Source organism: Streptomyces sp. NPDC053048, assembly GCF_044547045.1.
In the GTDB taxonomy this organism is placed as follows: Bacteria; Actinomycetota; Actinomycetes; order Streptomycetales; family Streptomycetaceae; genus Streptomyces.
Genome location: NZ_JBITZS010000016.1, coordinates 1 through 54,075, shown reverse-complemented (window position 1 = coordinate 54,075; position 54,075 = coordinate 1). Strand labels below are relative to the sequence as shown.

The 54,075-nt window shown below is 70.1% G+C and carries 62 protein-coding genes and 1 pseudogene; 23 read left to right on the top strand and 40 right to left on the bottom strand.

All coding sequences use genetic code 11. The features are described from left to right. Window positions 1-35 precede the first annotated feature (35 nt). Window positions 36-404 (top strand): hypothetical protein, encoded by a 369-nt coding sequence (locus ACIG36_RS32310; RefSeq protein WP_399935812.1) that lies wholly within the window; start codon window positions 36-38, stop codon window positions 402-404. A gap of 107 nt (window positions 405-511) precedes the next feature. Then, a complete protein-coding gene (locus tag ACIG36_RS32305) occupies window positions 512-1,489 on the top strand; it encodes a restriction endonuclease (RefSeq protein ID WP_399935809.1) in 978 nt (325 codons plus the stop codon). A 164-nt stretch (window positions 1,490-1,653) separates the two neighbouring features. On the opposite strand, the gene ACIG36_RS32300 is transcribed toward ACIG36_RS32305, so the two are convergent. The 4 genes from ACIG36_RS32300 to ACIG36_RS32285 form a co-directional block, all read right to left on the bottom strand. Then, window positions 1,654-1,992 (bottom strand): DUF6233 domain-containing protein, encoded by a 339-nt coding sequence (locus tag ACIG36_RS32300; protein ID WP_399935806.1) that lies wholly within the window; start codon window positions 1,990-1,992, stop codon window positions 1,654-1,656. Beyond that, window positions 1,989-2,342: a hypothetical protein gene (locus ACIG36_RS32295; RefSeq protein ID WP_399935803.1), complete on the bottom strand. Its 354-nt coding sequence runs from the start codon at window positions 2,340-2,342 to the stop codon at window positions 1,989-1,991. The genes ACIG36_RS32300 and ACIG36_RS32295 overlap by 4 nt, the downstream gene beginning before the upstream one ends. Before the next feature lie 141 nt (window positions 2,343-2,483). Beyond that, the gene (locus ACIG36_RS32290) at window positions 2,484-3,119 is read right to left on the bottom strand and encodes a Ku protein (RefSeq protein WP_399935800.1); all 636 of its coding nucleotides are present in this window, start codon (window positions 3,117-3,119) and stop codon (window positions 2,484-2,486) included. Window positions 3,120-3,502: 383 nt separating this feature from the next. After that, the gene (locus tag ACIG36_RS32285; protein ID WP_399935797.1) at window positions 3,503-3,871 is read right to left on the bottom strand and encodes a hypothetical protein; all 369 of its coding nucleotides are present in this window, start codon (window positions 3,869-3,871) and stop codon (window positions 3,503-3,505) included. 270 nt (window positions 3,872-4,141) lie between these two features. Between ACIG36_RS32285 and ACIG36_RS32280 the strand changes: the two genes are divergently transcribed. Then, window positions 4,142-4,267, top strand: a complete 126-nt coding sequence (locus ACIG36_RS32280) for a hypothetical protein (RefSeq protein ID WP_399935794.1) — start codon at window positions 4,142-4,144, stop codon at window positions 4,265-4,267. Window positions 4,268-4,623: 356 nt separating this feature from the next. Here the strand turns inward: ACIG36_RS32280 and ACIG36_RS32275 are convergent, their stop codons facing one another. The 3 genes from ACIG36_RS32275 to ACIG36_RS32265 all read right to left on the bottom strand — a co-directional run bounded on the left by ACIG36_RS32275 (window position 4,624) and on the right by ACIG36_RS32265 (window position 6,136). After that, on the bottom strand, window positions 4,624-4,923 hold the full coding sequence (locus ACIG36_RS32275) for a hypothetical protein (protein ID WP_399935791.1): 300 nt from the start codon (window positions 4,921-4,923) through the stop codon (window positions 4,624-4,626). Window positions 4,924-5,048: 125 nt separating this feature from the next. Continuing rightward, a complete protein-coding gene (locus ACIG36_RS32270) occupies window positions 5,049-5,270 on the bottom strand; it encodes a hypothetical protein (protein WP_399935788.1) in 222 nt (73 codons plus the stop codon). Window positions 5,271-5,509: 239 nt separating this feature from the next. Beyond that, on the bottom strand, window positions 5,510-6,136 hold the full coding sequence (locus tag ACIG36_RS32265) for a flavodoxin family protein (protein WP_399935785.1): 627 nt from the start codon (window positions 6,134-6,136) through the stop codon (window positions 5,510-5,512). Between the two features lie 509 nt (window positions 6,137-6,645). Between ACIG36_RS32265 and ACIG36_RS32260 the strand changes: the two genes are divergently transcribed. Then, window positions 6,646-7,653 carry a hypothetical protein gene (locus tag ACIG36_RS32260; protein WP_399935782.1) on the top strand — a complete coding sequence of 336 codons (1,008 nt, stop codon included), beginning with the start codon at window positions 6,646-6,648 and terminating at the stop codon, window positions 7,651-7,653. A 17-nt stretch (window positions 7,654-7,670) separates the two neighbouring features. Here ACIG36_RS32260 and ACIG36_RS32255 read toward each other — a convergent pair whose 3' ends face one another. The 4 genes from ACIG36_RS32255 to ACIG36_RS32240 form a co-directional block, all read right to left on the bottom strand. Further along, window positions 7,671-8,285 (bottom strand): excalibur calcium-binding domain-containing protein, encoded by a 615-nt coding sequence (locus ACIG36_RS32255; protein WP_399935780.1) that lies wholly within the window; start codon window positions 8,283-8,285, stop codon window positions 7,671-7,673. A 258-nt stretch (window positions 8,286-8,543) separates the two neighbouring features. Then, the gene (locus tag ACIG36_RS32250; protein ID WP_399935777.1) at window positions 8,544-9,536 is read right to left on the bottom strand and encodes a competence protein CoiA family protein; all 993 of its coding nucleotides are present in this window, start codon (window positions 9,534-9,536) and stop codon (window positions 8,544-8,546) included. 66 nt (window positions 9,537-9,602) lie between these two features. Then, window positions 9,603-10,418 carry a tyrosine-type recombinase/integrase gene (locus ACIG36_RS32245; protein WP_399935774.1) on the bottom strand — a complete coding sequence of 272 codons (816 nt, stop codon included), beginning with the start codon at window positions 10,416-10,418 and terminating at the stop codon, window positions 9,603-9,605. Between the two features lie 278 nt (window positions 10,419-10,696). Next, entirely contained in the window at window positions 10,697-12,640 is a 1,944-nt protein-coding gene (locus tag ACIG36_RS32240) for a pentapeptide repeat-containing protein (protein ID WP_399935838.1), read from the bottom strand. Between the two features lie 296 nt (window positions 12,641-12,936). Here ACIG36_RS32240 and ACIG36_RS32235 point away from each other — a divergent pair, with 296 nt between their 5' ends. The 3 genes from ACIG36_RS32235 (at window position 12,937) to ACIG36_RS32225 (ending at window position 16,029) form a co-directional block, all read left to right on the top strand. Next, window positions 12,937-13,257: a hypothetical protein gene (locus ACIG36_RS32235; RefSeq protein ID WP_399935771.1), complete on the top strand. Its 321-nt coding sequence runs from the start codon at window positions 12,937-12,939 to the stop codon at window positions 13,255-13,257. Between the two features lie 96 nt (window positions 13,258-13,353). Then, window positions 13,354-13,800, top strand: coding sequence for a hypothetical protein (locus ACIG36_RS32230; protein WP_399935768.1), 447 nt, complete (start codon window positions 13,354-13,356; stop codon window positions 13,798-13,800). A 237-nt stretch (window positions 13,801-14,037) separates the two neighbouring features. Then, window positions 14,038-16,029, top strand: a complete 1,992-nt coding sequence (locus tag ACIG36_RS32225; RefSeq protein WP_399935765.1) for a hypothetical protein — start codon at window positions 14,038-14,040, stop codon at window positions 16,027-16,029. A gap of 90 nt (window positions 16,030-16,119) precedes the next feature. Here ACIG36_RS32225 and ACIG36_RS32220 read toward each other — a convergent pair whose 3' ends face one another. From ACIG36_RS32220 to ACIG36_RS32205, 4 genes are all read right to left on the bottom strand, one after another. Continuing rightward, window positions 16,120-16,896 (bottom strand): helix-turn-helix domain-containing protein, encoded by a 777-nt coding sequence (locus ACIG36_RS32220; RefSeq protein ID WP_399935762.1) that lies wholly within the window; start codon window positions 16,894-16,896, stop codon window positions 16,120-16,122. Between the two features lie 6 nt (window positions 16,897-16,902). Continuing rightward, window positions 16,903-17,130 carry a hypothetical protein gene (locus ACIG36_RS32215; protein ID WP_399935759.1) on the bottom strand — a complete coding sequence of 76 codons (228 nt, stop codon included), beginning with the start codon at window positions 17,128-17,130 and terminating at the stop codon, window positions 16,903-16,905. Between the two features lie 767 nt (window positions 17,131-17,897). Next, window positions 17,898-18,200: a replication initiation protein, RepL2 gene (locus ACIG36_RS32210; RefSeq protein ID WP_399935756.1), complete on the bottom strand. Its 303-nt coding sequence runs from the start codon at window positions 18,198-18,200 to the stop codon at window positions 17,898-17,900. Further along, window positions 18,197-18,664 (bottom strand): MarR family transcriptional regulator, encoded by a 468-nt coding sequence (locus tag ACIG36_RS32205; RefSeq protein ID WP_399935753.1) that lies wholly within the window; start codon window positions 18,662-18,664, stop codon window positions 18,197-18,199. The genes ACIG36_RS32210 and ACIG36_RS32205 overlap by 4 nt, the downstream gene beginning before the upstream one ends. Window positions 18,665-19,430: 766 nt before the next feature. Between ACIG36_RS32205 and ACIG36_RS32200 the strand changes: the two genes are divergently transcribed. Then, complete coding sequence (locus tag ACIG36_RS32200; protein ID WP_399935750.1) at window positions 19,431-20,465, top strand: phosphotransferase; 1,035 nt, start codon at window positions 19,431-19,433, stop codon at window positions 20,463-20,465. On the opposite strand, the gene ACIG36_RS32195 is transcribed toward ACIG36_RS32200, so the two are convergent. The 6 genes from ACIG36_RS32195 to ACIG36_RS32170 all read right to left on the bottom strand — a co-directional run bounded on the left by ACIG36_RS32195 (window position 20,462) and on the right by ACIG36_RS32170 (window position 24,830). Then, window positions 20,462-20,704 carry a hypothetical protein gene (locus tag ACIG36_RS32195; protein WP_399935747.1) on the bottom strand — a complete coding sequence of 81 codons (243 nt, stop codon included), beginning with the start codon at window positions 20,702-20,704 and terminating at the stop codon, window positions 20,462-20,464. The genes ACIG36_RS32200 and ACIG36_RS32195 overlap by 4 nt on opposite strands. 191 nt (window positions 20,705-20,895) lie before the next feature. After that, window positions 20,896-21,921, bottom strand: a complete 1,026-nt coding sequence (locus tag ACIG36_RS32190; protein WP_399935744.1) for a protein-L-isoaspartate O-methyltransferase — start codon at window positions 21,919-21,921, stop codon at window positions 20,896-20,898. A 92-nt stretch (window positions 21,922-22,013) separates the two neighbouring features. Further along, window positions 22,014-22,427 (bottom strand): lasso peptide biosynthesis B2 protein, encoded by a 414-nt coding sequence (locus ACIG36_RS32185; RefSeq protein WP_399935835.1) that lies wholly within the window; start codon window positions 22,425-22,427, stop codon window positions 22,014-22,016. 5 nt (window positions 22,428-22,432) lie between these two features. Next, a complete protein-coding gene (locus ACIG36_RS32180) occupies window positions 22,433-22,723 on the bottom strand; it encodes a PqqD family peptide modification chaperone (protein WP_399935741.1) in 291 nt (96 codons plus the stop codon). Continuing rightward, the gene (locus ACIG36_RS32175) at window positions 22,710-24,542 is read right to left on the bottom strand and encodes an albusnodin/ikarugamycin family macrolactam cyclase (protein WP_399935738.1); all 1,833 of its coding nucleotides are present in this window, start codon (window positions 24,540-24,542) and stop codon (window positions 22,710-22,712) included. The genes ACIG36_RS32180 and ACIG36_RS32175 overlap by 14 nt, the downstream gene beginning before the upstream one ends. Before the next feature lie 162 nt (window positions 24,543-24,704). Then, entirely contained in the window at window positions 24,705-24,830 is a 126-nt protein-coding gene (locus tag ACIG36_RS32170; protein WP_399935735.1) for a lasso RiPP family leader peptide-containing protein, read from the bottom strand. A gap of 201 nt (window positions 24,831-25,031) precedes the next feature. Between ACIG36_RS32170 and ACIG36_RS32165 the strand changes: the two genes are divergently transcribed. Continuing rightward, entirely contained in the window at window positions 25,032-26,405 is a 1,374-nt protein-coding gene (locus ACIG36_RS32165) for a hypothetical protein (RefSeq protein WP_399935732.1), read from the top strand. Between the two features lie 70 nt (window positions 26,406-26,475). Here ACIG36_RS32165 and ACIG36_RS32160 read toward each other — a convergent pair whose 3' ends face one another. The 14 genes from ACIG36_RS32160 to ACIG36_RS32095 all read right to left on the bottom strand — a co-directional run bounded on the left by ACIG36_RS32160 (window position 26,476) and on the right by ACIG36_RS32095 (window position 39,636). Further along, the gene (locus ACIG36_RS32160) at window positions 26,476-27,063 is read right to left on the bottom strand and encodes a hypothetical protein (protein WP_399935729.1); all 588 of its coding nucleotides are present in this window, start codon (window positions 27,061-27,063) and stop codon (window positions 26,476-26,478) included. A 221-nt stretch (window positions 27,064-27,284) separates the two neighbouring features. Further along, window positions 27,285-28,247: a ParB/RepB/Spo0J family partition protein gene (locus ACIG36_RS32155; protein ID WP_399935726.1), complete on the bottom strand. Its 963-nt coding sequence runs from the start codon at window positions 28,245-28,247 to the stop codon at window positions 27,285-27,287. Further along, window positions 28,244-29,395, bottom strand: a complete 1,152-nt coding sequence (locus tag ACIG36_RS32150) for a ParA family protein (protein WP_399935723.1) — start codon at window positions 29,393-29,395, stop codon at window positions 28,244-28,246. Before ACIG36_RS32150 ends, ACIG36_RS32155 begins: the two co-directional genes overlap by 4 nt. Before the next feature lie 539 nt (window positions 29,396-29,934). Continuing rightward, window positions 29,935-30,423: a hypothetical protein gene (locus ACIG36_RS32145; RefSeq protein ID WP_399935720.1), complete on the bottom strand. Its 489-nt coding sequence runs from the start codon at window positions 30,421-30,423 to the stop codon at window positions 29,935-29,937. Window positions 30,424-30,459: 36 nt separating this feature from the next. Then, window positions 30,460-30,825, bottom strand: a complete 366-nt coding sequence (locus ACIG36_RS32140) for a Pycsar system effector family protein (protein ID WP_399935717.1) — start codon at window positions 30,823-30,825, stop codon at window positions 30,460-30,462. Between the two features lie 201 nt (window positions 30,826-31,026). Further along, window positions 31,027-31,452 carry an HIT family protein gene (locus ACIG36_RS32135; RefSeq protein ID WP_399935714.1) on the bottom strand — a complete coding sequence of 142 codons (426 nt, stop codon included), beginning with the start codon at window positions 31,450-31,452 and terminating at the stop codon, window positions 31,027-31,029. A 119-nt stretch (window positions 31,453-31,571) separates the two neighbouring features. Next, complete coding sequence (locus tag ACIG36_RS32130; protein ID WP_399935711.1) at window positions 31,572-31,961, bottom strand: hypothetical protein; 390 nt, start codon at window positions 31,959-31,961, stop codon at window positions 31,572-31,574. Between the two features lie 332 nt (window positions 31,962-32,293). Then, the gene (locus tag ACIG36_RS32125) at window positions 32,294-34,642 is read right to left on the bottom strand and encodes a hypothetical protein (RefSeq protein ID WP_399935708.1); all 2,349 of its coding nucleotides are present in this window, start codon (window positions 34,640-34,642) and stop codon (window positions 32,294-32,296) included. A gap of 88 nt (window positions 34,643-34,730) precedes the next feature. Beyond that, the gene (locus tag ACIG36_RS32120) at window positions 34,731-36,446 is read right to left on the bottom strand and encodes a hypothetical protein (protein WP_399935705.1); all 1,716 of its coding nucleotides are present in this window, start codon (window positions 36,444-36,446) and stop codon (window positions 34,731-34,733) included. Next, entirely contained in the window at window positions 36,443-36,805 is a 363-nt protein-coding gene (locus ACIG36_RS32115) for a hypothetical protein (protein ID WP_399935702.1), read from the bottom strand. The genes ACIG36_RS32120 and ACIG36_RS32115 overlap by 4 nt, the downstream gene beginning before the upstream one ends. A gap of 81 nt (window positions 36,806-36,886) precedes the next feature. Next, on the bottom strand, window positions 36,887-38,302 hold the full coding sequence (locus ACIG36_RS32110) for a hypothetical protein (RefSeq protein ID WP_399935699.1): 1,416 nt from the start codon (window positions 38,300-38,302) through the stop codon (window positions 36,887-36,889). Continuing rightward, on the bottom strand, window positions 38,299-38,898 hold the full coding sequence (locus ACIG36_RS32105; protein ID WP_399935696.1) for a hypothetical protein: 600 nt from the start codon (window positions 38,896-38,898) through the stop codon (window positions 38,299-38,301). Before ACIG36_RS32105 ends, ACIG36_RS32110 begins: the two co-directional genes overlap by 4 nt. Continuing rightward, entirely contained in the window at window positions 38,895-39,182 is a 288-nt protein-coding gene (locus ACIG36_RS32100; RefSeq protein ID WP_399935693.1) for a hypothetical protein, read from the bottom strand. The genes ACIG36_RS32105 and ACIG36_RS32100 overlap by 4 nt, the downstream gene beginning before the upstream one ends. 109 nt (window positions 39,183-39,291) lie before the next feature. Next, a complete protein-coding gene (locus ACIG36_RS32095) occupies window positions 39,292-39,636 on the bottom strand; it encodes a hypothetical protein (protein WP_399935691.1) in 345 nt (114 codons plus the stop codon). A 502-nt stretch (window positions 39,637-40,138) separates the two neighbouring features. Here ACIG36_RS32095 and ACIG36_RS32090 point away from each other — a divergent pair. The 9 genes and pseudogenes from ACIG36_RS32090 (at window position 40,139) to ACIG36_RS32050 (ending at window position 46,424) form a co-directional block, all read left to right on the top strand. Beyond that, a complete protein-coding gene (locus ACIG36_RS32090; RefSeq protein WP_399935688.1) occupies window positions 40,139-40,885 on the top strand; it encodes a GntR family transcriptional regulator in 747 nt (248 codons plus the stop codon). A 556-nt stretch (window positions 40,886-41,441) separates the two neighbouring features. Next, a complete protein-coding gene (locus ACIG36_RS32085; protein ID WP_399935685.1) occupies window positions 41,442-42,599 on the top strand; it encodes a hypothetical protein in 1,158 nt (385 codons plus the stop codon). An 89-nt stretch (window positions 42,600-42,688) separates the two neighbouring features. Beyond that, window positions 42,689-44,083 carry a replicative DNA helicase gene (locus ACIG36_RS32080; protein ID WP_399935682.1) on the top strand — a complete coding sequence of 465 codons (1,395 nt, stop codon included), beginning with the start codon at window positions 42,689-42,691 and terminating at the stop codon, window positions 44,081-44,083. A 225-nt stretch (window positions 44,084-44,308) separates the two neighbouring features. Next, the gene (locus ACIG36_RS32075) at window positions 44,309-44,494 is read left to right on the top strand and encodes a hypothetical protein (protein WP_399935841.1); all 186 of its coding nucleotides are present in this window, start codon (window positions 44,309-44,311) and stop codon (window positions 44,492-44,494) included. Then, window positions 44,487-44,702: pseudogene (locus ACIG36_RS32070) on the top strand (hypothetical protein); the annotation flags it as partial. The gene ACIG36_RS32075 and the pseudogene ACIG36_RS32070, both read left to right, overlap by 8 nt. A gap of 39 nt (window positions 44,703-44,741) precedes the next feature. Beyond that, a complete protein-coding gene (locus tag ACIG36_RS32065; protein WP_399935679.1) occupies window positions 44,742-45,137 on the top strand; it encodes a hypothetical protein in 396 nt (131 codons plus the stop codon). A 206-nt stretch (window positions 45,138-45,343) separates the two neighbouring features. Then, window positions 45,344-45,673: a hypothetical protein gene (locus ACIG36_RS32060; RefSeq protein ID WP_399935676.1), complete on the top strand. Its 330-nt coding sequence runs from the start codon at window positions 45,344-45,346 to the stop codon at window positions 45,671-45,673. 128 nt (window positions 45,674-45,801) lie between these two features. Continuing rightward, window positions 45,802-46,101, top strand: coding sequence for a hypothetical protein (locus ACIG36_RS32055; RefSeq protein WP_399935673.1), 300 nt, complete (start codon window positions 45,802-45,804; stop codon window positions 46,099-46,101). Then, a complete protein-coding gene (locus ACIG36_RS32050) occupies window positions 46,098-46,424 on the top strand; it encodes a hypothetical protein (RefSeq protein ID WP_399935670.1) in 327 nt (108 codons plus the stop codon). The genes ACIG36_RS32055 and ACIG36_RS32050 overlap by 4 nt, the downstream gene beginning before the upstream one ends. Window positions 46,425-46,531: 107 nt before the next feature. On the opposite strand, the gene ACIG36_RS32045 is transcribed toward ACIG36_RS32050, so the two are convergent. Further along, on the bottom strand, window positions 46,532-47,440 hold the full coding sequence (locus ACIG36_RS32045; RefSeq protein WP_399935667.1) for a hypothetical protein: 909 nt from the start codon (window positions 47,438-47,440) through the stop codon (window positions 46,532-46,534). 52 nt (window positions 47,441-47,492) lie between these two features. Next, window positions 47,493-48,263, bottom strand: a complete 771-nt coding sequence (locus ACIG36_RS32040; protein ID WP_399935664.1) for a GntR family transcriptional regulator — start codon at window positions 48,261-48,263, stop codon at window positions 47,493-47,495. A gap of 113 nt (window positions 48,264-48,376) precedes the next feature. Between ACIG36_RS32040 and ACIG36_RS32035 the strand changes: the two genes are divergently transcribed. Both ACIG36_RS32035 and dapF read left to right on the top strand, forming a co-directional pair. Further along, window positions 48,377-48,631: a hypothetical protein gene (locus ACIG36_RS32035; protein ID WP_399935661.1), complete on the top strand. Its 255-nt coding sequence runs from the start codon at window positions 48,377-48,379 to the stop codon at window positions 48,629-48,631. Then, window positions 48,628-49,551, top strand: a complete 924-nt coding sequence (dapF, locus tag ACIG36_RS32030) for a diaminopimelate epimerase (RefSeq protein ID WP_399935657.1) — start codon at window positions 48,628-48,630, stop codon at window positions 49,549-49,551. Before ACIG36_RS32035 ends, dapF begins: the two co-directional genes overlap by 4 nt. 81 nt (window positions 49,552-49,632) lie before the next feature. Here dapF and ACIG36_RS32025 read toward each other — a convergent pair whose 3' ends face one another. The 3 genes from ACIG36_RS32025 to ACIG36_RS32015 all read right to left on the bottom strand — a co-directional run bounded on the left by ACIG36_RS32025 (window position 49,633) and on the right by ACIG36_RS32015 (window position 51,935). Continuing rightward, window positions 49,633-50,673: a fatty acid desaturase gene (locus ACIG36_RS32025; protein WP_399935653.1), complete on the bottom strand. Its 1,041-nt coding sequence runs from the start codon at window positions 50,671-50,673 to the stop codon at window positions 49,633-49,635. A gap of 71 nt (window positions 50,674-50,744) precedes the next feature. Then, window positions 50,745-51,035, bottom strand: a complete 291-nt coding sequence (locus tag ACIG36_RS32020; RefSeq protein ID WP_399935649.1) for a hypothetical protein — start codon at window positions 51,033-51,035, stop codon at window positions 50,745-50,747. A 315-nt stretch (window positions 51,036-51,350) separates the two neighbouring features. Next, complete coding sequence (locus ACIG36_RS32015) at window positions 51,351-51,935, bottom strand: hypothetical protein (RefSeq protein WP_399935646.1); 585 nt, start codon at window positions 51,933-51,935, stop codon at window positions 51,351-51,353. A gap of 329 nt (window positions 51,936-52,264) precedes the next feature. On the opposite strand from ACIG36_RS32015, the gene ACIG36_RS32010 reads away from it, so the two are divergent. The 3 genes from ACIG36_RS32010 (at window position 52,265) to ACIG36_RS32000 (ending at window position 54,067) form a co-directional block, all read left to right on the top strand. Continuing rightward, complete coding sequence (locus ACIG36_RS32010) at window positions 52,265-52,747, top strand: flavoprotein (RefSeq protein ID WP_399935643.1); 483 nt, start codon at window positions 52,265-52,267, stop codon at window positions 52,745-52,747. A gap of 172 nt (window positions 52,748-52,919) precedes the next feature. Further along, complete coding sequence (locus ACIG36_RS32005; protein WP_399935640.1) at window positions 52,920-53,315, top strand: hypothetical protein; 396 nt, start codon at window positions 52,920-52,922, stop codon at window positions 53,313-53,315. Next, entirely contained in the window at window positions 53,258-54,067 is an 810-nt protein-coding gene (locus ACIG36_RS32000) for an alpha/beta hydrolase family protein (RefSeq protein ID WP_399935637.1), read from the top strand. The genes ACIG36_RS32005 and ACIG36_RS32000 overlap by 58 nt, the downstream gene beginning before the upstream one ends. Window positions 54,068-54,075 lie beyond the last annotated feature (8 nt).

Genomic DNA, 54,075 nt, shown 5'->3' with positions numbered 1-54,075 from the left:
TGCCTTCCGTCTGCGGCGCGCGCTGACATGGGGGCATGGCGAAGAGAGATGACCCTGCCGTCGAGGCGGCCCTGGCCTGGCTGGACGTTCTGCGGGCCCGGGCGGACGCCTCCGGCGACGAGGAGGGCCGGGAAGCAGCTGTGCGGGTGGCGACGGAACTGGTGATGATCCACCACGTGCAGGTAGGCCCTGTGGCCCGACGGATCGGCGTCACCGCGCACTGGCTGCGCAAGGCCGCCTACGCCCATCCGGTGACCATTGCCCTGATCGCGAAGGCCGAGGCCCAGACCGGCGCCCGCAAGCGAGGCCCGGTCTCCGACGCGCGCCACCACCACAGCCATGCCGACGGTCCGCGATGCCATCCCGGTGTGCACGCTGACTCCTATGACAGTGACGGCGCATAGGTTCCCGTCCATGGAATGGCCTCTCCCTGAACGGCGGGCCCTTTCCTCGAGGGCCAGCCCGCAGCCGGTCAGGCGTGTCAGTCAGGGGCGGGGACTAGGGTCAGGGGGTGATCGTGAACGACGCCACCGAGGTCAGGCCGCACCGCTACGCAGACAAGGATTTCCGCAAAGTCATTGGAAGTGACCTGGGGAAGGCGACAGCGGACGAGTTTTTGGCGGCATGGATGTGGGTCCAGGAAGGGGTGTGGACCCGGCTACTGTGGGAGTGGCTCCGTGAACACCGCCAGCGCGTTCAGCGTGAACTGACGGAAGCCGCGTCCCGTGCTCAAGCGCGTCACAAGGACACGCTTGAGCCCATATCAGATGCCTGCCGGGCGGCGGCCAGCCGCCTGTCCAAGCTCCTGGAAACAGAACTCACCGAAGCAGAGCAAGCCGAGCGGGAGTGCATCGAGGCCTGGAAGGCCATGCGCGACGACTACGGAATCGAACCCATCGATCTCTACGAGGACGCCAAGGCATCCCCTGTCCCCTCCCGCTTCGAAAGCGTCATGCCGTTGTGGCACCAAACCGTCAAGGCCGGCCAACGCCTCGACGCCGCACTGGCTGCCGATATGGCAGAACTGCACCGCATAGCGCTGCTGGAAGCACGGCTCATGGCCTTCATCCAATCCGATGCCAGCATCACCTTGCCGCGCATCGACGCAATGGACTACCGCGAATTCGAACGGCTGGCTGCGCGCCTGGTGGAGCGGGACGGGTACAAGGTCGTCCGGCCGAAGGGCGGGGCTGGAGACCTGGGCGCCGATGTCATAGCGGAAGGCCCCGGAGGAACCGTCGTCGTCCAGTGCAAGCACACGACGTCCGGCACAGCAGTCGGATCCCCGGTCCTCCAACGCCTCAACGGCACCGCCCGCCCGGTCCACGGGGCGGACATCGTGATCGCCATGACCAACGGCACCTTCTCGCTCCCCGCAGTGCGGTTCGCCGAGAGCCAGAGAATCCACCTCATCGACAACAAGCGTCTGGAGCAGTGGGCCACCTGGGGCCAACCTCTCGAAGAGCTACTCGGTAACCGTTCCGCATGAACAAAGAACACGAATTAGGCAGCCACGCGAGACCACTGGCAAAGCCACGGGCGCCCGCCATTACGGCGGGCGCCCGAATTATTTGCCCCCGGATAACTCACATCGGCGGCGTCATCACCCTGAGGCTCTCGGCACCGACGACGGGCTCGAGGTGTCCGCCGATGTCACCGCGGTGTGCCGCGAGCGTCCCGGAGTGTGCGCTCGGGGGTGCATCCGCCGCAGGGCTCCACGCCCGGCTCGTCGAGGGCGAGCCGGGCCTCGCGCTCGCCGAGCCGGGGGAGGGAGGGCTGGGCGCGGGCGATGATGTGGCAGTGCTCGGTGTGGAGGACCGCGAGGTGTCCGGGGGCGCCGCGGATGTGCTGCAGGCGCCAGCTCGTCGCCGGGGTGGAGAGCGTGGCGGGGGTGAGCGCGGCGATGCGGTCGCGGACCGCCTGCAGCTGCAGATCGAGGTAAAGCTCGAGTGTCTGGAGTCTGGACAGGTCGGGCGGCAGGGGAGTGGTCACTCCGCGGCCGGCCCGGTGCCGTCGTCGGGCGTCAGGCGCTTGAGCGCCATGCGCGCGTCGACCACGTCCTTCCCGGAGAAGCCCTCCCACCAGCGGTGGCTCGTGATGAGGGCGGCCAGCTCCCGCTCGCGGGCCCGCAGAACGGCGACGGCCTCCTTCTCCTCACCCGTCCAGCCGGGGGTGGCGGGCCGCTGCGTGGGGTGCCAGCGGTCGGCCGGATCAGCCCAGCCCTCGTGAGCCTCGACAGACCAGGGGAGGGCCGCGAGAAGCGCCCGCAGCTCAGCGCGGGTCTGGTGGATCTCCTGCTGGAAGGCGATCAGGTCAGCGGGGAAGTCGTACGGGTTAGCCACCCGCAAATGATACGTGTGTTCGATTCAGGGATGCCTCTGCGCACGGCCGTCCAGGCAAGGACCATCCGTTCGGGCGAACGCGGGCCCTCAGTCGGTCCGCCGTTTCCTCGCCGTGGTCTTCTTCGCTCCCGTGGCGGCCGGTTACTTGGCGCCCGCCTTCCCACCTACGGCCTTGGCCGCCGTCCCGGTCTTCTTGCCGGGCGGGGCATCGGCGGCCGGCGGTGCCGTCCCGCCTTCTTCCGCCTGGTTGATCGATGCCTGCAGGGCGGCCATCAGATCCACGACATCAGCGGGAACCGGAGCCCTCGAGGTGCGGCCGGTCCCGGCCGGCCGCACCTCAACCTTGGACATGACCAGGTCGCGCAGCGCCTGGTGGTACTCATCCTCCAGGCCTTCGAGGTCGAAGCCCTCGGAGAGCTTCTCCATCAGGCTGGAGGCCATCCGCACTTCCTGGGGCCGTACGGTCACGGAGTCCGGCGGGGCGCGCCCGGCCGGGTCGCGGACCTCGTCGGGCCAGAGCATGGTCTGCAGCACGAGCACCTGATCATGGACCCGGAGCATGGCCAGGCTCTCCCGGGTGCGCAATGCGATCTTGGTGACCCCCACCCGCCCGGTCTGCCGCAGGGCCTCGCGCAGCAGGACATACGGCTTGTTCGCCGCCGATGAGTCAGGCTGCAGCACGTACGGCTTGCCGAGCTGTACCGGGTCGATATCGCCGGCGTCGATGAAGGCCAGCACATCAGTCAGCTTCTTCGACGGCAGCGGCAACTGCGCCATCGTCTCGTCGGTGAGGACCGCTCTGCGCCCGTCCCGGTCGGCGCCGCGGGCGACGTGCTCCTAGGGCACGACCTCGCCGCACACCTCGCACCTGCGCTGACGCCGGACCCGCCCGCCGTCAGCGTCGTGAACCTCCCGCAGCCCCACATCGTGCTCCTGGACCACGGGCACCAGCTGCACCGGCACGGACACCAGCCCGAACCCGATAGCACCCCTCCACAAGCTGCGCGGCATGAGACCAGCCTCCCGCCCCACGCACCGCCCCGCATCCCTCGCGCAGGGTTCCGCTTGCCGTCCACGCGCAGCGTGGATGAGCACAAGCCACCCGCACAAGGCCACACGCAGGAGGTTCACCCGGACGGGCCCACCGCTCGCCCCTGAGGTCAGCCACCGGTCGGGCCGGCGGGGAAGGCGACCGCCTCCTCGCCAAGGGCCGCCAGGAACCCGCCGCTGGCCAGCAGGTGCAGCCGCACCCCCGCTCCGAGAGCGGGCACCACCGCGCAGTCGACCGGCACCCCACCGCTCAGATGCGGCTCGGTGACGCCCTGGCCTTCCGCGTCGACGTCCGCCACCAGCACCACGAGAGAAGCCAGGGCCGCGCTGCGCTCGGCCTCACACCCGGCCCGCACGTGCGGCGCGAGCGCGGCGAGCAACCGCGCGCTGAGGTGGGTGATGCGGCGGCGACCGCCATGCAGGACCGCCGGCAGCGCCAGGGCATGAACACCGGCGGCGGCGAGAGCGGGAGACGTCATACCCGGCACAACGACCACGATTGCTGTGCGTCGCTGAATTGGCGCGTTCCGTTATTGCTGGAGCCGGGCGGCCACTAAGCTCCCGCGTGATGACGCAGTGACGTGCCGGTCTTTCCGGGACGCCCGCAACGGTCAGCCCACCCGCTCACGGGGGGCTGGTTGGGGCGCGGCCACCCCGGGAGAAACCGGGGGTGGCCGCGCCCAGGGTCAGCCCTCCGTCGAGAGGGTGACCGGTGGGCGACTGCCCACCCCGGGAGAAAGGCGCGGCACATGCGCCATCGCAAAAAGAAGGACCACACTCGCCTCCGGGCCCGGCTCTACCGGATCTACCGCTGGGCGGCGCCCCTGCTGGGCGCCACCACAGTAGCGGCGTTCCGGTGGTGGCTGGAGAGGTGAGCCACCGGCGATAGCCCCTCACCAGAGGTATTGGTGAGGGACCACTCGCCGTAAAGGTTCTTCCAAGGAGCCCGCCACCGTGCCCGCGATGGTGGGCTTCGCCACGCCCCGCTGGCCGTGCCTGGGTGGCCCGGCCCCCGGCTGCCCGGCCGGGTGGACGTCGCGCTCACCACGGTAGCGGCTCTGCCCCTGGAGGGCAGAGTGATGCGCCCCTCGAGTACGGTCCGTGCCCTGGCTGGAGCTGTCCCTGACCGCCATCGGCCTGCTCGTCTGGTCCCGAACCCTGCTGGACGGCGAGCCAGCCGCGGCCGAGCGGAAGAAGCTCTGCTACCGGATCTGGCACGCCGCAGCCCGCATCACCCGCCGGCCAGGCGGTCGATCTCCGCGGTGTCGCCCGTAGCGAGGAGACCAAAGAGCCGCAGCACCTCGTCCTGGGGCACGCCCGCGATCTGGCGCGGAGTCGTGTCGGCCTCGTCGAGGTTCTCCCAGAGCAGCCAGAGCAGCTCGCCACTGGGGAAGGCGCTGAGCGACCAGCCGCTCTCATGGGTCAGCGAGACGTCGGGGTGCTCGTCGTCGGCGTCGGCGAGGGTGTCCAGGATGGTGCGCATGGTCGCTTCGTCGGGTTCTTCCACCGAGGCGCCGGACAGGTCGGTCATGAAGTAGCTCATACCCTGCATTAGCTCATGCCGGATACGGCCATCCGTCGTGAAGCCGGACGGCCTGCCGCCCGCGCTCCCGTGGTTGAAGTGGTGGGCTCGCCGGCTATGGCACGGGCTCGGCGTCAGGCCGACGGGCGCGGGCTGGCGAGCTTCTCGATCATCTGGGCAGCCTTTCGGGCCTGGTCCTCTGGAACGTCGGGCTCGACGAGCATCCGGGCCACGAGCCGCAGCAGCCCCCGGGGAACAGGCACCGCCTCGTAATCGGCCAGCCCGGCACTGATGGTGTCGGAGTCGTAGAAATTCGCCAGGCCACGGCGGGCCGACTGCTGCGTGTCAGTGGTCACCGCACGAGTCTCCCACCAATTCAGCCTGGCCCGTCCGGCCGCTACGTGGCGGCTCCGCCAGCGCGGGGCCGCACTGCCATGGTGGTAGGCCGTCACGGCCCGCTGGAGGCCCATGGAGGCCATGACCAGCCGGTACCCCTCGTTGCGGATGAACTCCCGCGCCCAGTCCGCGAGCCCGTCGGCGCCGCGCCGGGTGCCCCGCCCATCCCTGCGGGCGCCCGGCGTCCGTAGGAGGCGGATCAGACGGTGACGGCGGCACGACCGGCGGCGTAGACCGCGGCCTGGGCGGCGACTCGTCGGCCGAGGTGTTCCGCGGTGGCTATGTCGGCCTTGTGGACGCCGTCCGGCCCCCGGTCGGTGTCGGTCTGCGCGCCGGCGCCCAGGTAGAAGCCGAGGCGGTTGAGGTCGTACTCGGAGGCGGTGGTGGAGTGCCAGCCGGACGGCAGGCCGAGGTTGATCCAGTGCATGCCGTGCTGGGCGGCCAGCACGGAGAAGAACTGCAGGGTGTGCAGCTTGTCGCCGCTCTTAGCGCCGGAGTTGGTGAAGCCGGCGGCGAGCTTGTCCTGCCAGGCGCGGGTCGCCCACCGCTTCGAGGTGGCCTCGGCGAAGACGTGGAAGGCGCCGGACGCGGTGCCCATGTAGGTCGGCGAGCCGAAGACGATCGCGTCGGCGGCGTCGAGCAGGTCCCACTGCTCCTCGGTGATCTCGTCGACCTTGACCAGGTGGACGGTCGCGCCGGCGCCGGCGGCGCCCTCGCGCACCGCCTCGGCGAGCACCGCGGTGTGCCCGAAGCCCGAGTGATGGGCGATGGCGACGACCGGCGGGACGGCAGCGGCGGGAGAAGCGGTCGGGGTGGGTGTGGTCACGGCGGGGCTCCTCAAGGTCGTGCCGCGTGGCGCGGCGCGAAGCGGTCGACGAATCCAAGGAAAACACATTGAAGATTTAACTTTCAGGGCGGCCTCGCCGCAGGCCCCGGGCATCGGGACGGGTCTGGCGCCGGACGGAGTGTTCAACGTCTTCGCGCGTTTGCGGGGGCGGGTAGACGGCGCCAGCGAGAAGACCCTGCACGCCCTGGAGCGCGGCGGGCTGGCCGGGGGAGGGAGAGTGGGGTAGCCAGCCGGGAATCGTGCCGGACGCCACCGCTGACCGGGGGATCTGGCGGGAGAGGCCCGGCGTGTCGCAGCCCGCACGCTGCTGGGCGCCGTGAACCTACCGGGCAGCGGCCCTTGACGGAGGTCGTGCCCGGGCGCTTCCCCGACTCCAGGAGCGCGAAGCTGGGCAGAAGCGGGCACCGCCCGCGCCGGCATGATCCTCCCTTGTCGTCTTGTGGATCCTTACGTGCGCCGGAGTCGGGCCGGCCGCCAAGGAGCCCCTCATGGCGAAGACCGCCCTGACCCGCGACGCCAAGCTGCTCGCCCTCTACACCGGCCTTCCCTACCAGCAGGCCCTGCGCATCGCCGGGGACGCCCGCCGCCGCGATGCGCTGATCCCGCGTCCCTCACCCCAGCAGGAGCTGCTGGAGCACGGGTTGCTGGACCGGATCGCCTGGCCGTCGAATGATCCGGTCCGCCCGTGGGGCATCGAGTACGTGCACCCGCAGCACGGTCAGCTCGTTGTCCACTTCGAGGGTGACCACATGGCCGGCGAACTGGCCGAGGCGTTCTGGCCCCGCGCGGACGAGCACGGGGAGATCCACGGAATCCCTGGGGCCCGCTTCACACCGCCCACCGAGCAGGGCATCACCATGATCCTCCTCGGCACCTCGGCGCGGGTGCAGATCACCGGGATCCGCCCCACGGCGTGGAGGACCGCCCTCGCGGCACAGGAGGAGAACGCCCGCGACTACGGCTGGGCCTCATGCTCCCGCCGCTCGCCCGCCGCCTGGACCCGTGAGGAATGCGTCTACTTCCAGGGTTCCGGGGTCCGGCTCGGGGCCCGCTCGCGGCAGACCGCCGGCACCGCGTGGCTGGCCAGCGGGCTCCTGCGCCGGGTGGGCCTGTGGCGCACTGTCGGTGTTCCGCTGTCGACCACGTCCTGGACCAATCCCGCCGGAGCCGGGCAGCAGTGGATCATCGACCACATTCACGAGCCCCGGGACCTGCATGGCGAACACCATGACCGCTTCATCCGGCTGTTGGCCGCACCGGGGTGGGGGATGCCCCTGAAGCTCGACGACCGCTGGTGCACCTGTCACCAGCATCACGCGGAGCAGTGCGTGATGACGATGACAGGCGTCGGTGGTCTGGCGGGAGAGCTTCAGCTCCGCTTCCCCCGCCGGCGCGGCCGCCACTACTGGATCGAGCACGAGCTGACGGAGTACGAGGCCAAGACCCGGGTGCCCGTGCTGGTACGGCCGTGGATGCTCACCGCGCTCGCCCCCTAGCCCCCCTCGCCGTGGTTCTATCCCCGCTCGCACCCGATGCCGTCACCGTCTGCGTCCAGGTGTTCGCCCCATCCTGGGTCACCCCTGTGGATTGGAGCGGCCCCGTGGGCTCGCGCGTCAGCGCAGGTGGCGAATGCTCGCTGAGCAGGCTCACTTCGCCGGAAGCGCTCGCCAGGGCTCCATTCCAAGTCGAGGTACTGGGTTGCTCTGATGACCTCCGGACGTCCCTTGAGCTTCAGCGTGTATGTGAAGTCGTCTTTTCCCTGAAAGTCCGTGTTCCACGGGATGTAGGTTGCCCTTCCCCTCGATGAGTGAAGTTCCAAGCTTCCGTGCTTGGGCTCTGTGAGCAGCTTTATTTCGACGTCCGCTGGCGTGAGGCCGTTGTCATCGTCCAGCTCGTCGACTCTCACGGTTCCTCCTCGGTCAGAGGCGCGAGCCCCGTCGAGCAGGTTCAGCCCCTTTGGGCCCATATCGACCCACACCGACGCCTTGCTCGGGTCAAAAGATTCCTTCTTGTCCAAGAACCAATTGGAAGGAGCGCTCGTGGCAGGGGCGGCATGGCGTTCGGGCTTCTTGTCGCTGTTGTCCCAACTACAGGCAACAAGCACAATCGTCCCGATGACAACCAACATGAGACAGCCTAAGCAACTGTCCGCAACGTCGTTATTCGGCTTACGAACCACGCCCCAGCCTCTCAACCCGGTGACACTACCGAGCCTCAGACCCCCAACGTCCCCAGTTGGTTGCACGTGGCAGCTGCATGAGATCCGGGCGTGATGAGGGTGTGGAGGCCCCGGCCGAGGGCGCGGCCACGTGGGTGCGCTGTGGTCACACCAGGAGCCTGCCGTACCGTCCGCCCGCTGGTAGAGGCAGTTCTCGCGGCAGCGTCTTCAGCACAGGATGTGCCGACCTGCCTTCGCGAGCTCGGGCGCCAAGGCCCGCCTGCACACGGTGCACCGCAGTCCGCCCGCCGGTACGGGGGCAGGCGGCGGCGCTGGGCGGCGAGCGGCTTGTGCCCGCCGCTGGTTCGCCGCGCGCACCTGACGGGCGTACCGGGCCTCGCTCTCCCGCCACGTGGCCGCCTCCTCCCGGGCCTGCCGCTGCGACTCCTGCAGCTTGCTGTGCAGGGCCTCGGGGAGCTCCGCGCCGCGCGGGCCCAGGCCGAGCTCACCGAGCGGGATCGCCTGCCGCTCCAGATCATCGAGCGGGCACGGCGGATGATGCAGCCCGAACACCGCCAGGTCCTGCGCCTCCCACCAACGGCGCCTGCGCGGATGCGGCCGGCCGAAGGCCGTCCACACGCTGCCCTTCGACGCGACGTAGAACCACACGGGAAGACGCTCGTCGAGGACCACGTGCGGGAAGTGCACGCCCGGCCGCCAGAACCACACGTCGACGATCCCCGCCCGCGCGTAGTCGCGGTGCCGGGCCCGCCAGGCGTCATCGGTCATCAGCATCCGCTGCGCCTCGAGCGCCAGGCGCGTGCCGTCCTCCAGCCGTACGGCGACGTCCGCGCGCCGGTCATGGTCCGGGGTCCACTGCTCCAGCCGTACCGCGGCGACGCCGGGCTGGGTGCGCGCCCAGCGGGCGAGGGCGTGCTTGGTGGTGATGTGCCAGACGGTCTCGGGGTGGTGGCCGCCGTCGGGGGCTGTTCCGGAAGGATGCGCGAAGTGCCGGCGGACCTTGCCGCCGAGCCGGCCGCGGGTCACCAGCGGTACCCGGGTGCCGGTAGCGGCCTCGAATCCGTGGAAGCAGTAGAAGCACACCAGCTGTTCGGTGCCGCCGTATCCGCGCTGTTTCCAGTACTCCGGCGGTTGTTCGGCGACGTGCACCTCACGTCGGGTCTCGAGATCGAACCCGACCACCAGTAAGTCGTCCTGCACCTGCTGCGCCCCTCCCCGTTGCTGCCCCCGGTGACCGTCTCGAGTCTGCCGCAGGTGCGCGTCGCGCTACAGGGTGGTGGCGGTGCCGGTGGGGGAGGTGCCGTGGTTGCGGGCGCTGTTGGCGATGGCGTCGGGGAGGAGGGTGGGGGCGAAGTCGGCGAGGAGGGGGTGTTGGGCGGCGGTGGTGCGGAGGACGGTGCGGGGGGTGACGTGGGCGTCGAGGCGGCCGCCGGTGCGGGTGGTGATCAGGGGGCCGGGGGTGGGGCCGAGGCGGTGGGGGAGGTAGGCGTCGATGGCGAGGACGAGAAGCGGGGGCAGGACCATCAGGCGGGTGCCACCGCCCTTCTGCCAGACCTTCGCGGTGGTGTCGGTGCCGCGGGGGCGGAGGTCGTCGGTGTCGAGGCGGACGATGGCGCCGGGGCGGAGCCCGGCGAGCATGGCGTAGATGAGGGTGCGGTTGCGGGGGGTGACGGGGGCGTAGAGGCCGTCGGCGGCTTGCATGAGGGCGGTCATGTGGGTGGCGGCGATGACGGGGAGGCCGGGTTCGTCGCGGAGGTCGGGGCGGAGGCGTTCGTCGAAGGGGTTGTGCCGGCACAGGTTCTCGGAGACGGCCCAGATGTAGAAGGTGTGGAGGGCGTTGAAGTAGCGGTTGCGGGAGCGGGGGGCGCCGCCGCGGTGGTTGAGCCAGGCGGTGGCGTGGGTGTGGTCGGCGTGCCAGGGGTTGATGCCGGCGGTGTGGATCCAGCGGAGCCAGTCGGCGATGTCTTCGCCGTAGTGGTCCGGGGTCGTTCCCTGGAGGGCGCGGGCGGTGCCATCGCGGAGCGGGCGGCCGTATCCGCGGGTGAGCCAGTGGTGGAGGTGGTCGAGGCCGGGGACGGTCACAGCTTCAGCCCTTGATCTTTAGATAACAGCCCTACCCCAGCCACCCTACTCGTCGCGGTTGCGGTGGTACCGGAAAGTGCGGGGCGAGGGGCGCGCGCGTGCGGGCTGGAGGATGGGGTGGGCTGTTATCTAAAGATCAGGGCCCAGGCGCGTCCGCCGCCCGACCACCCCTGACGGACGATTCCTCCGCCCAGACGCCAAACCGGCTCTCGGGGAGTACCGGGGCGGCGAGTATCGGTTGGATGTTCAGTTCGCAGAACAACACCCAGTGCGTGTGGTCAGCGTTTGATGCGTCCGCGTACGGCGAGGACGGCGAGGGCGAGGAGGGTGGGTTCCAGGAGGCGGGAGGTCATCTCGATGTAGGTGCCGGCAGTGGTGAGGTTCTGTCCCGAGGAGCGGAACACCACAGAATTGACGGCGACGCGGGTCGCCTTCTCGGCGCGTTTCCACGTCATGCGTTGGCGCCAGCCGCTGGTCAGGGCAGGGTCGGGGGCTCTGGTTTTGAGGGCGATCCTGCCGTGAGTGAGAGTTCCGGTGGTGGCGGGATCGGGGTCGTCAGTGGGCAGACCGAAGCCCATGAGGAGCAGCACGGTCAGGGACATGGCGGCAAGCAGCCAGGCGAAGGCGCGGGATGAGCGCAAACCGTAGCCGGAGAGCAGCCAGTAGCCCCACAGCAGGCCGCGTTCGCCGGGCGGGGTGCCGGTGCGGTCGTGGCGGCGCATCTCCATTTCGCCGTAGTAGAAGTCCGCGGCGCCGGGCTCGTTTTTGCCGTCCTCGGATGCCTTGCGCAACTGCCGGTAGACCGCAGCGACGTCTTCCGGGTCGGGGGTGAGGTTGGGGTCGGGATGGTGCGGCCCGGTACGCCATAGGCGGGGTGTAGGCGTGTGGTCCGGGGCGGGCTGGCCAGTGGTCTGGGCACGCCAGTGGTGTTCCTCGGCCAGTGCGCGCCGGCGGGTCCACCGGTATGGCCATATGCGGCGGCGGTGGATGCCGGTTGGGGTAGGGGCGAAGGTGCAGTGGCCTTCCAGTCGGAGCTGATCGAGGTGGAAGGCCCCGGAGAACAGACAGTCGGTCAGGTCCATGTCGGTGAGAACGAGGTGCGCGGCGTCCACGCCTTGCACCGAGGCCATTCGCACCCACGACGGGCGGCCATCCAGCAGGCTCTCACCCGGCGAGTCTCCGTCGGCGAAAGGGGTGGGGTGTGCGGTGACGGCCACGGGAGAGGACAGGACCGCGTGGCTGAGGTCCACTGTGGCGTAGCGCAGACGCAGGGTCGCCGTCGATTCCCACCGGGTCCGCTGACACTCCAGGCGGCGCGCGGCGAACGACAGAGTCGCCGGGCTGCTGAACACTGCCCCGGACAGCAATACCGTCCCGTCGCATACCAACGGCCCAAGGCCGGCCGTTCGCCCGAAAGTCACATCCTCGAACCACACGTCGCACATAAAGATCGCCGAACCGAACCTGGCGCTGTCCTCGAACGTCGCAGAGCTGAACGCAGCGATGTCCTTGAAGGTGGCCTGGCCGAACCCGGTGATGTCCTTGAAGGTCGCCAAGGCGAACCCAGCGCCGCCCTCGAAGGTCACCTTGTCGAAGCTGGCGATGCCTCCGAAGGTCGTCAGGCCGAACTCGGCGTAGCCCTCGAACGTCGCCGACTCGAAGTTCGTCTGGCTGAACTCGACGCTGCCCTCGAAGATCGCCGAAGCGAACTGGGCGCTGTCCTTGAAGGTCGCCGAATTGAAGTTGACCTGGCCCTTGAAGGTCGCCGATGCGAAGTCGGCGGCGCCCTTGAAAGTCGCCGAGCCGAACAGAGCATGGTCGCCCTTGAAAGTCGTCGAGCCGAACTCAGCGCTGCCCTCGAAGATCGTAGAGTTGAACAGGGCGCAGTCCTCGAAGGTCGCCGACTCGAACAAGGCGGTGCCCTCGAAAGTCGCCGATTCGAACTGGGCGTGGCCGAGGCGGGGGTGTCCGGTGCCAGGGTCGCGGAGGGCGTTGAGGAGGGCATCGAGAAGGGGTTCGGTGAAGGGGGTGCCGCGGTGGTCGATGGCGGTGCCAGGGCCCAGGTGGGACAGGTAGGCGTCGCGGTCGGTGTCGGAGATGTGGGCGAAGCATGCGGTGTAGTCGGGGACGAGCCTGCCGCGGCAGCCGACGGGGGTGGAGGGCTGCTCACCGCAGTGCGGCCAGGACGGCGCCCCGGGCATGGAAGGTGGGGGCGTGCTCATCACCAGCCATAGCCTGCCAGGCTCGGCAGGGCAGCACAGGGGTGTTCAGCAAACTGAAGACCCCACCGCTACCCACCGCGCCGATGCTCCCCGAGGGCCTTAACGAGCAGCCAGCCAAGTGACAAGTAGCTCAGCGTGATGATTTCAGGCACACCGCCGCCAGTGCGCGGCGGTGGCGGCCGAAACGAACCTGCGCCCTCCACTGCCCGCGCGTCGCTGTGCGGAGGTCGCCCCGGCCACTTCGTCTCGGGATAACAGAGAGAGACTTCCGGGCTCGCGCCGCTACCGTCTTCGTCATGACGACCGGCTCCCGTCCGCGCTTCTCCGTCCGTGTCGGACTCTCCGAAGCGCCGGAACACGACGGCACCTTCGAGGGTGTTCCCCGGCACCTGCTCGTGCCGCTTCAGGAGTGGGTCGATGACGCACTCCGCTATCAGGGTCGTCCGCTGGATGACGAGGCCCGTGCCGTCTGCCTGCGGCTGCGCATCTCTCCGGGCTGCCAGGGTGGGCTTTCCCTTTCCAGCTCGACTTTCCTCCCGCTGCTGACAAAGACGGTCGACGCCCAGTTGCTGGACGTGGTGGACGAGGTTCTGCGCACCCCAACCCTGGGGGAGTGAAAGGTCAGGGCCCTCAGCAGCATCCTCGACGACGCCGGATCGGCCTACCGGGTCAACGAGGCCGAGGATGGGTTGCAAGAGCGGGTAACGCCGGCCGTGCGCGACGCGGTCCGCCAGACGATCGCCGACGCTGCGGCCGGGCCTGCTGTCGGGTCGGCCGCCGATCATCTCGCTGCAGCCTGGCAGGCGGCCTACGGGCGCGGCCCGGACCCGGTGCGCGCGTACAGCGAGGCCATCAAAGCGGTGGAGTGCGCAGCACACGCCGTCATCCAGCCCAACCACGCCAAAGCCACTCTCGGCACCATGCTGGGCGAGATCAAGAACGCCCGGCACAAGTTCAGCACGGTCATCCCGTCCCCTGCCGGGGACTCGATTGCCCCGGCGGAGGCCATGATGCGGGCACTGTGGGAGGGACAGACCTCGCGTCACGGCGCCCAGACCGCGACCGTGTCCGAGACCCTGGAGGTCGCCCGGGCCGGGGTCCACCTCGCCGCAGTCCTGGTGCAGTGGTTCGTCTCCGGAGCCGTCGTCCGCACGCCCTGAGCACGGGAGTCGGCGGCCAGTGCGCGGCGGTGGCGGTCGGCAAAGTCCCCTTCGAACCGAAGGCTACCGACGGGTTACTTGTCACTTGGTCGGCTGCTCGTTAACGACATCCCTAGTTGGCAGTATCGCCCGACGGAGCGAAGCCGGTAGGCCGAACCGGTGGCCACGGCCGGACTGGTCCCGCGGACGGGGCCATCGTGGGCTGCCAGGCGACGACGGGCTCGGCAGGGAGCGCTCATGGTGCACGAGGTGATCACGGCGAGGTTCCGTACCGAGCTCAACGCCCGCTGGTCGGTGTTTTTCGATCACCTCGACGTGCCATACGTCTACGAGCCGGAGACCTTTCAGGCCCCCGACAGCACCGTGTGCACGCCGGCCTTCTGGCTCCCGCGCGAGCGCCTGTGGTTCGTCTGCGAAGCGGACACTCCCCCGCCGTGGTGGGCACGGTTCGCCGCGGCCGTCAGCAACCAGGGCTGCGTCTGGGATCCGTGGAGGGACTGCGACGACGAGCAGTTCACCGATCCGGCGCCGTTCGAGGTTGATGAAGCGTGGCAGGGCCATGCCCTGCTGTGCCTGGGCGGGATCCCCGACGGGTACGCCCGGTCCCAGGAGCGCATCGACGACGGCCCGTGGCACCGTCACGACCTGGGCATGTACTCCGAGGGCGACTTTCCCTACCGGTGGACCCTGTGCCCGGAGTGCGGGATGTTCGGCGCCACCTTCTGGGGGTACGCGGAGCGGCTGCCGTGTGGGTGCATCGACGACCGCGTGCGCCACAAGGTCGCGAACGCCGCCGACGGGCGGTTGCTCGCCGCCTACCTCGCTGCCGCGCACGAGCACCTCGGCACCGCCCCGCAGCCGTCCGGGCTGACAGTCACCCGCGAAGCCCTGGCGTGCCAGGAGGGCGCCAACCTCGCCACGGAGCGCTGTACGCAGCAATGCCGGTCAGTCGGCGAGCAGCTGCGCGCCGAGCTCCCCGATGACGCGTACGTGGACGGGGCGGCCGAGGACGCGGATGCCCTGTGCGGGGAATGCCCGGGCTTCGTGTGCATCCAGTGCGGCCGGCGGCCGTCCGCTACGGCCGGTGCGGCGTGCCGGACGTGCGAGCCTCTCCCGCTGCTGACCTACGTCCGGGCCCGGCAGGTGCTCAACGACAAGGCCGCTGAGGCCGGGCGCGCCGCCCGGCGGTCGGCACGCGAGATCAACACCCTGCTCAACCGCGCCACGCGGGTGCGGCACCGGGGTGAGGCGTCGATGGAGCAGCTGGCGCAGGCCCTGACGCTGGTGGACCGGTGGATCGCCGATCCGTCGCAGCTCCCGCAGACGGGGACCGGCCACCGTCCTGTGCTGTCCGAGGAGGAGCTCGAGGCACTGCACGGCAAGGAACTGAACCAAGTGCTCAGCCAGTGGGTTGGGCCGCTCGCCGCGGCCACCGGCGAACGGATCCCGCTGCTGCAGCTCTGGCTCAACGACGTGATGGGCGTGGAGAGGCGCAGCGAGGCGGGCGACGAGCAGCTGCGTGAAGGGATCTTGCACGCTCAGGCGTGGGTGCAGGCCCCGGCGTCCTACCGCGAGCATCTGCGCGCCGCCCAGGCGGAGGTGGTGCCGGGAGGCATGCCCGAGCCGATGCGCATCCGGCCGGCTCGGGCGGAGTCGACCTGCAACCTGTGCACCAGCCCGGTGGGAGAAGGCGATATGGTCGGTCGGCTCCACGCGCCGGCCGGGCGCCGGTTCGCCCGGATGGGCTGGTTGTGCACGCACTGCCTGTACGACCGCCGGGCCAAGCCCCGCCGCCTGGACGTGCTCCTGCGCATCTTCCACCAGACCTTCTCCGGTGACGGAGTACGACTGAACGCTGCCGAGGCGGAAGCACTGCTGCGCTGGCTGCTCGAGGCCCTGCCCCCAGCCGAGGCCGATCAAGAAGCGGCACAGGAAGCGATCACAGCGCTCGGGCACGGCATCGACAACCAGGAGACCTCGCTCCTGCTGCGCTACGAGCCCGTCCAGGCCGTCGTCCGCACACTGCACCAGACCGCCATCCCGGAAGCCGCGGACCCACCGAACGCCGTGCTCAACGCCGTAGCCCAGCACCTGGCGGAATGGCGCGCCAACCCCCAGCGCCTGGACCCCGCCCACTACCCCAGCCGCACAGCGTGGCGGCGCGCGATCCTCGAGCAGACCGCCCAGCCCACCGTGCTGTCCCAACGCGACGGCCCCTTCCCCGTGTAACCCGCTGCCGACGCGCGTATCCCCGGGGCTACTTTCGCCGCCGGTGCACCCGCGTCCCGCGCCAAGGGGCCAGCCGGTACCCCAGGGTGGTCAGGCAGCGACCTCCATCCCGCCTACCTCAGGCTTGAGGAAACTGCGGAGGCTGCTGAGCCGCTGCTGGCCGTTGACGACGCTGACAGACGCGAGCTCCGCGTCGGCCTCATCGGCCACGGGGCGGGCCTGTCCTGTCGTGATCACCCACACGATGAAGAGTTCCTCCCCTGCCGTGGCGGGGATGATGACGGGCGGAATGCGGCCGACTCCGTACACCTTGACCCAGGCAGCGAACCACGGGATCAGGGCGCGGCCGGTGATCTCGCAGGCTTCCAGGAAGGCGATGTAGGAGAGCACGTACTTCGGGACCGTTCGGGCTCTGATGATGGCGTGTGCGGTGCTGTGAGGCAGCCGTCCGGGACCGGCGTGCCGTTCCATTTCGCGGACGGAGGGGCTACCTGCGCGGCGGTAGGCGTCGCGCAGGGCGCCGCTGAGGTCGCCGAGGTCGCGGACGAACTGGGGCTTGGGCACCACGGTGGTGCGGCGGGCGTCGCGTGCGGTGGCCGTCGCCGCGTCCTGGGCTCGCTCGTACAGGGCGCGGGCTTCGTTGATGTCGCCGTGGCCGCACAGGTGCAGGTACTGGCGTACCGTCTCCCAGTCCGGCGGGCGGACGCCGCCCGACGCGGCGCGCTTGAGGGTGGCCTGCGAGCACAGGGCGCCTTCGGCGAGCTCGGCGTAGGTCCGGCCGGACGCGGCGCGCTGGGCGCGGAGGTAGGCGGCGAGCTCGCCGACCTCCGGCACCGCGTGATCGATGGGCTTTTCGGGTCGGGGCATGGGGCCTCAGCTCCCCGAGCCGTTGGTCAGGGCGGCGGTCAGCAGCCGCCGAAGCAGCCTTCGTCTCCCGCCTGTGCTCCTCCCTCCCTTCACGCTGGCGGCCAGCAGGACGGTGACGCCGACGATGCCAGCGCCGCCCAGGAGGATGACGACGTCACGCACCGGCATGCGGGCGGCGAGGCTGAGGATGACGGCCGCAGCGAGGTAGGCCACGAGCACGAGAGCATGCGGCATACCGAAACGGCCAGCCGAAGGGGCGGGTGAGGTGGGTGTCTGGTCGGTGTGCTGCAACGGGAACCCCCGAGGGACGGGCCGGGCGGCGGCCTGGGTGGGCCGCCGCCGGCTACCTGGTGCTGACTCACCGAGCTGGGGACCGCGAGGTGCTTGGCGGCACCTCGTACGCGGTCGTGGCTCGAACGGCGGAACCGCGAGGTGCTTGGCGGCGCCTCGTGCGCGGTTCCGTAATCACAAAGCGTCGCAGGCCCCACGCGTATCGCGTAGCCGTTCACAGATTGGCTCAAGTACCGTCCAAGAGGGCGCCTGTTTGACGGCCTGCGGGCCAAAGTGGGGGCTGACCTGCACGAACGGATACGGGCCGAGAGTTAGCTCACCCTGTGTCCCGGTTTTCTTGCTTCACGATGCCGTTCGTTGCCGGGATAGTCCTTATCAACTTGGTGGCGTTAGTTGGTATCTGACTCACCAAGGCCCCCGCGAGTGCTGACTCAAACCGATTCACGAGGGGATCGCAAGAACCGTTGATCAGGCTTGGCGACTGATCAACACCGTGAGGTCCTGCGGGCCGCCCCTGGCACGGGCACCACTGCGGGCCTCGTCGGCCGGACGTCCCCGGCAACTCTGAAAGCCGTAAGGCCAGGGGGTTCCGAGGTTCCGTCCTGCTGAAGGATTACCGGCAGGCTCTTACCGCCTACCGGACAACATGGTGGGGCACAGCCGTCATCGGCCGTGCCCCACCATCACTTGCGCTGGGGCAGGAAAACGGATCAGGCCGAGCGCAGCGGGACGACCCGGCGCTCGCCGGTGGACAGCTCGCCCAGGCGGTAGATCGGGCTGTTGGAGATGCGGTCGACCTCTTCGAGCCACCCCTCCTTGGCCAGGTCCTTGCGGACCCGGGAGAAGAGGGTGGGGGTCCATCCGAGCTCCTCCGCCAGGACCGCGGCAGTCTTCTGGACCGCCCCGTTGGGCGCCTTATGCGCCGTCGCATACAGCTGGAGCAGAAGCCGCTGGTTTGGCTTGAGCTTCCGCGAGCGGCGCAGCACCGTGGCCGCCAGGTCGCCGCTGTTCATGCGAGTTCCCCCTTCACGGGCCGGGTCGCGCCCGGGAGTCCTGGGATGTCCGGCGGGTTGTAGGACTTGATGGTCGTGCGCTGCTCGAACGCTTCCTGCTGGCTCGCGAAGTACGGCGAGACCTTGTAGAAGCGCTGACGGCCGAACTCCTCGACGAAGAACAGCAGCCGGCGCTTGACGAGCTTGCGGACAATCCGGCCGAGGGCATCCGGGCTCGTGCCGAGTCTCTCCGCGATCTGCGCCGTGGTCTTCATGACCGGCTGGTCCGGCCCGGGCGTCGCCCCGACGTACCACTGGAGGACGCGGAACTCCCGGTCGGTGAGCCCGCCCTTCTCCTTGGGGATGGCCGCCAGCGCCTCCAGCCTCGTGTTGTCGACGGTGCTGTAGCCGGAGATGTAGCCGAAACGAACGCGTGGCGGAGTGCCGGGCTCGTTGCCTCGCGGCTGCTGTGCAGGGCGCGCCATACGGATCTCTCCGCTCGTCGTGCGGCATGTCCTATGAGTGCATGCACACCGTAGCGCGCGTCCGGATCCCTGAACTTCCACGACATGTACTCATGGGACATGCTTGCCGCTCATGGAGTCCGGATATCCGGACCGCAGGAGCGGAATATCCAGGTCCCTCGATCTGCATATCCGATCCTAGGAACTGGATCACCCCACCGAAAACCGCAGCTCAGAAGGCATCTCGCCATGGTTCTGTCTGTGTGCATACAGGAAGCGGGGCAGCCGCCCACCGTGCTCTCGGCATCCGTCACCGGACCGCCCCCCGAATCGGCGTGTCGCCTCCCCCTCGCCACCTCAGCCCCGTACCGCGCTTGATACCCCGGCCACAGAACGGAAGCCCCGTCCCGGGGATGCCGGGGTCCGGCGTGCGGAGGTACAGGAGCCGTCCGGCCGGCCTCAACCTGCCACCCACATCAGCCACAGGTCCGGCCAGGCGAACCACCCACCGGCAGCAGCCACGCCATACAGGTTCCACGTCACGGCCAGTCCCACCGCTCTTCAGCACCGTTGTCATCGCCCGTGCCCACTGGCCCCAGCCCACCGAGACCACGCAAGCCTGGGGACGCCCGCGGAACGCGGGAAGCCGCACAAGGGCCGGGCGCTACGGGTGCTGACGCCGCTATGCAACACGACTTCTCGCCCTCGACGTGGCTTGGGGTAGCCGGGTGGGGCGAGGTGCCTTGAAGCGGCCCCACGGAAGTCTTCCTGCCTCTACTCTGCGGGGGTGGTCGAGCATGCAGTATGCGCCGGGCCGGTCTTGACGGAAGCGGACCTGCGGCAGGCGCAAGAGGCGTACAGGCTGGGCGAAGTCCGTGCGGTGCAGTACCTGGCTGACGGGTTGATGAACCGGAACTGGCGTCTGCGCACGGACCGCGGCGAGTTCGTGCTGAAGTGCATCGTCGACGTCACGCCGTCGCTCGCTCGCCGGAACCTGGGCGTGGTGTCTGAGCTCGGGACGCGGGGGGTTCGGGTCTGCCCTGCTGTGCGGACGGCGGAAGGCGACGTGCTCGCCCAGATCGCCGGGCACAGCTACGCGTTGTTCCCGTGGGTGGACGGTGCCCACATTCGGGGTGTCGATCTGACCGCCGAGCAGGCCCGTGCTCTGGGGTGCGAGCTCGGTCGCATCCACGTGGCGTTGGCCGGACTGGTCCCGGCCGTGTTGCCGTCCCCGCCGGAGACGATGACCGTCTCCGTCCCGCGGGCTGAGCAGGCCGTGGTGGAGGCCGACCGCTTCCTGAGGCTCGCCTCGGATGATTCATCGGCCTTTGCGGGGCATGTGACGGAGTTCCTGGAGCAGCGGAAGACCCTGCTGGGCAAGTACGCCGGGCAGCGGCCGACCGGCGATGTCGCGGCCGGCCGCCATGGCTGGACCCACGGGGACTTCCAGCACCTCAACGTGCTGTGGCTCGATGGCGCGGTGCGGGCGGTGTTGGACTGGGACCGGATCCGTGTGCGGCCGTTGGGTGAAGAGGTGGCCCGGTCGGCCACCCTCCTGTTCGGCCGGGAGGAGGGTGACCTGGACCTGGGTCTGCTGTCGTCCTTCGTGCGCGGGTACCGGTCGGTGGTGCAGGTCGGTGGCGGCGAGCTCGCGGATGCGGTGCACCGGTTGTGGTGGAAGCGGATGTGCGACTACTGGCACCTGGAGGTCCACTACGACCGTGGTGATCACTCCTGCGACCACCTGTTCCTCTCGGCCTCCCGGTTCTTCGACTGGTGGACGGACCACCTGGACGAGGTGCAGCAGGCTTTCGCCGCCTAGAAGGAGACCAGCGTGCGGGCGCCGTGGCGGTCCTCCGCCCGCTGGAGAGCCTCGTCGATCTGCTTCAGGGGGAGCACCGAGGTGACCAGGGGCTCGGCGCGCAGGTGCTGGCTCTGCAACAGCCTGGTGTAGCGGGGGATGTCGGCGAGGGTGCGTACGGACCCCATGACGGTGCCGGCCAACGTCCAGCCATGACGCAGAAGACGGCCGGGAACGGGGATGTCAGCACCGGGCGGCATCATGCCAACGATAGCGGCGTGGCCTTGGGAGGCGAGGGCGCGGAAGCAAGCGGTGATGCTGGGCACACGACAACGGCCCTGGCGCCGGGCGGGGTCAGGGCCGTCAGCCGCCCAAGGGACAGGGTGTTGCACGGGCCGTGGTGTGCAACACGTTGGGCGCTGCCAGGTCACGCCGCCGAGCGCACCTACGGCTACCGGGACAGCCGTAGGTGCCAGCCTTCCGCACCGTGGTTGCTGTCCGCGCGGATCAGGGCCGGGGTGTAGGTCTCGGGCGCGGGCCGTCCGGCGTCCTCCCACTGCTTCAGCCAGCCACGCAGGACGTTCAGCGACGGGGAGTCGGACCGGTCGGCGACGATCGTGCCGTCCTGCTGGATGACGGCGGCCGTGGTCGTCGTGGTGTGGCCGATCGCCCACAGGTCCGGGCTCAGTCCGGCCATCGTCAGCCGGTGATCGCCCAGGGCGGCCGCGAACGTGCGCCAGGACGGCCAGTCGACCTCCCGGCCGTTGTAGGGCTCGGTGTGCCTGTCCTTCAGCAGCCGGCTGAGCGCGGTGCGGGCGCCGGTGTGCAGCGGGTCGTCGTCCCTGCGCCAGGCGATGGAGATCCAGGAGAGGGCGGGGACGCGCCTCTCCCAGTCCACCCAGCGGCCGGGCAGGTCCAGGTCGCCCTTGGGCGAGGCGGTCGCCTCGATGTACCCACCGGTGAACACCGCCTCCACGACCGGCTCCCCGCCGTTCACGCGGATCTTCGCGACGACCGTCATGTTGGGTACCGCCGCGATCGGCAGCGGGGCGACGATCAGGCCGCCGTCGATGACCTGGTCCACCCACGCCTTGGGCAGCAGCGGCGGGGTGCACCAGGCCACCATCCGGTCGTACGGGGCCCCCTCGGCGAAGCCGGCCGTGCCGTCCGCCGTGTGGCAGCGGACGTTGTCGACGCCGCGTTCGTGGTGGATGAGGTTGGCCCAGCGCACCAGGAAGTCGTCGATGTCCAGGCTGGTCACCGAGCCGGTCGGGCCCACCAGCTGGGCGAGCAGGGCGCCGGACAGCCCCGAGCCGGTTCCGTATTCGGCGACCTTGTGGCCGGGGTGGACGTCCAGGGTGGTCAGCTCCCGGTGGATGACCGCCGGGTTGGAGCGGTGCGGCGTCGGCCCGCGACCTTCGTGATGGGTGTAGTGGCGCTCAGGGACGGACTCGGTGGCCAGGGCGACGGCGTTCAACGGGTTCACTCCTTAGAGGGGTGCGGGTACGCGCATTCGGTCAACTGCTCCGGGCGGGTGAAGGACACGGCGCCCGGTAACGCAGACCGGGGTCAGATCGTGAGGGCGGCGTGGTGGTGCCAGCCGCTGGCGGTGTACTCGCCGACCGGCCCGCCACCGGGCAGTTCGGCCCAGGCGTGGTACTCCACCGGCGGCGGTGCGAACCGCACGCCCAGGCACCACTCCAGGCGGCGGCCGAGCAGGGCCGCGGCAAGTACGGCGCCCAGCGAGGTCTCCATGCAGGCGGCACGTCCCGGCCACAGCCGGCCGGTGTGCCGCACCGCGCCGACCAGCGCCTCGGCCCGCGCGGCGTCGAGCGGGCGTCGTCCGATCCGCCGGGCGAGGCGGGCGGCGTGGACGGTGTGGCGGAAAGGCAGCCGCAGTAGAACCAGCGCCAGGGCGAGGCCCGCAGCCGCTGCCAGGCGCTCGGGATACGTGCCGGTGCGGACGGTGGAGTACGCCTCCATGCTGGTCACCGCCACCACCTCCACCTGCGACGTGAAGGCGCCGGTTCGACAGCGGCCAGGCCCTGGGCGGCGAGCGTGTCGGCGACCGTACGCACGTCACGGACGGCCTGCTCGGCGCCGATGCCGTACCGCTCGGCGAAGCGGCTGGCGGCCTGCTCCTGCGTGGTGCCGGCGAGCAGCAGCAGGAGCGCGGCGGACGCGGTCGGCGTCAGGTGCGTCCAGCGCCCGGTGCACTCGTCGAGGATGGCGCCGCCCTCGTCGGTGAGCACCGCGTGGGCGCTCTCACGCAGTCGCACGAGCACTCACCTCCCACCACGAACGGGAATCGGCGGCTTCGAGTTGCCGCAGCCACACCTCGGCGGCCACGGCCAAGTGCAGGGCGCCCTGGGCAGTGGGATGTCCCGTCGCTGCGCGGGCCAGCATTCCCGCCACCGGCGCGTGGCCGACCAGGCCAGCGGCAGCCAGCCGGGAGGAGGCACCGAGCAAGTCGGCAAGGACGGGAGCCTGCTGGGTCAGGCCCGCGTAGGCGAGCGCGTTAAAGCCGCCCTTCGTCGTCCGGGACAGCACGAAGTCCGGCAGCACGCCGGTGCCGGTGAAGGCCTCGGCCAGCAGGGGCTTGTAACGGCCCGGGGCACCGCGCTCATCGGCCAGGACAGCGAGGCACGCCCGGATGACCTCGTTGTCCAGAAACGGGGCTGCGATCTCAACGCCGTGCCCGGCCAGCGCGATCTCGCGCCACCCGTTGGTATCCGCCCCGACCCGCGCGAGGTCCTGCCGGTCGGCCCACGCCGCCAGGAGCTGGGGCGCCCCGGCGCTGCGGTCGGCCGCCGCATCCAGAGCGTTCGCGAGAGAACCGCGCACGTCGGGGCTCATCCAGTCTGCCGTGGCCAGCAACGGCGTCCAGGCGACCGGCCGCTGGGCCTGCGGCACCCACTCCCGCGGCGCCTGCCGCAGCACGGCGGCCAGCTGGCGCCAGGCCCCCGGCAAGTCGGTGCGCGAGGCGGGGCGGGCCCGGCGGAGCACGGTCCACGCTGAGGTGTGCCGCAGCCGGGCATGCGCCTGGGCGTGCTGGAAAGCCCGGAGGTGCTGCCGGGTCCGCATCAGGTCGGACAGGTAGGCGGACGGCGCGGACAGCACCGCGTCCCCGGCCGCACCCGTGAAGTGCACGCCCCCGGGCTGCTGTCCGGCGACCGTGTCCAGGACGGCCCGCTTGATGGAGGCCGTGACCACGTACGCGTTCGGGGCATCAGTGGCCGGAAGCGACGACAGGTCCTCCAGGCCCGCGTAGTACACGGTCTGAGGGCTTCCGGACACCGTATGGTGAGCGAGGCCCCGCACCGTGGCCGCAGTGCGCACCGCGTACGCCAGGTCGTCATCACGCAGGCGTTCGTCGGCGAACGTCACCGCGGCCACCGGCCCGCTCCTGGCCGCGAGGCAGGCCAGCGTGGTGGAGTCCAGCCCCGCCAGATCCGCGCTGACCGGCTGGTCGCCGAGCCGGACGGCAACCGCCTCGGCGAGCGCAGCCCGCACGATCGGGGCGGCATCGCGCAGGCTCACCGGCTCGGCGTCGGCCGGCTCATAGCGCACGGCAGTGGTCTGCTCGGGGGTGATCAGCAGCAGGTGCCCGGTCGGCACCCGGCTCACCGTGCGGAACAGGCTCCGCTGCCCGAGCGCGTCCGGCTGTCCGAGCGCCAGATGGGCGGCCAGCGCGGTCGGATCGACCGGCGCCCCGTCCAGGGCGGCCAGTGCCCCGGCCGACGTGGACCACCATGTTCCAGCGGCCTCGGGCCGCCAGTACACCGGGTGCTGACCGGCCAGGTCACCGATCACCGCCAGTACCTCGCCGCTGCGGGCGATGGCCAGGTAGGAGCCAGGCCAGCGGGTCAGTGCCCGCCAGTCCTTCGCCCGTACCCACTCCAGCGCCCGCCCAAGCTGCTGGTCATCGGCGCCGCAGTCGCCGACCACCGCCAACACCAGCGGTCCGGAGCTTGCCGTCCGGACCCGGCCGGCGGGCCAGCCAACCGTCCATGCCGCCCCCAGTCCGGGCACCGGCTGGCCGCTCCTCGGCCGCCGGTCGTGCCCGCTTCCTCCGTACCAACCCGTACTCCACCGCATCAGCCGCCCGCTCTCCTCGAAGATCACTCCGGTGGTCGGAAAAGGAGCGGGCGCCGGGCCGCTTGCGGCCGTGCGCCAGCACGACCCTCGCAGCCCAGCGCCCGCTCACACCCGGCGCCGGCCGTGGCGCTCAACCCCTCCGGCCCCGGGCCAAGCGATGGTTCAGGCGTTCTTGTACTGGGTGTCGTCGGCGGTGTCGAAGTTCTCCGTCCCCAGCGTCACCTCAGTGACATCCCCGGCGTCCAGGACGACAGGCGCGGAGTACACGGGGGTGGTGGTCTGCTCCATGATCGAAACCTCCAGGTCTTTCCGTCCCCTCGCCCGGAAGCGGGCGCCGGTGGACGGGCGGTGCACGGCCACGTGGCATGGGCCCGGGAAGCCGCTCGAGCCCTGGCCGACCGGCCTGATGAACAGTCAACCCGCGTGGTCCGCCCGGCGGTACGGTGGCGGGCAGGGCAAGCGGTATATCGGGTATACGGGCAGGTGCTCATGACCACGCGCACGCCGAACCACCAGCTGCGGGACCTCGTCGCCGAATCCGGCCTGACATACGCGGCCCTGGCCAAGGCGGTCCGCGCGGTGGCCGCCGAGTGCGGCACCGTCTTACGGACCAACAAGTCCACCGTCGAGCACTGGCTCGCCGGCGTCACGCCCGCCGGCGACACCGGCCGCTACCTCGCCGTGGCCCTCTCCCGGCGACTCGGCCGACTGCTGACCCTCCACGACCTCGGACTGGCGGACGAGGACGGCCCAGAGGATGACAGCATCGGCCTGTCGCTCGGGGCGGACCCGATCGACGCCCTGCTGCCGATGTGGAGGTTCGAGTTGGACCGGCGCCGCTTCCTGACCACCTCCGCATATTCGGTGGCCGCCGCGGCCCTGCCGCTGTCCTACATCCAGGAGATCGCCGACCGTACGGCCGCCGCCCGCACCGGCCAGATCGTCGGCATGGCCGAGGTCGCCGCCGTGCGCGACATGGTCCGCGTCTTCTCCGAGATGGACGAACGCCACGGCGGACAGCACGGCCGCAGCGCCCTCGTGCAGTACCTGCGCGACGACGTCGCCCCACTGTGCCGGGGCCGCTTCCGCACCGAAGAGATCCGCCAGCACATGCTCTCCGCCGCCTCCCGAGGCGTCCACCTCCTCGGCTGGAAGTCCTACGACGCAGGCCAGCAAGGGCTCGCCCAGCGGTACTACCTTCAGTCCTACGCGCTCGCCGTCGAATCCGGCATCACCGGCCACGACGGGTTCGTCATGCGCACGATGGCCATGCAAGGGCTCAAGCTCCACCGGCCCGAGCACTGCCAGGGCCTCGCCGAGACCGGACTGAACCGCGCCAAGGGCAAGGTCGACGCGCAGACCGAATCCCTCTTCCGCGTCGTCCACGCCCACACCCTGGCCAAAGCCGGGCAGCCAAAGGCCGCGCTCGCCGAGGCCCAGCAGGCCCGCCACCTGCTGACCGCCTCCCCCGGCGACGAAGTGCCCTTCTGGGCCCTGGCCTGGGGACCACCGGCCGCCTCGGTGTACTCGCGCACCGCCAAGGTCTACGAGACGCTTCGCGACCACCGGGCCGCCGCCGAGCAGTACGCCCGCGCCGCCGCCTCCCGCCCCGCCGGAACCTACGCGCGGATCGTCGCCCTCGACCTGGTGGCCGGCGCCGAGATGCAGCTCAAGCGCGGCCAGATCGAGCAGGCATGCGCCACCTGGAGCCGCGCCCTCGACCACATGGACGGCATCCGCTCCGTCCGCACCCGCAAGGCCGTCACCAGCATGCGTCGCGACCTCGCCCGCTTCCGCGCCCGCGGCGTACGGTCGGCCACCGAACTCGACGAGCGCGCCGCCGACTTCCTCGCCAGCGCCTGACCGCGCCGCCGACCACCACGACAAAGGAACGCGGCCTCCATCCAGTTCGCCCGGCCTCTGCCTCGGAGGCTCACCACCACTCCCAGCCGTTCATGCCTTCGCCACGAGGGGTCGGGGTGTCAAGCACGAGCGCAGCACCGTCGCCCAGCAGCGCGGACACCTCGGCCTGCACTTCACCCGAAAGCGGGTACGGGGTGTAGAGGGCGCCGGTGCCCACCTCGGGCACGATCTGGCCGCCGACCAGGGTCAGCTCCAGCTCGACGTCGAGCCACGGCTCAAGCCCGCGCTCGCGCAGCAGCTCGTGCGCGGCCAGGATCGCTTGCGGGCCCGGAGGCGTGTCGTAGTAGTGGTTGGTCAGCCGCATCTCGGGGTGGGCGGCCAGCAGCCCCGCCCAGTCGCGGGGTTCCCAGGTACTGGCCAGAGCCAGGCTCGGGCACTGCGACCGGTGCATCCGCCCGTCGAACTCCCGGCGTACCCAGGCCGGGACGGGTGTGTCCGCGCCGAAGGACAACGTGCCGTCCGGATTCGCGGTCATGTCCGTCATCGCGGCGCCGAACGCCTCACGGCAGTCAGCCGGCCACCGGTTCCAGCGCTCGTCTCCGACACGGTGACGCAGTCGCTGCAGCAGCGCCTCGGCCCGGCGGCCCTTGTCCGGCACGCGTGCAAGCGGGGGTGCATCGCCGGCACCGGCTCGGGCGGCACATAGCCAGAGCCCCGGTCCGTCGCGACAGGCTCCTCGGTGCCCGCACTGTTGGCCCCCGCCTGGGTCGTCGCGATCGACGTCAAGGTGCGCATTATTACGGCGTAATAGTCAGGCCGAAGCACTGATGCCCGCCCCCATCAGGGAGCGGGCATCAGTGACGGGCACAGCACAGCAAGTCAGAGCAGTTCTAGACCCTCCTTGACCAAGATCTCGAAGTCTGCAGCGGACATGTGCTCGCGGAGGATACGCAGTATGGCTGTCGGGTCGTGCCAGGGCAGCGACACGGCACCGCCAGTGTTGCCCTCATCCTGTTTCGTCTGTCCCTGCAAGCGGGTGTTGCCCTCCGGGCTAGGCGGGGTGGGCTTGTTCTCCCCTGACACCTGCTGCTTCGTCGACCCGGTGTCCTTCTTCTTTGCCTTCTTTGCCGCTCGTTCTGCTTGCCGCTGTGCTTGCTGCTGTTTGAGCGCTTCCAGCTCAGCTTCCTGGACCTCGGGCTTCTTTCGTCCGACCTTGCGGAGGAGCACGACCGGCTCGGCTCCTTGCTCAAGACGCTTCTGAAGCTTCGGGGTCAGGCTGAGGAGCGCGAGGCGTTGGGACACCCACCCCTGGGACCGGTGAAGTCTGGCGGCAAGGGCCTCTTGTGTCTGGTGGACCTTGAGGAGTTGTTCAAGCGCCCGTGCCTCATCGAGAGGTTCAAAGGCCTGACGATGGATGTTGGCGACGAGGGCGGACTCCAGGATCTCATCGCTGTCGCCGCCGAACTCGTCGTCCAGAGTGACCTTGAGCGATCCAAGTCCAGCTTCCTGCGCGGCGGCGAGACGCCGGTTCCCGTCGATGACGATGTACATGCACCGCGGTTCGAGAGACTCCTCCAGCTCCGGATTGGCCCGAAGGAAGGCGTCCCGCGTCATGATCCCGACAGCTTGTTTCTGCCCATGGTCCCGAAGGCTGGCTGCGAGGTCAGATACGTCACCGAGCGCTTCTCGAGGGTTCTGTGGGTTGTGCCCGAGCAGGTGAAGCGCAAGCTCAGTGGGAGCGCTGCTGGTAAGTGCTTCGTCGATGGCTCGCCCACGGGCACTTCGTGCAGTGCCAGCTCGGCTGAAGGCTGAGCTGGCACCCATCGTGTCGGCTTTGGTCACGACGTGGCCCTCGCGATCTGTCGCATTGCTTCGGCCTGTCCGCTGAGCGGTGCGTAGTCCAGCAGAGGCTTCTGCTGACGTACCGCCTCGCGCTGTTCCTTGAGGTCGCCGATTACCGCCAGCACCGGCGGATCCACGAGGCTCTTCCACTGGTCCAGGGAGGATGTGGCGACGTATCCGCGGCGGCTGTCGTAGAGGTTGACGACGAGACCGAGGTACTCCAGGTCCAGTTCGAGGTCTTCCTTCAAAGACTCGATCTGGTCGGTGAGCATGACGTAGGCGGTCGCTGAGCTGTCCTCGGCGAGGACCGGAATGATGACACCGGAGACGCCGGCCTTCTCGTTCTTCCTGCGGCGGCCGTAGTAGATGGCCGCGTCCATGGCGATACCGAGGCTTGGGGGGCAGTCGATGACGATGACGTCGAAGTCCTGCTCCAGGGGCTCCAGAGCACGTTCGAGAGTCGTTTCCCGGCGGCGGATGCGGTTGTTCGTTGCGATGCGCGCATCCAGGAGGAATCCGTCAAAGCAGGCAGGGAGTACCTGCAAGCGCTTACCGAAGCGTTCGCCTTCGACCACGACAAGGAGGTCCCGGAGGTCGCCCTTGCCTTCGGCGCACATGTGGGCGACGAGGCTGTCCTGGCCGGGTTGGATCTGCTCGATGCCCAACTGTTCGCTGAGGTGCCCTTGAGGGTCGTAGTCGACCAGGAGAACGCGCTTGCCTTCTTCTGCGTAGGCTTGGGCGATCCCGGCCGAAACTGCGGTCTTCCCGACACCACCCTTCTGATTGGCAACAATCTTGCGCTGGGGCACACCGGCTACAGCCTCTCCACCATGCCCAGCGCTCTCGTCCAGCCAGCGCCGAACAGACTGTGCCAGGCCCTGGGTGTAGGAGATGTCGCGAGCATGGCAAGTCGCCTTGAACTCGTCATACAGCCCGGCGGGAAGCCAGGTGCTGTAAGACTCGGCTCCGGTCGTATCCACGACCGGAGTGACGCCGTCATCGGCCTGCCACGCCTTGATCGCTTCCGTGACCGCATCCTGGATGTCGATGCAGAGTTCCGCCGCGCGGATCTTGAGCTCTTGGCGGAGCGAGCCAGGCAGCTTCGACGCTACCTTTTCCCGGTCTCCGCTGGGGTAAGGAGATGCCATGGCGTCACCTTACTTACTTTCATGGCTGATTCCAGCATCCAGCCCGCACACGCACACTCGTCACCCATCCCGCCCTTCATTACGGCGTAATAATGCGACCGCTCCTCCGGCGCACGGGTGAACGCAGTCCACGGACAACAACGACCCGGCCAGCGGATCAGCGGAGCCATCAGCAACCGTCACAGGTGATGCTGACCAACCGAAGCCGTTGTCCGCGGACAACAAACCGAGCAAGACTTCCGAAGCAACTGCGGTACCCAAGCAGAAGCGTCCAGAGCCCGTGCGAAAGATGAAGATCGCGTTGGGCAGCCCCCAAGAGATCACCGACAGTCTCGCGCAACACCTCACACATGGGCAGCTCACCAAGCTGAACGGGCCTTTCCTGGAACGTGTCTCAGTAGACGGGTAGACACACAAAGCAAAAGGCCCCGTCGCTCCCGGTCTGGACCGGGAGCGACGGGGCCTTGTCCTACTCAGAGGCCGCCAGGTCTTCGCCGCCGCGCAGCACGGCCATGCGGGGACCAGCTGCGCGGCGGACGCTATTGGGTCTGATCCGGTGCACCCTGGGTGTCGGCGGGCGCCTCGGTGATGATGCGGTCCCGGCGGGCATCCCAGCCCGTGTGGTGCTCCCTTACCTGGCCGTCGGCTCCGCGCGCGGTGATCTGCCACGTAGGCCAGGTTGGGCGCGGGCCGCGTTCGATGGCGAGGACCTCGTACTCAGAGTCGGCGTTTCCGTAGTCGTAGCGGCCGCCGACCCGGCGCGGGCCGATCTGCTTCGTGACCCACTCTTCGTAGGTCAGGTCGAAGCCTTCTTCCCGGTCGCCGATTGCTTCGCTGGCGGTGGTGCAGTCGCATTCAATACAGGCGTCTTGCTGCTGGGGGCTGACTGTGCCACAGGCGGCACAGGTCCAGGATGGGGTCTGGCAGTCGTGACACGCGTCGTAGTGCGCGGGGTTGTCTGCGCCGCAGCTGCATGTCCACGCGCGGCCAGCGCGCTTGGCTTTGGCCAGGTCCTCGAGATAGGCCATGCCGTTCGTCTCCGTTCGGTCGTGGTGAGTCGCGGGTCAGCTGAGCGCGGTGAGCAGGGCGGCGGCGAGGGCGATCAGGGCAGCACCGGTGATGTCGCCGGCGATGCGCAGGCCCAGGTACTTGCGGCGGGCGATCTGTGAGAGGCGGATGACGTCCGCAGCGCGGTCGCCGGGGTTTTGCAGATCGGCCATGAGGGTCTCGGGTGTGCAGTTGGCCCAGTGGAGGAAGTTGCCGCGGGCGCCGGCGCCGAGGCGGGGGCGGATAACGAGAAGGACGACGAGCATGGCGGTGACCAGGCCGATGGCGCCGATGCCGACCAGAACGGCGGGGGTGGTCGGTAAGGGGTTGCCGGGGACGGAGGCGACGAGCGCGGCGAGCGGAAGCGAGAACGCGCTGAGCAATATGCCAGCCTTGGTGTCGGTGCGGCTGATCTCGGCGAGGACGTTCGTGGCGGCGATGTCCAGCCCGGGCGTCGGTGGTGCTGTGGGTCATCGGAATCCTTCCGTGGTGGTGGTCCAGTTCCAGGGAGCGCAGTCGGCGGTCGTGCTGACGCCCGCGATACCGAGACGGGCCGGTGTCAGCGTTTTCGGTGTCGAGGCCGGTCAATGCGGCAGGCCCTCATGCGGAGTCGGGTCGGCGAGGTGCGCGGCATCGGTCGTGGTGGTCCAGCAGCCAGTGGCGAGGTGCTGGGGTGTCCACGGGAGCGGCAGCCTGTCGTCGGCCCTGCGCGGCACGAGGTGTATGTGCAGGTGGTAGACCGTTTGTGTCGCGGACGCGCCCTTGCTGGTGATGATGTTCAAGTCGCCGCCTATGTCCCGGGCGAGCTCTGCGGCACGCAGCATGGTGGCGGCTGTGACGACGGGCGAGACGGTGGCGTCGGAAACGTGCTGGCGCGGGATCACCAGGACGTGCCCGGGGGTGACGGGGCCGAGAGGAACGATCGCGAGGGCATCGTCCCACTGGCGCACGACGGTGGCCGGGCCGGTACCGGCGGCTACGTCGCAGAAAACGCAATCGAGAGTGGTCATGCGGGCAACTCCTTCGCTCAGGACCTGTCCCGGTCTTCATGGGTGGGGCATGGGGCACGTAGGTGTCACGGCGATGGCCAAGTTGTGGATAGCCCGTCAACTTGCACGCAGTTGAGCGGTTAACGGCGCAGGTGGTTGTGGGTGCGGGTGATCAGGCCGCGGGAGTGGTTGATGACGTTGCTGTGGTCCTGGAAGACCGTGCCGGTGTGGTGGTGGTGTTCGGTGTGCGTGTTCTTGAGGCCGCGGGCGAGGGCGCTGAGGGCGATGGGGGCTCCGGCGGCGATGGCGAGGGTGACCGGGTCGACCTGGCCGAGGGCGTAGAGCATGAGGGCTGCGGAGCCGCCGACGGGCAGGGAGGCGATACCGCCCGCGATCATCACGCCGCTGATGTCGGCCTTCGCGCGGCTCGCCAGGGTCGCGGCGTAGACGTCAGCCCACGATTCGCCTGCGATGGACACGGCGATCAGGTCCACGTCGTCGAGCTGGGCGGCCGGCACCGGCCCCGTCATGAGCCCGGCCTACGCTGTCGTCCGCCCGGACCTCGACATCCGCCTGACGCGCCGGGGAAGACGGCTCCCTCCTCGTCCTCGTCGACGTGCGACGAGGACGGTGATGGGGTCGCGGGTGGTGTCCACCGGTGTCCTTGGAGGCCGGGGTGAGCGTCGTGGCGACCGCTCACATGTGGGTCACGTTCTGTGTCCGTACTGGGTAGTGGGGTGGGTGGTGGGTACTGGGGTCTCCACTAAATACCCAGGTGGAAGCCCATTTCGAGGGTGTAGGGGCCGGTAGTGGGTAGTGGGGTGTGCCCCATTACCCACTACTCAGTAGCTGTGGGTGACGGTCAGGCGTAGTCGGGGTGGAGGTAGACCGACTGGGGTCCGTTCTCGCGGTAGACGAGCTGTCCGCGGGCGACGGCGTCTTGCAGTGCCTGGCGGACGGTCTTGCGGTCACGCTTGACTAGTCCGGCGATCTGGCCGACCTTCATGCCCGCCGAGCTGGCGGCCTGGATCGCTTCCAGGGCCTGGGGCAGCCAGTCGGGCCCTTCCGCCGCGGGGGTGGTGGGCGGCGTTGGGTCGGCGGTTTCCTCGTGCGGGGTCGCGTCCGCCGGCGGCTGGTGGTCGGGGGCCTTGCGCTCGTAGGACAGGCCCAGGGAGCGGGGGCGGCCGCCGGTCTTGTCGTCCCCGTTGCCGCCGTCGCCCGGATCAGGCCGGCCGGGGGCGGGGCGCTCGGGTTCCTCGGTGGTGCCGAAGCGCTTGTCGATCTCTGCCATGAGCTGTGCGGCGAGGACGTCGGGGTCATCGGTGCCCTTCCGCTCGTACGACAACCCCAGCGAGCGGCGGCGGGTGTCGGGCGCCGCGGGGGGCTCGGTCCGGTCGAGGATGGTGGTGGTCGTGGCTGTCGCCGAGGTCTCGCTGTCCTCAGGGTCTTCGCCGAGGCGTGCGGCGTTGGCGGCGGCGGCGAGCCAGCCCGCGCGTTCGGGGCTCCAGCGGTCGCGGTAGTCGTCCCCGGCGGCCTGCGCCGAGATGTCGTCCAGCTCGATGCGGCGGCCGTTGGTGGCGAGGACGACCTTGCGGACCATCGACGGCTGCGACTTCCAGCCCTTGAACTCGGTGGCGGCGAAGCCGTTGGCGCCGCTGTCGGCGATGATGCCGGCGCCCTTCTCGTTGAGCTGGGAGGTGTCGATGCGGGCCCGCGGGAAGAGCTTGCCGACGTTGTGGCCGCTGTTCTCGCCGGAGGTCAGCGCCGCCGAGACGGGGCTGAACCGCTTGACGACGGTGTCGCCGATGGTGGAGACGTTGCCGTCCACGGCGGTGAGCACCTTGCGGATGCCCATCGCGCGGGTGGTGCGCATGCCCTCCCGGATGAGCTCGGCGAGCTCTCGCTTTTCCGGCTCGCGCCGGTTGTTGGCGTGGGCCAGGATCTCGGCGCCCTCGTCGATGAGGATCTCGATCTGCGGCAGGTCCGGCGAGATGGGCAGGAGGGTGGTGTCCGCCTTCCGCATCAGTTTCTGGTAGTGCAGCTGGCGGGCCTTGTTGATGCGCAGAGCGGCCTTGAGCATCCGGATCGCTTCCTTGGGGGTGGAGGCGAGCCAGTCGATGCCCGGCCGGGTGTCGGCGGGCGCCTTGTCGTCCGGGTCGTCCGGCTCGATCAGCCCGCGGGCCTCCAGCCACGGCGTCACCCAAGGGATGCCGACCGCGCCCTGCTTGAGGTCGATCACCCAGGTGACGACGTCGACGCAGCGGGCGAAGCCCGCGATGATCACGTCCATGAACGTGGACTTGCCGGATCCGGGCGGGCCGAGGATCAGGGCGCACGCCTCGCGCAGGAAGACGGCGATCTCTTCCCCGGTGGGTCGCAGGCCCCACGGGATGCCGGTGAGGAGGGACAGGGGGCTGTAGTCCTCCGGGTACAGCACCTCGTCGCGCATGATGTTGCGGGTCATGACGTCGAGCACGACCAGGCCCTGGGCCTCGCCCTCCTCGACGCGGACGGTGCAGCCGAGCGGCAGGCGGGCGTCGGCGGCCAGGGCGCGGGAGCGGGCGCCGATGCGGTCCCAGGTCACGCCGCCGCCGGGCAGCTCAGCCTCCAGGGAGTAGCCGGCGCCGGTCTCCCAGAACTCCACCGCGATGACCTTGACGTCGACGGCAGCGACGCGCTTGATGCGGTCCTGCCACTCGCGGGCGATGACGCGGCGCTTGGAGTCGAGTTCGGCGGCCGCGGCCTGGGCGGCGGCGGAGAACCGCTCTTCCTCGACGATCTCTTCCCAGGCGGCGGTGTGCGAGGCGGCGGCCCAGGTGCCCACGCCGAGTGCGGCCAGGGAACCGGCCGCCGCCCAGGACAGCGGGCCGTGGGCCATGGCCCAGGTCGTCCAGCCGCCGGCTACCAGCCACGAGGCGGCGCGGGTGACGACGGACCGTACGGTCAGCTTGCGGCGGACGCTGTGGCCGATGCCGTGGCCGAGCGCGCCGGCCGCGCCGATGACCAGCGGCCAGCCTTCCGGCATCCCGGTCGCGGTGCCCAGCAGGGCGACCGCCGCGGCGCCGGTGGTCGCCGACAGGGCGCCGGTGATCGGCCCGTGTCCGCGGGCCCAGTCCAGCGGGGGCAGCCGGGTGTCGTCGCCCGGCTTCTTCTTCGTGCGGGTGAGTTCCTTGGGGGAGCGGCGGTCGCGGCTCATCGTCTTCTCGCTCATCTTCCAGAGCTCCTACAGGGGGTGAAGGGGCCGGGCCCCGCACACGCCGTCGTGTGCGGGGCCCGGCGGAACGGCGGGGCAGAGGGGGCTAGTTGTTGGTGGTGTCCCACTTCTCTTCGGCCCCGTTGCGCGGGTCGGTGTGTCGCTTGATGTCCTGCTCGTGGACGACGCAGAAGACCTTGAACGCCTCCTCCGCCTGGTCGATCGCCTGCTGGAGCGCCTTGTAGATGTCGTCCAGGGCCGCGCCGACCTCGGGCTCCAGCGGGAACTCCTCGTCGGCCTTCTTCGCGAGGATGGCGAAGGTGTTGGCCACCGAATCCAGCGCGTCGGGGAAGCCCTGGATGGTGTCGTGGACGTGCATCATGCCGTCGGGGTCGTACGCCTGCGCCGCGGCTTCCATGTCGGCGGCGGACTCATTGAACAGGAACCCGGGGCCGGCGGGGGTGGACATGCTGGTGGAACCTCCTGTGCTCAGGTGGTGGCGAGGGGCGCGGCGGACCTGCGCCGCCACGGGGTGGTCGTCGCGTTCGGCGGCGGCCTCGACAGCCGTCTCGTACTCGTCGCGGATGGTGCGGTCGCGCTCCGCGCGGGCCCGGTCAGCGGCGTTGGCCAGGCGCCGGTAGACGCGCGGGCCGAGGTACTGGAGCCAGTTCCAGCCGAGCCGGACGCCGATGGGGTGGGTGATCAGGCCGATGGCGAAGAAGGGGATGCTCAGGCCGGCGGCCAAGAGCTTGCGGCCGTAGCAGCGCAGCGCCGAGGCGGTCAGCCGCCGCCACATCCGCATCCGGGCACGGGCCCGCCGCCGGACGTCCCGCAGCCGGGAGAGGCGGCAGGCCGTGCGCTGGTCCTGCGCCCGGCGGAACCGGTCCCGGGCACGGCGCCGGGCCTGCCGGGCGCGCTCGCGCATCGACAGCTGCCGAGCGCCGTCCCGGCGGGCGGCCGCACCACGGCGGCCGCCTCCCTGGTTCTTGCCCTGCGTCGCCCGCCCGCCGCCTCCAGCGGCGGCGGGCTTCGGGGACTTCCGCAGGCCCAGGCCCGCGGTACGGCCCGAGCCGGAACCGCCGCCGGTGCCCTTGCCCTTGGCCGCGCGGCGTGCGGCCTTGCGCTGGGCCTTGGCCGCCCGCCGGGCGTCGCTCAGCCGACGGGCGTCGGCGGTGTCCTTCGCTCGCCGCTGCGCCCGGGTGGGGGCGGCGGCCTGCCGGGCGGCGCGGACGGCCTTGACTGCGCCGAGTGCTCCCCGGGCGTTCTTCGCCGCGCCGGCCGCGGCCGCCCGCCGGTGGGCGGTCTGGCCGGAGGCCCGCAGCGCGCGGGCACCGCTGCGGCCGCCGGTGCCGCTGTTGCGGGAGCCGGAGGCGGAGCCGCTCCGGGCGCGAGGTACTTTGCCGCCGCCGGCCGCACTGCGGCGGCCGCCGAGACCGCCGGAGGTGGAACCGGTGCGGGTGCGGGCCGATCCACTGGCGGACTTCCCGCCGGTGGCGCCGGTCCGGCCCGCGGCGGTCTTCGCGGCCGCGCGGCGGGTCAGCGCGGTGGCCCCCATGGCGGTGACGGCCAGGCCCGCGGCCGCCAGGCCGGTCGTCGCCGCCCCAGCCGTCACGACCGCGGCGGACACCGCGGCGACCGTGGAGTTGGCGCCGATGACCGTCAGCGGTACGGCGGGGATGCCGCCGGGGATGTGCGGGGTCGGAGTGGAGGGACGGGCGGCCGGCGGCGCGGACTCGGGCCCGTCGGCCCCGTCATCGCCGCCGTCCGGGTCCTCGTGGAGGTCCTCGTCGAGGGCGGGGTCGTCCGTGGTTGCGGTGCTCACTGCTCCTCCTTGCGGCGGGGCAGGGCCGGGACGGGGAAGAACTCGTCGGCAGGGGTCTCGATGTGCTGGGTGCAGACCGGGCAGGTGTGCCAGGGCTTGCTGCCGACGCGGGCCTGGATCCTGGCGAACCACGCGCCGGTCAGCCCCTCGACGGCGATACCGAAGAACATGGCCACCCCGAGCGCCAGGCCGAGGCTGTGTCCGGTGGGCACGGGCACCAGGTCCGGGAGCACCTGGTTGAAGTCGCCATGGGCGTACAGACCGGCGATTCCGCCGGCGGTCAGGGGCGTGGCCACCGCCAGGGCCTCGACGGCGACGGAGGCCAGGAAACGGATGGCGGACAGGAGTCGGGCAGACACGAAGTCTCCAAAGAGGGGAAGGTCCCCGGACGCGCCCCGGCAGGGGGCGGGGCGCGTCCCGAGGAGAGGGAAGCGGCGGGGTCAGCGGCGCTTGGGCCGGGTGATTCCGTGCTCGGCGAGCGCGGTCGCGAGGAACGCGCGGGCGGTGCCCGGCCTGCATCCCAGACGCTTGGCCGTCCGGCGCGCGGACGGTTCCTTCATCAGGTCCCCACCGGCGTCGAGGACCTCGGCGACCATGGCCCGGACCGTCTCCAGACGGTCGTCGGCGACCTGTTCCCGTACGGGGTCCGAAACCGCGTCCTCCCCTTGCGGGAAGCGGGTTGTGGCCTCTTCGGGAACCGCTTCCGCAGGCGGGCGGGAAGCGGTGAGCGGATGCACCGGCACGCGGTGCACCACCCACCCTCCATCCGCTCCGGGAACCACCAAGGCCACCGGCAGGACGGGAGCGGGAACCTCTTCGAGCGCATCGTCGGACGCGGTCTCGACGACCGTTTCCGGCTCCGCCTCCGCCGCTTCGGGAACCGCCGCGACGGAGGGTGTGCCCCGCCGGATCCAGCGGTGCCGGCCGTCCCAGGACTCGGCCAGTGAACGCCGGTACGTGGCCCGGCGAGCGGCGCGGATCTCGCGGATCGACGGCTCGTCGGGAGCGGCCCCGTTGGCCCGGGTCCACACCGTCTCGTACGCCGTATCCATGGAGACGATGGTGTTGTCGGCCAGCCGCCGGGCGCGCCGGACGAGGACCGGGTGACGACGACTCAGCCGCCGCCACCGGTCGGCCTCCTCCGCGGACTGCTTCGACAGCGCCGCCTTCTTCGAGCGCATCACCACCAGCCACAGAACCACGGCGGCCAGCGAGGCGAGGGCGTAGGCACCGGCCCGATAGGCGCCGGCGGCCGAGTGGTCCTCGATCAGGTGCCCGGCCGCGTTGATAGCCGCCGCGGTGACGGCGGTGATCACCGTCGACCGCAGCAGCCACCGGTGCGGGCTCTTCTGCTCGATGGCCGCCCCGGTCAGCCCCGCCAGGGTGAGGGTCATGCCCTCGGTCAGGACCGGGACACCGACGGCGCCCATACCCATCCCGAGGGCGGCGGCCGCCGACGCCTGCCCAGTCCAGCCGAGGATCAGGGACACGGCCACGACCGGCAGGCCCCACAGCGGCATGTGATGGGCGATCTTGACCTGGGCGTTGTGCCAGGCGGCGCGCCGGTCCTTGCGACGGCGACTTCGGAACTTCTCCCGGGTCTCGCGCTTCTGGTGCTTCCGGGCGAGCTTGGCGTCGCGCTCGTCACTCTTCATCTGGCGCCGGTGCTCGCGGTCCTTGCGCCGCTCTTCGCGGTCCTGCCGCCGGTCTTCGCGGCGTTCAGCCCGCTCGGTGCTGCGGTCCCGACGCCGCTCCTCGCGCTGCGGCGACGGGCCGATGGGCACCTGCCCGTACGGCGGTTCGGCCGACGGGTGCCCGTTGTGAGTGGGCGGGGTCTCGGTGCTGTAGGTCGTCACCGGCGCGCGACCTCCTTGCGGACCGGCTCGGGCTGCTGCTCGGGCTCGGTACCGTCGGGCCAGTAGTGCGCCTGGAGTTCCGCGTAGTGCGGCGGCCGCGGCGGCTCCGGCAGGCGGCGGGTGCCAAGAATCCAGCCGGCCCGCAGATCCTTGTCCGGCGAGACCGGCGACCAGGAGGTGACCGCCGGGTCGAACCGGCGAACGGCCTGCTCCGCGGCCTCTCGTGACCGCTCGACGCCGCGGACAACACCGTCGTGGACGATGACCTCCACCGGCGCCTCCGCCACGGCGAGGTAGTGCTCGACCGTGCTCTGGAGCCAGCGCTCGACCGTACGGAGCGTGGCCAGCTCCTCCCGGACCTGCTTCAGCTGCGCGGCCAGGGACTCGGCCCGCTGCTCCTCGGCGCGCAGGTTGCGCTCCAGCTTGGCCGCCTGGGCCTGGGCGAGCAGGGCGCGCTCGTCGAAGTCGCGCAGCAGCTGGTCGCGGTCGGCCTTGATCCCGGCGAGGCGCAGCTGGACGGCCGGGATGCGGGCCTCGGCGCGGTCGCGCTGGACGGTCAGGGCGGCCAGCCGACGGGCGCGGATGATCCGGATCATGCGTGGGCCTCCTTAGGGCTGCGCGTGCCGGGGCGGGAGAAGTGGTGGGAGGCGGCGCGCACCGCGCAGCGGCCCGCGAGGCCGGCGGCCCCCAGGACCGCGGCGGCCTTGACCGCCGCGACCAGCGCGGTGACGACCGCGATCAGGGCGGGCTCCAGGACCAGGCCGACGCCGTAGGCCAGGCCCAGCAGGACCCCGACGAGGGCGACCAGCGCCGCCGGGTGCAGCTCATCGGCGCCGCGCACGACGCGGCGCCAGACGCGGGTGAATTCGGCGCGGATCACAGGGCCACCGCCGATCCGGCGGTCAGGCCGTTCTTCCCCGCGTCGCCGCCCGCCGACCGGCGGTTGGCCTCGCGGAGCTTGTCGGACAGGGCCTTGCGCTCGTCGTCCGTCATGCCGCCCACCCCCAGGCCACCGCCTCGTCCTCGATCTCGTCGAGAACCGAGGCCATGACCTCCAGGTGCGCAACGGCGTGGGCGACGTCGTCGAGGGGCAGGAAGCCGGAGGCGACCATGTCGGCCAGCGCCTCACGGCGGGCGAAGTCCTCGGTGAAGCAGGCGAGCAGCACGTCGCGGCGCTGCTGCTCGCTCAGGGTCTCGGGGATGTCGTACTCGCTGCCGGTGATCAGGTCGGTGTCGATGCCGAGCTCCAGCGACAAGCCGATCCGCGTGGCGGAGACGGTGAGCGCCGGCGGGATTCGCCGGACGACCACCGGGTCCGTCATGATGTCGTGCATGCGGGATCCACTCCTTGGATGAGATGGGTTCCGAAGTGGCCCCGGAGGCGGTGCAACGCCTGCCGGGGCCGCGCCCGTTTACGGGCGCCGGGAAGGTGCATGTCGGCCCAGACGGGCACGGCCGCGGCACATCCCCGTCGAGGCGGATGCGCCGGACCGAAACTGTCTGGACGTCCTCGTACTGGCTCTGGAAGTGCTGTGACCAGCACCGAGGGCGTTTCTTCTCTTCTCTTCTCTTCGCGCTCTGTTGAGTTCTCAAGGCACTGACGTTCTCCCGGCCTAGCCCCGAAGGACCGGTTCCGAGGACGCACCCGGGCACAGGAGTGCCCGATCCGGCGTAGCCACATCCAAAAGTTCGGTACGCAACTTGTGCCACTGGGGAGGACACTACTGGACTACGGCAGGCTTCCGTCAAGAGTTACGTACCTAACTTGCCGCGCAGAGGGGTCGGCGCGGTCCGGTTGTGTACCAAAGTCGGGTTCGGTGGGTACACTCAGCGGCCATGGAGAAGGCGAAGCGCGATCAACGGGCCACCGCCCGCTCGATCGCCGACGACATCCGGGCGCAGATCAGAGGCGGCACGCTGCCGCCGGGCGCGGTGCTGCCCACGAGCCGGGAGCTCGCCAGTCGCTATGGGGTCTCACACAAGACCGTCAGCGCGGGCATCGATGTGCTGAAGGTCGAAGGGCTCGTCGTCGGCGAGCGAGGTGGCCGGCGGCGCGTACGGGCCTCCCGGCCCATCACCTGGAACTTGACCAGCTCGGCGCAGGGCACGGCCGTCATGGACGACTGGGCCACCACCATCAAGGAAGCCGGCCGAGAACCCGCCCAGACGATCAGCGTCACCGCTGAGGGCGCGTCAGAAGAGGTCGCTGCCTGGCTGCACATCGACCCTGGCGAGGAAGTCGTCCGCCGCGAGCACCTCCGCACCGTGGATGGCCGACCGTTCCAGCTGGCCACCATGTGGTTCCCCGTCGCCGTCGTCAGGGACACCCCCCTCGCCGAGGAGCGGGACGTGGCACGCTCCGCCAACGTCTTGGCCCAAGCGGGACACCCTCAACAGCGCGTGCGGGACGAGATCGACGTGCGGATGCCGACCCCGGAGGAGGCCGAACGCCTGAACCTCCCGCCCGGGACACCCGTCGCCGAGCACGTGCGCATCGGCTACGGCGAGACCGCGCCCATCCGCGTAGTGCAGACGATCGCCCCCGGCGACCGACACCGCCTCGTCTACGAACTGGGGGTCTAATCCGCATCAAATACGGACGTTGTGTCAGGCGCGCCCAGGTGAGCTGGTATTGGCCCGGCAGCCGACACGTCGAGGGATACGATGCGCACCGTCACTCCAGATCACTGGAGTGACACGAAATGCAGAAGGCCCGGACCAAAAGGTCCGGGCCTACCAAGCCGGAGACTCGATCCCACTCGCCAAAGTAGAGCGAGTCGGCCGGCCAGAGTTCGCGGTAGCGGCTCAGGAGCGTTCCCCTTCGCTCGCGTCGAACCGCGTGCGGGTCCACGATAGCGGGCCCGCCGTGGGTTCGTGCAGTAGGTGTGACGTCCTGTTCCGCTGATCGCGGGAAGGCGACCAGGTTGCACGGCCTGAAAGATCAGGTTGACCAGGCATTTTTCCCCGCGGGGATGCCCTTTACCACCGACACCCCCTTGGGTGAAGTCCCAAGGCGTGGTGTTGCTCACATCACAGCCTCTCGTTGGTGCGGCGTCCGTGTTGGCCTGCTTGAGCGCCCCTCCGGAGAACGGATGCCGACCGCGGCCTCCCGGCTCGGCACAACTGACAGGGGTGCCCAGTGAGCATCCCGAAACAGCAGAGTGCCCCCGACGGCGAGCAGGTTGTCGAGCTGTACGGCCCCGAGGACGGCGGCTGGTACGAAACCCGGGTGAAGGACTGGGTCGGACTGTGCGCTGACCTCCGCGACGCCGATGTACGTGGCTACGTGGTCTTGCGCGGTCTCGTGATCGAGAAGTTCGCCAACCACGTCCGCAAGCTCACGCTCAACGAGATGTGCGAGCTGATCCCGGGCCCGAACGGGAAGACCTCCAGCCTCACACGTGTCCGCGACATGCTGCGGGCGCTGACCGCTGTCGGTCTCGTGACCACCCCCGAGGGGGAGCCGCTGACGACGTCCTCCAGTAAGAAGGCCGCCGACAAGCCGTTGCGCATCCGCATCAACGATGCTGCGCCCAAGGGCTACCAGGGGTGGCGTAACGCCGAGGCGAAGCTCCAGGCCATCAAGGCCACCGCCGGAGAGGCCGACGGTCCCCGAGCCGAGGAGCCTGCCCCCGCATCTGCCGCGAAGCCGTCCCGCAAGGCTGCCCCGAAGTCTGGTCGGAATTCCGACCAGAAGAAGGGGCCTGGTCGGAATTCCGACCAGGCTGGTCGGGATTCCGACCACGGTGGTCGTGATTCCGACCAGGACTCTCGTGATGACCTGCGGGAACGCGATCTTCCCGTGGTGTCTTCTAATGGATCTTCTCTCTCTGCTGAGGCCGCAGGTCAGACCGCGTCTCCGCTGCCCGCTGCGCGGGGAGAGAGAGACCAGGCTTCGCCGACCACCACGGTGCCGCCCCAGAGTGGGGCCAGGGGTCTGGAAGAGATGGCCCAACAGGTCGTTGCCGCGTATGCCGCTGCTGCCGCTGCCCTGAAGCTGCCAGCCCTGCCGGGCGAGCTTGATCTGGTCCGTCGGGAGGCGGGAGAGCTGTTGGCAGCTGGCGCAGCCGTCGAGGGGCTGGCCGAACTTGCCGCAGAGCTCCCGGCGAAGGGCTGGACGTCGCTGTCGAAGCACGCCAGGGCCAACCGCAAGCGTGCTGCCCGCCCGACCACGAGAGCCCCGGAAAAGACGCCCGTCGGTAGCCCTTGCCCGAAGGGCTGCGACGAGGGCTGGTTCGACTCGCCGGACGGCGCTATGGCGTGCACCTGCCTGCGCTCACGTGCCGTAGCGGTCTGACCTGCTCTACCGACAACACAAGGCGGCGGCCGGATTCCTTTGCCCAAGCCCGGCCGCCGCGACGGAAACCCGAAAGAGGATCTCCACCCATGAGCATCGCATCTCAGCGCGCCGGCGACGACATCGCGGTCCCCGAGCCGTTCGACGAACAGCAGGACCGGCAGTTCGATCGGGTACCACCGCAGGACGTCAACGCCGAACAGTCGGTCCTCGGCGGCATGCTGCTGAGTAAGGACGCCATCGCCGAGGTCGTCGAGGTCCTCAAGGCCCCCCGGCCCGGCGTGTTCTACCGGCCCGCCCATGAGCTGATCTACGCCGTCGCCTACCGCATGTGGACCGAGGGCGATCCCGTCGACCCGATCACCCTGGCCGCCGAGCTGACCCGGCTCGGCGAAATTACCCGCGCCGGCGGCGCCCCCTACCTGCACACCCTCGTCCAGCAGGTGCCCACGGCCGCGAACGCCGCCTACTACGCCGAGATCGTCCTGGAGCGATCCGTCCTGCGCCTCGGCGTCGAGATCGGCACCCGCCTTGCTCAGCGGTGCTACGCGGCCCAGGGCGACCCGAAGGACATCTACGACGCCGCGCAGGCCGAACTTCAGCAGGTGGTCTCAGGCACCGACGAGGCGCCGAAGACCTCCGTGGCCGACCGGTGGCAGTCCTTCGTCGACCAGCTGGAGGCGGGCGCCGACCCCGATGCCCTCGACACCCCGTGGGCGGACCTCAACGAGGTCCTGGAGATCAAGCCGGGCGAGCTGATCACGATCGGCGCGGCGACCTCCGGGGGTAAGTCCCTGATGGCGGTGAACTGGGGCACGCACGCCGCCCTGCGCCGGGGCAAGCAGGTCCTGATGTTCTCCCTCGAGATGGACGGCGCCGAACTCCTGGCCCGCATGACCGCCGCCGAAGCCAAGGTCAACCTGACCAAGCTGATCCAGCGCAAGGGCCTAACCGACGACGACTGGAAGAAAATCGCCAAGGTCAGCGACCGCATGCAGAACGCCCACAACTTCAAGATCGAAGACAGCGGCTCCGCCACCCTGGGCGACATCCGCGCCCGCGCCCGCTGGATGGCCTCCCGCGGTGAGACACCCGGCCTGATCATCGTGGACTACCTCCAGCTCATGAACGCCGAGAAGGAAGCCGGCAACCAGAATCGCGCCCAAGAGGTCGCCGCCATCTCGCGCGGCCTCAAGCGGATCGCCATGGACTTCCGCGTCCCGGTGATCGCACTCGCCCAGTTCAACCGGGGCAGCGCCGGCCGTCAGCCCACGCTGACCGACTTCAAGGAGTCCAGCGCCATCGAGCAGGACTCCAACATCGTGCTCATCCTGCACATCGAGACCGACGCCGAAGACCAGCCCGTCCGCCCCGGCGAAGTTGACGTGATCGTCGCCAAGAACCGCAACGGCGCCCGTGGCCGGAAATTTCCACTGGCCATGCAGGGGCACTATGCCCGCCTCGTCAGCATGGCACGCCCCTGACCTTCACGTGTAGGGTCTCACGCCCCGTGTCGTAATCTCACGGCCGATGTCGTATGGCTGTCATATACGACATCGTCGTGAGACTGGCGAGGAGTTGGGCCCTCGGTTCGCTCGATGGTGTGGGCGATTTCCAGTACCTCTGGCGACGGTACCGCCGCCGGGTTCAAGCTGTCATCAGCTGCTTGGAAGCGTCGTGATCCGACGCTGAGGAGTGGGGGTGGTCTGATGCCTGTCGAGTCGACGGCGGTGAGTTTCCGTACCCGAGGGCGGACCTTCGAGGACGAGACCTGGACGGGTGTCGGCAGCGCCGTCCTCTCGGCGGCGATCCCATGGAGAACGTTCCGTTGGTACAAGGGCCAGAGGCACTATTCGGGGACCTACTGGTCTGCGACGATGCGCGACCGGGCCTGAGCTGACCCCGATCGCAGCTGCCTCCCTCGCCGAGTGGCAGCGGGCCCGCGACGCAGGCCGCCTCGACGAGTACGACAGCAGGTTCGGGATCACCGCCGAGCTGCCCGTCTCGGAATGGGAAGGCCACGCCCCCGAACAACTCACCTTCGAGGAGTTCGAGGAAGTCTGGGGTCCTGCCCGTCGCCAGATTGCATCCCGGCCCGGCTGACCGCTCGGCCCCGCGGAGGCTTCTTGGCATCATCGCGGCATGACCCCGACCCTTCCCCGCACCGTTCGAGCCGTCGACACCACTCAGCTCCTGGACCTGGCCCAGGAGGCCGCCATGCATGGCTTCAGCCAGCGGCTCCCGGTCGACTGGCTACGAGAGCACCTCGCCGCAGAGGCGACGCACTACCTGTTCCCGACGCTCGTGCAGCGGCTCACGCACCGTCCCGAGGTGTCGCTGCAGTGGCGGTGTCAGCAGCTGCTGACCGTCAGCACCGGCGAACAGGTCTGGGGTCTCCTCGACGTCCTTCCCGACACCTTCGACAAGATCCCGGAGACCTTGGACGCGGAGTCCAAGAAGGACATCGTCAACCGCATCGAGCAAGCAGTGAAGGTGCGGGAGTGGATGGAACGGACGGCCGCCGATGCAGGCTCATGAGGTCCGGCGCAGCCGGCTGGACAGCCTGAGGAAATGACACCGATCTGAGACAGCCGCCTGCCGACACGTCGTGAGACTGGAGGGGAACGTCCAGGTCACAGCGTCGGCACATGACACCGAAAGCGAGAACCTACAACGTTTCATCCCCGGTGCCCCGGGCCGCCGCACGTCGGTGGCCCGGCCCGTCATCGATACGGAGAAAGAAGATGAGTAAACAGTCCAATGGGGTCACGGCAGCCCGCTGGAACACCACCGCCGTGCACAGCGTCGGCTTCCTCGACCGCGAGAAGCGCCACCCCTTCTCAGAACTCCTGGCGGCCGCCAGCGAGTACTTCGCCGAGCAGGAGGCGTCCGGAGAGCTCTACAGGGTCAAGGACGTCCGGTACCGCATAGGCGGAGGTGGCGTGCCGATCCTGGAGGTCGACGTGGTGGAGGACGTCCAGCTCGCCACTGCGGAGGAGGAGGCCGAGTACTACCGCTTGAAGGCTGCCCGGGAGGCCGAAGCGGGCAGCAAGGCAGGGACCGCCGAGGCGTGATCACTGTCGAGACCGTTCGCACGAAGCGGCACCCCGACGCAGAGCAGAACCGTGGCGGGCCGCGCCGAGCCGGTCGACCGGGGTGCCCCGGAGAGGGCAGACTCGGGGGAGACGGAAGGGGCACACCGATGAGCGCACAACCCGTGCACTACGGCGACAGCGGGGCGCCGTCGATCCCGCGCACCCAGAACGGGGTGGCGGAGGCGCTGCCGCCGGCGGACCGGATGGAGTTCTACCGGGAGATGGGGCAGGCGGACGAGCACGAGCTGCTGGGCGTGCTGCGCCGCTGGTGGCTGCGGGCCACAATGTACGCCGACCCCCTGCCGGAGTCGGTCCGTACCGCCGTCGAGAACGGGACGGCTCCCGGACGGCCGGCGGCCGCGGTCCTGCGTGAGGCCCAGGCGGCGCGCGAGGCTGATAGCCGGTGAGCGATGAGCACCACGAGTGGGAAGACGGCGACGAGGCCGAGGAGGACCGCATCCAGCTCTCGCCCGCCGTCTTTCCGCTGCTTGCCCCCGAGGCCTCGGCCTCGGTGTTCTCCGCCGTGATGAACCTGATGGTCGAGCTGCGCGAGCACCCGGTCCCCCCGCTCGCGCACCCGGTCTCCGGCCGGCCGGGCTGGTTCTCGGTACCGCTGGCCCGGGACATCGGCCTGGCCGAGTACCACGTGCGCGAGGGCGAGCCGGGCGACGACGGCCCGCGCATCTACATCGCCCGCATCGTGGTCTCGGACGACTGGCCCGACTTCTGACCCGGAGCGCGACGGCAGCTGTCCGGCTGCGCCACCGTGATGGACGGTGAACAACTGGGAAGGGGCCCCAGCGAGTACGTCTCGCCGGGGCCCCTCCTGCATGCCCTCTACAGGCCGTCGACGCTCTGCTTGACGCGGTCGGCGTCCCAGGTGCCGGCTTCGAGCATGGGGCGGGTGAGGATCTCGTAGGTCTGCAGGGCCATGGGGGCGGCGTCGGCGCCGTGACCCCAGGCGGATTCGAACCGCTCGCGCCAGCGGGCCGAGTCCTTGAAATACACGCTCGATCGCCCGCGGGTGTATTCGGCGTCGCCCTGCTCTTCCTCGACGAGAACGGCGGCGGCCGCGAAGACGATGTAGTCCACGGCCTGCTCGGGCCGCAGGTGCTCGCGGACGGCGAGGCCGCAGGTGACGCCGAGCTGCCGGTGGGAGGCGATGAGCGCGAGCAGGTCGCGCGCGTAGGTCTCGCGTGCGAGGTCGTCGCGGTGGGCGATGAAGAGCCGGTTGATGGTGCCGCCGGCCTCGATCATCTGCCGGTTCGCGGCCATGTACTCGCGGCGCCTGGTCAACAAGGAAGGGTCGGTGGTCAGGTCGGCCGCCAGGATTTTCTGGGGCTCGGACTGGGCCTCGATGAGCGTCTTGACCAGCATCACCGACAGGCGGGGGACTTCGCTGGCGTAGACCCTCATGTGCCCGTCGGCGATCTCGGAGTACTCGGAGATCAGCTCCCTCTCGGCGTGCGCGCGGACAAGGTCGTAGTAGCCGGGGTCATCCATGGACTTGAGGTTATTGGCCCGGCGCAGCGTGATGAACCGCTTGCGCAGCCATAAATGGGTGCCGACCAGGACCAGGACGATCACTGTCTCGACGATGAGCAACAGGTTCTTGATGTCCGGCTGGGCGGTGGCCCAGGCCGCAACCGGGGTGACGATGCCGACGATCCCGAGCAGGTTCGTCAGGGCCGGCGATGCCAGGGCGTCGATGGGCCGGGCCGCCGACCGCTGGGGTGGTGCAGACACGATGGAGTTCCCCCTCCTCGGCCCAGGTCGGGCCACGCTGTGATTGCCCGCCTCAGCCGCTCGCCGGTATGGGCAGCGGGATGTCGTAGGTGACCTCCCACCGCTCGTCCGGGACGACGATGTCCGCGGTCTCCACCGGCCGCCCCGTGGTGTCGTAGTGCGTGCGCATGATGCGCAGGGCCTGCGCCCCGGCGCGCATCCCCAGCAGCTGCGCCTGGGCGTCGTCGAGGCGGACCGGGCGCGGAACCTCGGTGACGCGGCTGACGGTGATGCCGATGTGGGCCATGCGCTCGACGACGCCGCGGCCGGCCAGGGGTCCGCCCTCGGGCAGGACGATGACGGTGCGGTCGGTGATGGCCATGGGCTCCCAGCTGGTGGCCAGCAGTACCGGCTGCCGTTCGGCGAGGAACTCGTACACCGTCCGCACGCACGCATCGCCGGGCGTGATCGCGAGGCGGGCGGCGATGTCCGCCGGGGCCGGTACCTTGGCGAGGCTGTCCGATTCCCAGATGCCCTCGAAGCCGGCCGGGGCCACGCCGGGGCGGGGCACGCCGGGCGGCGGGGTCCGCAGCATCGTGCGCTTGTCGTACGTCGGGCGCACGAAGGTGCCCGCACCCGGGCGGCCTTCCAGCAGGCCCTCGGTGATCAAGACTTCCTGGGCGCGGCGGACGACGTTCTCGCCGACGCCGAACTCGGCGCCCAGCTCCGTGCGGGAGGGCAGCTTGTGGCCCGGCGGCCAGGTGCCGTCGGCGATGCGTTCACGGAAGGCGGCCGCGACCCGCTCGTAGGGGTGCGGAGGGGTACGTGACGCACCGTCGCTCATGCCTCTCCTGCCCCAGGAATGTTGATCTCTACCGATTGACAAATCTAGTCACTAGCTTGAAAACTAGTGACTAGTACCACCCTGTGTCAGATTCTTGGGCCGATCGGGGTGCAGTGGCCTACGACCCGCAGATCGCCGTCATCCACTCGGCGAGCGCACAGCTCACCGCGCTGTCCGGCGTCCCGCCCAGCGTCATCGACGAAGGCAACGCCGTACGCATCGAGATCCCCGTCACCAAGACCCTCCTGCGCCACTGGATCCATGCGATCCCCGTGTTCTACCTGGGCTCCGAGTTCGGCCTGACCGTGACCGAAACCGGACAGACCATCTGGCTCCGCTTCGAACTGGGAAAGGGCACCAGCCCGTGACTCTCCAGCTCTTCCCCGCCGCCCAGGCCTTCTTCAAGGGCCACGGCGCCGAGAACGACTTCATACTCCTGCCCGACCCCGACCACCGCTTGGTGCTGTCCGCCGACGAGGTCCGACGCCTGTGCGATCGGCGCACCGGGATCGGCGCCGACGGCCTCCTGCGCGCTGTACGGACCGCCGCCGACCCCGAGGCCGCCGCGATGACCGCCGAGGCCGAGTGGTTCATGGACTACCGCAACCCCGACGGCACCGCCGCCGCGATGTGCGGCAACGGGGTACGCGTCTTCGCCCGCTACCTCGTCGACAGCGGCCTGGCCCCGCCCGGCACCGTCCCCATCGCCACCCGCGCCGGCGTCCGGCACGCCCGCGTCCCCGCCCGCGCGCACGACTTCCAGGGCCCGGTGACCGTCCTGATGGGCCGCCCCCGCCTGCCCGGCCCCGGCCACATCAAAGTCACCGTCGGCCGCCGCCGCTGGCCCGCCCTCCACGTCGACATGGGCAACCCCCACGCCGTCGTCATCATCGACGACCTCGAGCACGCCGGGGACCTTCGCACCCCGCCCGCCGTCACCCCGGCCAGCGCCTACCCTCACGGCGTCACCGTCGACTTCGCCGTGCTCGGCAGCGCGCGCCACCTCCAGCTGCGCGTCCACGAACGCGGAGTCGGCGAGACCCGCGCGTGCGGAACCGGCGCCTGCGCCGCCGTCGCGGCCGTCCTGCACAGCAGCAGCCGCGCGGCAGCCCGAGCCGGCCGCTACACCGTGGACCTCCCCGGCGGCCGCCTGCACGTCACGGTGACCGCCGACGGAGCCCTCGAGCTCACCGGCCCTGCCGCGATCGTCGCCCAGGGAGCCGTCACCCTTACCTCCCCAGGCGTGCCGCGCCCCTGGGCCCGGCGGCCGTCGCCCTGGCGGCCCTGACCGCCCGCCAAGCCCGCCCGGACGAATGCCGGAAGGCCCGGACCCCCAGGGGTCCGGGCCTTCCGGCATTGTCTCTCCCGGCTACGCGGCGACGGGCCGTCCCGCTGGTGCGCTCGCGGCGGCGGGTTGCGGCATGAGGGCATTCCGGTGCCGGCGGACGACGGAACCTGCGCCCCACAGCAGGGCCCGGGGCAGGAAGTGGGGAGGCGCCAGATGGCGCTCGAGGGCGGGCAGGTAGCTCCAGCGCACCGAGGGGTGGGCGGAGTGCGCGTAGTGGTACAGATCGCCGTACGGCAGCCAGGTCGCGGCGGCGAGCGCCGCCAGCAGCCGGCGACGCGGGTACAGGCGCAGGCAGCGCCCAGCCTCGACCTCGGCCGGGGAGCCGGCACGCGGCTCGGGGTCGAACCAGGTGTGCTCGACGAGCAGGCTGAGGTGGGCGAGCTGGGGGTAGAGCAGCAGCCGCGGGACGAGGACGCCGTAGACCAGGGCGGCCGGGCCGCCGATGAGGAAGGCAGTGGCGAGGAGGGCGCCGACGGCGGCTGCGCGGCCGGGGGAGCGGCGCAGGCTCGCTGCGATGGCGGTGATGGTCGCCCGGATCCCGCGCGGGGTCAGCGGGTACAGCAGCGCGAGGGCGAACTGCATGCGGCCGACGCCCAGGTGAAGTCCGGCCTCACGGAGGTCGGTGATGTTGGGGTCGGTGGCGAGGGTCGCGTTGGGGTGGTGGTCGCGCACATGCCGCCGACGCCTCACCGCGATCGGGGGCAGCCCGAGCGGAAGGTGCGCGAACACCTCACCCAGCAGCCGGTTCGCGCCGACGGTGCGTGCGAGGACGCCGTGGACGGCGAAGTGGCTGATCTCCTGCAGATGCCGGAAGGCAACGGCGACGCCGACGGCGGCGACGGCGGCGGGCAGGAGCCCCTGGGCGGCCAACAGCCACCAGCCGGCGATCTGCAGCCACTGCCCGGCCAGCAGCAGCACCGGGGTCCAGTTGTTGGCGCGGGCCCGCTGAAGGGGTATCAGCTCGGTCGCTCGCGCGGTACGGGGACGGCCACGGGTGAACCACACCCGGTCGACCTGGCGCAGAACGACGCCCGCAGCGACGAGGGCTAAGCACAACGGCATGAGAAGTCCTGGGCAGACGGGAGGCGGGCAGATCCCCGCCAGTCGTCACACACAGTACAATTAGTCACTAGTTATCGGGGCGCCAGGGCCCGCACCACATCGGGCGTGATGGATCCGACGCTGAAGACCAGCCCGTCCGTCCCGGCGAAGCCGACGCCTGTTTCCCGTTTCCCGGGGCGGGCGGCCCGGACCGGCCGCCCCGGCAACCGCGACCGGAGAAACAGACGCTCACCATCGAGACCGTTCGTACGAATCAGCACCTCGACGAGGACCAAGCCGCCCGCGTCGTCGGCCTGTGGAACGCCGCCGACCCGGATACGCGTGAGATCCTCGACACCGTCGCCGGTCTGCCACCAGAGCATCGGCGAGCTGTCAACGAGCGGTGCGCGGCCCGCTTGCGACCCGGCCGCTCGACGTCGGACATGAGTGTGAGGGCCGTGGGTCGAACGCGGAGAGGGCTGGTCTTTGAGGCCGCGCGAGTCTCCATCGGTTATCGGGTCTACCCCAACTGCGTCGCGGTCGAGATCTTTTGACTCATCGGCCATCCCTGATACAGGTGTTCGGCGTGGGGCTGGTTGTGACGCTTTGTGAACAGAGACACCTGGTGGTCATGGGTATGCGCGAGGCGCGGTCTGAAAGCTGGCCACCGTGACACGAGCCGCTCACGAACCAACTCGTCAGAAGGGGGTCCAGCCCACTGGTGTCAGGAGACCTGGATCCAGCATGCTGCCAGCAGGAGCGGGGGTAAGAGTCGGAATGCTGGCTACTCCGTGCTCACCTTCTACCTGGATTGTCACCTGGTAGGGAACCCTGTACAAGTGTCCGCGTTTGGCGGCTACCTTTGCCTTGAGGATGAGACACCACGGAGCATTGCCGTTATTCTGGGCGGCGAACTGGGGCTGGTTCTGTGTAGCGAATTCCAGCACCGAGAAGTCCACAGCCACAAGAGAGTCTTCGTCGCTGCTTTCGGGTCCAACCCGAAATGCTCCAAGTGATGCTGTGACGACCTGACTCGTGTTGATGTTGGAGAAGTCCTGGATCTTTCCGATGGGGAGTTCGGGTTGTGGAGCACCGGGTGCACGGCCGTATGGCACGTAGGAGACCAGCTGTTCAGGATGGATTTCACCGTCGTCGCTGCCCCATACAAATGAGATTGTCCCGGTGTGGATGATCATCAGCGCGTTCGCCTCGTCGGCGTTCTTGTAGGTGATGAACATGTGCTGCGGTTCCGCTACATCCTTGGTTGGAACAAGTATGGGCATGAGTCCTCCTCTGTGATGAGGTCTTTAAATCCCCTTACTTGCAAGTTGACTCCCGCCAACACCGGTATGCAAATTGGGTCCTTCTGGCGCAGAAGGACCCAGGCTGCCGACTGAATCGTATGGGCCTATCGAAGCCATCACGCTCGGCTTGCTCTTCAAGTTCAACCGCTGTGGAGGCTATGAGCATGAGATGGTGGAAGACCTGCGCCTGCTGGGGACCGGCACGGCGGAGGGGCGGTTGCAGGCACTGGCCGATCGCTGCGGACTACCCGGATGACCACGCGCACGCTCTACCTCGTTGCCTCTGCTGCCCCGCCCGCCGCCTCGACGTGCCCATCCGCATTGCGCAGGCCGCCGGCTGGGATGCCTGCGCGATCTTCACGCCCTCCGCCTACCGGTGGGCGAGCGAGGACTCCGACGACCAGATCGAGGTGCTCGAGAAGCTCACCGGCCACCCCGTCCGGCACCAGTACAAGCTCCCCAGCCAGCCCGATCTGCTGCCGCCTCCCGACGCGATCCTCGCCGCGCCGCTCACCTCCAACAGCCTCAACAAGTGGGCGGCAGGGATCTCGGACACCCTCGCGCTCGGACTGCTCACCGAGGTGATCGGCCTGGGCCTGCCGATCGTCGCCCTCCCGCACTGGAACGACGCCCAGGATCGCCACCCCGCCGTCCCCACAAGCGTTCAGACCCTGCGCAGCGCGGGCGTGACCATGCTGCTCGGCGACGTTGGTTTCATGCCGCACAAACCCCGCCACGGTGACCTTGACGCCTACCCCTGGCAGGCCGCTGTCAACGCGCTGCCCAGCTGACGAGCGCCGTCATGCCTGCTGCTCCTGTGTCGTTCGAGGGGCGCCACGGCGGCACCGGGCCCTTCAGTGTTCGCGGCCGGTACCGCGCGGGAGATCGCGGCTGCGCCGGCGGGAACGCCTTCCTGGTGGGCGGCTGACCAGCACGCTGTCTCACCTCGTAAGAGGTGAGTTCGTGGTGCGGGTGGCCGTGGGAGTGCCGGTTCAAGCGATGCAGGGGCTCCGCCCCAACACCCCGGTCGCCAGCGACGACCGGCACGGCGGCACCACGGCGCTGGAGACCCGCGCCGCCACCCTGGCCCGGCAGGCCCTCGACCTCCAGCAGCGCGGCACCGCGACCAAGGGCGTGCGCAGCCGTCTCTACGGCCTGGCGGTCGCGTTCACGAGCAGCGCCATGTGGGCGGCGACCGATGGACAGCGGCTCGACATCGCCCAGGGCGGCCGCGGCAGGCTGGGCTCGGCGTCTGGGCTGATCTCCTGTGCGGGCGGGCCGGAGTCGGTACGCTCCGCCTCATGGAGCTGGAGACCGCGTTCCGTTCGCTCGACGGCACTGCCCTGGTGGGCACGGTGACGGTCCCGGAGGGGGTTGTGGAACGGCTGGCGGTGCTGGTGCACGGCGCCGGCGTCACTCGGGAAGGCGACTTTCTCCCCCGGATCGCGGCCCGACTCGCGGAGGCCGGGACGCGCTGCCTGCGCTTCGACCTGCGGGCCCACGGCGCCAGCGGTGGCCGGCCGCAGGACATCACGATCGCCGCAGTCGCCAACGACATCCGGGCCGCCGCGGACCACCTGCGTGCCGAGAGCGGTCTCGACCGGCCCGTGTCAGTGATCGCGGCCTCGTTCTCCGGCGGCGCGGCCGCGCTGCACGCCGCGCACAGGCCGGACGACGTCGAGCGCCTGGTCCTGCTCTACCCGCGGATCGACTACCGCGAGCGGTACATCACCAGCCGCCCGTACACCGACCCCGCCGGCTACCTGTCGGCCGAGGCCGCACAGGCCCTCGACGGGCAAGGCTTCACCGAGCACAGCCCGTTCGCCCTGGGCCGCGCCCTCCTCAACGAGGTCCACCACCTCGACCCGCAGGCCTTCCTGCCCGCGGTCAGCGCGCCCACCTTGATCGTGCACGGTACGAAGGACTCCTTCGTACCGGTCGACTCCTCCCGCCGCTACGTGAAGGCCTTCGGCGGCCCGGCGGAGCTGATGGAGCTCGAGGGCGCCGAACACGGATGCGCCGTGCACGGGGATCCGGAGTACCTTCACCCGCAGACGCAGGCGTGGCAGGCCGAGGTCATTGACCGCGTCGCCGGTTTCCTCGCGGCCTAGGCGGGCAG

What these genes read in the sequence shown, in the direction of transcription:
- ACIG36_RS32175 (WP_399935738.1), bottom strand. Translation starts at nt 24,542, where the DNA reads ATGCGGTGGAGTACGGGTTGGTACGGAGGAAGCGGGCACGACCGGCGG.
- ACIG36_RS32280 (WP_399935794.1), top strand. Translation starts at nt 4,142, where the DNA reads ATGCGCCATCGCAAAAAGAAGGACCACACTCGCCTCCGGGCCCGGCTC.
- ACIG36_RS32020 (WP_399935649.1), bottom strand. Translation starts at nt 51,035, where the DNA reads ATGCTCTGGTGGCAGACCGGCGACGGTGTCGAGGATCTCACGCGTATC.
- ACIG36_RS32310 (WP_399935812.1), top strand. Translation starts at nt 36, where the DNA reads ATGGCGAAGAGAGATGACCCTGCCGTCGAGGCGGCCCTGGCCTGGCTG.
- ACIG36_RS32000 (WP_399935637.1), top strand. Translation starts at nt 53,258, where the DNA reads ATGGAGCTGGAGACCGCGTTCCGTTCGCTCGACGGCACTGCCCTGGTG.
- ACIG36_RS32145 (WP_399935720.1), bottom strand. Translation starts at nt 30,423, where the DNA reads ATGGCCTATCTCGAGGACCTGGCCAAAGCCAAGCGCGCTGGCCGCGCG.
- ACIG36_RS32205 (WP_399935753.1), bottom strand. Translation starts at nt 18,664, where the DNA reads ATGGCGCGCCCTGCACAGCAGCCGCGAGGCAACGAGCCCGGCACTCCG.
- ACIG36_RS32275 (WP_399935791.1), bottom strand. Translation starts at nt 4,923, where the DNA reads ATGACCGACCTGTCCGGCGCCTCGGTGGAAGAACCCGACGAAGCGACC.
- ACIG36_RS32125 (WP_399935708.1), bottom strand. Translation starts at nt 34,642, where the DNA reads ATGAGCGAGAAGACGATGAGCCGCGACCGCCGCTCCCCCAAGGAACTC.
- ACIG36_RS32025 (WP_399935653.1), bottom strand. Translation starts at nt 50,673, where the DNA reads ATGCCGTTGTGCTTAGCCCTCGTCGCTGCGGGCGTCGTTCTGCGCCAG.
- ACIG36_RS32170 (WP_399935735.1), bottom strand. Translation starts at nt 24,830, where the DNA reads ATGGAGCAGACCACCACCCCCGTGTACTCCGCGCCTGTCGTCCTGGAC.
- ACIG36_RS32255 (WP_399935780.1), bottom strand. Translation starts at nt 8,285, where the DNA reads ATGTTGGTTGTCATCGGGACGATTGTGCTTGTTGCCTGTAGTTGGGAC.
- ACIG36_RS32055 (WP_399935673.1), top strand. Translation starts at nt 45,802, where the DNA reads ATGAGCGCACAACCCGTGCACTACGGCGACAGCGGGGCGCCGTCGATC.
- ACIG36_RS32165 (WP_399935732.1), top strand. Translation starts at nt 25,032, where the DNA reads ATGACCACGCGCACGCCGAACCACCAGCTGCGGGACCTCGTCGCCGAA.
- ACIG36_RS32095 (WP_399935691.1), bottom strand. Translation starts at nt 39,636, where the DNA reads ATGCACGACATCATGACGGACCCGGTGGTCGTCCGGCGAATCCCGCCG.
- ACIG36_RS32195 (WP_399935747.1), bottom strand. Translation starts at nt 20,704, where the DNA reads ATGCCGCCCGGTGCTGACATCCCCGTTCCCGGCCGTCTTCTGCGTCAT.
- ACIG36_RS32150 (WP_399935723.1), bottom strand. Translation starts at nt 29,395, where the DNA reads ATGGCATCTCCTTACCCCAGCGGAGACCGGGAAAAGGTAGCGTCGAAG.
- ACIG36_RS32080 (WP_399935682.1), top strand. Translation starts at nt 42,689, where the DNA reads ATGAGCATCGCATCTCAGCGCGCCGGCGACGACATCGCGGTCCCCGAG.
- ACIG36_RS32130 (WP_399935711.1), bottom strand. Translation starts at nt 31,961, where the DNA reads ATGACGGGGCCGGTGCCGGCCGCCCAGCTCGACGACGTGGACCTGATC.
- ACIG36_RS32135 (WP_399935714.1), bottom strand. Translation starts at nt 31,452, where the DNA reads ATGACCACTCTCGATTGCGTTTTCTGCGACGTAGCCGCCGGTACCGGC.
- ACIG36_RS32060 (WP_399935676.1), top strand. Translation starts at nt 45,344, where the DNA reads ATGAGTAAACAGTCCAATGGGGTCACGGCAGCCCGCTGGAACACCACC.
- ACIG36_RS32215 (WP_399935759.1), bottom strand. Translation starts at nt 17,130, where the DNA reads ATGCCGCATGCTCTCGTGCTCGTGGCCTACCTCGCTGCGGCCGTCATC.
- ACIG36_RS32105 (WP_399935696.1), bottom strand. Translation starts at nt 38,898, where the DNA reads ATGATCCGGATCATCCGCGCCCGTCGGCTGGCCGCCCTGACCGTCCAG.
- ACIG36_RS32240 (WP_399935838.1), bottom strand. Translation starts at nt 12,640, where the DNA reads ATGAGCACGCCCCCACCTTCCATGCCCGGGGCGCCGTCCTGGCCGCAC.
- ACIG36_RS32185 (WP_399935835.1), bottom strand. Translation starts at nt 22,427, where the DNA reads ATGGAGGCGTACTCCACCGTCCGCACCGGCACGTATCCCGAGCGCCTG.
- ACIG36_RS32075 (WP_399935841.1), top strand. Translation starts at nt 44,309, where the DNA reads ATGCCTGTCGAGTCGACGGCGGTGAGTTTCCGTACCCGAGGGCGGACC.
- ACIG36_RS32260 (WP_399935782.1), top strand. Translation starts at nt 6,646, where the DNA reads ATGGCGAAGACCGCCCTGACCCGCGACGCCAAGCTGCTCGCCCTCTAC.
- ACIG36_RS32290 (WP_399935800.1), bottom strand. Translation starts at nt 3,119, where the DNA reads ATGGCGCAGTTGCCGCTGCCGTCGAAGAAGCTGACTGATGTGCTGGCC.
- ACIG36_RS32065 (WP_399935679.1), top strand. Translation starts at nt 44,742, where the DNA reads ATGACCCCGACCCTTCCCCGCACCGTTCGAGCCGTCGACACCACTCAG.
- ACIG36_RS32225 (WP_399935765.1), top strand. Translation starts at nt 14,038, where the DNA reads ATGGTGCACGAGGTGATCACGGCGAGGTTCCGTACCGAGCTCAACGCC.
- ACIG36_RS32285 (WP_399935797.1), bottom strand. Translation starts at nt 3,871, where the DNA reads ATGACGTCTCCCGCTCTCGCCGCCGCCGGTGTTCATGCCCTGGCGCTG.
- ACIG36_RS32210 (WP_399935756.1), bottom strand. Translation starts at nt 18,200, where the DNA reads ATGAACAGCGGCGACCTGGCGGCCACGGTGCTGCGCCGCTCGCGGAAG.
- ACIG36_RS32235 (WP_399935771.1), top strand. Translation starts at nt 12,937, where the DNA reads ATGACGACCGGCTCCCGTCCGCGCTTCTCCGTCCGTGTCGGACTCTCC.
- ACIG36_RS32040 (WP_399935664.1), bottom strand. Translation starts at nt 48,263, where the DNA reads ATGAGCGACGGTGCGTCACGTACCCCTCCGCACCCCTACGAGCGGGTC.
- ACIG36_RS32220 (WP_399935762.1), bottom strand. Translation starts at nt 16,896, where the DNA reads ATGCCCCGACCCGAAAAGCCCATCGATCACGCGGTGCCGGAGGTCGGC.
- ACIG36_RS32015 (WP_399935646.1), bottom strand. Translation starts at nt 51,935, where the DNA reads ATGCCCATACTTGTTCCAACCAAGGATGTAGCGGAACCGCAGCACATG.
- ACIG36_RS32090 (WP_399935688.1), top strand. Translation starts at nt 40,139, where the DNA reads ATGGAGAAGGCGAAGCGCGATCAACGGGCCACCGCCCGCTCGATCGCC.